50 protein-coding genes and 2 pseudogenes (2 of these 52 running past the window's edge) are annotated in these 57444 nt (G+C 70.1%); 21 read left to right on the top strand and 31 right to left on the bottom strand.

The genetic code is table 11. From position 1 onward, the window contains the following. Positions 1-582: the 3' portion of an RNA-guided endonuclease InsQ/TnpB family protein gene (locus OG884_RS25675; RefSeq protein ID WP_326636995.1), read on the top strand. 570 nt of this gene lie to the left of the window's left edge; only the last 582 of its 1152 coding nucleotides appear in the window; its start codon lies beyond the left edge, outside the window; it ends in the stop codon at positions 580-582. A gap of 67 nt (positions 583-649) precedes the next feature. Here the strand turns inward: OG884_RS25675 and OG884_RS25670 are convergent, their stop codons facing one another. Next, on the bottom strand, positions 650-1645 hold the full coding sequence (locus OG884_RS25670; RefSeq protein WP_326636994.1) for a LacI family DNA-binding transcriptional regulator: 996 nt from the start codon (positions 1643-1645) through the stop codon (positions 650-652). An 80-nt stretch (positions 1646-1725) separates the two neighbouring features. Here OG884_RS25670 and OG884_RS25665 point away from each other — a divergent pair, with 80 nt between their 5' ends. Beyond that, positions 1726-2427: an alpha/beta fold hydrolase gene (locus OG884_RS25665; RefSeq protein WP_326636991.1), complete on the top strand. Its 702-nt coding sequence runs from the start codon at positions 1726-1728 to the stop codon at positions 2425-2427. Here OG884_RS25665 and OG884_RS25660 read toward each other — a convergent pair whose 3' ends face one another. The 4 genes and pseudogenes from OG884_RS25660 to OG884_RS25645 all read right to left on the bottom strand — a co-directional run. Then, positions 2428-4137: a glycoside hydrolase family 3 protein gene (locus OG884_RS25660; RefSeq protein WP_326636989.1), complete on the bottom strand. Its 1710-nt coding sequence runs from the start codon at positions 4135-4137 to the stop codon at positions 2428-2430. A 176-nt stretch (positions 4138-4313) separates the two neighbouring features. After that, positions 4314-5015, bottom strand: a complete 702-nt coding sequence (locus tag OG884_RS25655; RefSeq protein WP_326636987.1) for a pentapeptide repeat-containing protein — start codon at positions 5013-5015, stop codon at positions 4314-4316. Positions 5016-5194: 179 nt separating this feature from the next. After that, positions 5195-6715: a glycoside hydrolase family 3 protein gene (locus OG884_RS25650; RefSeq protein WP_326636985.1), complete on the bottom strand. Its 1521-nt coding sequence runs from the start codon at positions 6713-6715 to the stop codon at positions 5195-5197. Between the two features lie 285 nt (positions 6716-7000). Continuing rightward, a pseudogene (locus OG884_RS25645) lies at positions 7001-7195 on the bottom strand (acetyl-CoA C-acetyltransferase); the annotation flags it as partial. Between the two features lie 123 nt (positions 7196-7318). Between OG884_RS25645 and OG884_RS25640 the strand changes: the two are divergent. Both OG884_RS25640 and OG884_RS25635 read left to right on the top strand, forming a co-directional pair. Then, a complete protein-coding gene (locus tag OG884_RS25640) occupies positions 7319-8008 on the top strand; it encodes a TetR/AcrR family transcriptional regulator (RefSeq protein ID WP_326636983.1) in 690 nt (229 codons plus the stop codon). Between the two features lie 86 nt (positions 8009-8094). Then, positions 8095-8778: a DNA alkylation repair protein gene (locus OG884_RS25635; RefSeq protein WP_326636981.1), complete on the top strand. Its 684-nt coding sequence runs from the start codon at positions 8095-8097 to the stop codon at positions 8776-8778. 315 nt (positions 8779-9093) lie between these two features. Here the strand turns inward: OG884_RS25635 and OG884_RS25630 are convergent, their stop codons facing one another. Both OG884_RS25630 and OG884_RS25625 read right to left on the bottom strand, forming a co-directional pair. Further along, a complete protein-coding gene (locus OG884_RS25630) occupies positions 9094-9327 on the bottom strand; it encodes a zinc ribbon domain-containing protein (protein WP_326636979.1) in 234 nt (77 codons plus the stop codon). Then, positions 9272-10177: a MurR/RpiR family transcriptional regulator gene (locus OG884_RS25625; RefSeq protein ID WP_326636977.1), complete on the bottom strand. Its 906-nt coding sequence runs from the start codon at positions 10175-10177 to the stop codon at positions 9272-9274. Before OG884_RS25625 ends, OG884_RS25630 begins: the two co-directional genes overlap by 56 nt. A gap of 188 nt (positions 10178-10365) precedes the next feature. On the opposite strand from OG884_RS25625, the gene OG884_RS25620 reads away from it, so the two are divergent. From OG884_RS25620 to OG884_RS25605, 4 genes are all read left to right on the top strand, one after another. Further along, positions 10366-10749, top strand: a complete 384-nt coding sequence (locus OG884_RS25620; protein WP_326636975.1) for a hypothetical protein — start codon at positions 10366-10368, stop codon at positions 10747-10749. Positions 10750-11106: 357 nt separating this feature from the next. After that, positions 11107-12120 (top strand): glutamine synthetase, encoded by a 1014-nt coding sequence (gene glnII, locus OG884_RS25615; RefSeq protein WP_326636972.1) that lies wholly within the window; start codon positions 11107-11109, stop codon positions 12118-12120. Between the two features lie 220 nt (positions 12121-12340). After that, positions 12341-13261: a TrmB family transcriptional regulator gene (locus tag OG884_RS25610; protein WP_326636970.1), complete on the top strand. Its 921-nt coding sequence runs from the start codon at positions 12341-12343 to the stop codon at positions 13259-13261. Between the two features lie 69 nt (positions 13262-13330). Next, on the top strand, positions 13331-13474 hold the full coding sequence (locus OG884_RS25605; protein WP_326636968.1) for a hypothetical protein: 144 nt from the start codon (positions 13331-13333) through the stop codon (positions 13472-13474). Positions 13475-13534: 60 nt separating this feature from the next. On the opposite strand, the gene OG884_RS25600 is transcribed toward OG884_RS25605, so the two are convergent. The 4 genes from OG884_RS25600 to OG884_RS25585 form a co-directional block, all read right to left on the bottom strand. After that, positions 13535-14794 (bottom strand): alpha/beta fold hydrolase, encoded by a 1260-nt coding sequence (locus OG884_RS25600; protein WP_326636966.1) that lies wholly within the window; start codon positions 14792-14794, stop codon positions 13535-13537. A gap of 10 nt (positions 14795-14804) precedes the next feature. Further along, complete coding sequence (locus OG884_RS25595) at positions 14805-15200, bottom strand: N-6 DNA methylase (protein ID WP_326646993.1); 396 nt, start codon at positions 15198-15200, stop codon at positions 14805-14807. Then, positions 15197-15649, bottom strand: a complete 453-nt coding sequence (locus OG884_RS25590) for an N-6 DNA methylase (protein WP_326636963.1) — start codon at positions 15647-15649, stop codon at positions 15197-15199. Before OG884_RS25590 ends, OG884_RS25595 begins: the two co-directional genes overlap by 4 nt. Positions 15650-16029: 380 nt before the next feature. Continuing rightward, positions 16030-16686, bottom strand: coding sequence for a hypothetical protein (locus OG884_RS25585; RefSeq protein WP_326636962.1), 657 nt, complete (start codon positions 16684-16686; stop codon positions 16030-16032). An 858-nt stretch (positions 16687-17544) separates the two neighbouring features. Here OG884_RS25585 and OG884_RS25580 point away from each other — a divergent pair. Continuing rightward, complete coding sequence (locus OG884_RS25580; protein WP_326636960.1) at positions 17545-17733, top strand: hypothetical protein; 189 nt, start codon at positions 17545-17547, stop codon at positions 17731-17733. Between the two features lie 30 nt (positions 17734-17763). After that, on the top strand, positions 17764-18936 hold the full coding sequence (locus tag OG884_RS25575; RefSeq protein ID WP_326636958.1) for an AMP-binding protein: 1173 nt from the start codon (positions 17764-17766) through the stop codon (positions 18934-18936). Between the two features lie 17 nt (positions 18937-18953). On the opposite strand, the gene OG884_RS25570 is transcribed toward OG884_RS25575, so the two are convergent. Then, positions 18954-20183, bottom strand: coding sequence for an ROK family transcriptional regulator (locus OG884_RS25570; RefSeq protein ID WP_326636956.1), 1230 nt, complete (start codon positions 20181-20183; stop codon positions 18954-18956). Positions 20184-20254: 71 nt separating this feature from the next. Then, positions 20255-20572: pseudogene (locus OG884_RS25565) on the bottom strand (cyclase family protein); the annotation flags it as partial. Positions 20573-20802: 230 nt separating this feature from the next. Between OG884_RS25565 and OG884_RS25560 the strand changes: the two are divergent. Beyond that, on the top strand, positions 20803-22968 hold the full coding sequence (locus OG884_RS25560; protein WP_326636954.1) for a serine/threonine-protein kinase: 2166 nt from the start codon (positions 20803-20805) through the stop codon (positions 22966-22968). A gap of 380 nt (positions 22969-23348) precedes the next feature. After that, positions 23349-25649, top strand: a complete 2301-nt coding sequence (locus OG884_RS25555; RefSeq protein WP_326636952.1) for an ATP-binding protein — start codon at positions 23349-23351, stop codon at positions 25647-25649. A 163-nt stretch (positions 25650-25812) separates the two neighbouring features. Here the strand turns inward: OG884_RS25555 and OG884_RS25550 are convergent, their stop codons facing one another. Next, a complete protein-coding gene (locus tag OG884_RS25550) occupies positions 25813-26355 on the bottom strand; it encodes an ATP-binding protein (RefSeq protein WP_326636950.1) in 543 nt (180 codons plus the stop codon). Continuing rightward, positions 26352-26561 carry a DUF5999 family protein gene (locus OG884_RS25545; RefSeq protein ID WP_326636948.1) on the bottom strand — a complete coding sequence of 70 codons (210 nt, stop codon included), beginning with the start codon at positions 26559-26561 and terminating at the stop codon, positions 26352-26354. Before OG884_RS25545 ends, OG884_RS25550 begins: the two co-directional genes overlap by 4 nt. Positions 26562-27085: 524 nt before the next feature. Between OG884_RS25545 and OG884_RS25540 the strand changes: the two genes are divergently transcribed. Continuing rightward, the gene (locus OG884_RS25540) at positions 27086-28042 is read left to right on the top strand and encodes a CHAP domain-containing protein (RefSeq protein ID WP_326636946.1); all 957 of its coding nucleotides are present in this window, start codon (positions 27086-27088) and stop codon (positions 28040-28042) included. A gap of 95 nt (positions 28043-28137) precedes the next feature. On the opposite strand, the gene OG884_RS25535 is transcribed toward OG884_RS25540, so the two are convergent. From OG884_RS25535 to OG884_RS25525, 3 genes are all read right to left on the bottom strand, one after another. After that, positions 28138-28311: a hypothetical protein gene (locus OG884_RS25535; protein WP_442811527.1), complete on the bottom strand. Its 174-nt coding sequence runs from the start codon at positions 28309-28311 to the stop codon at positions 28138-28140. A gap of 237 nt (positions 28312-28548) precedes the next feature. After that, on the bottom strand, positions 28549-30282 hold the full coding sequence (locus tag OG884_RS25530; protein ID WP_326636944.1) for a serine protease: 1734 nt from the start codon (positions 30280-30282) through the stop codon (positions 28549-28551). A gap of 419 nt (positions 30283-30701) precedes the next feature. After that, on the bottom strand, positions 30702-32945 hold the full coding sequence (locus OG884_RS25525; RefSeq protein WP_326636943.1) for an MMPL family transporter: 2244 nt from the start codon (positions 32943-32945) through the stop codon (positions 30702-30704). A 126-nt stretch (positions 32946-33071) separates the two neighbouring features. Between OG884_RS25525 and OG884_RS25520 the strand changes: the two genes are divergently transcribed. Then, positions 33072-33605: a TetR/AcrR family transcriptional regulator gene (locus OG884_RS25520; RefSeq protein ID WP_326636941.1), complete on the top strand. Its 534-nt coding sequence runs from the start codon at positions 33072-33074 to the stop codon at positions 33603-33605. Between the two features lie 178 nt (positions 33606-33783). On the opposite strand, the gene OG884_RS25515 is transcribed toward OG884_RS25520, so the two are convergent. Further along, positions 33784-35823 (bottom strand): protein kinase domain-containing protein, encoded by a 2040-nt coding sequence (locus tag OG884_RS25515; protein WP_326636939.1) that lies wholly within the window; start codon positions 35821-35823, stop codon positions 33784-33786. A 152-nt stretch (positions 35824-35975) separates the two neighbouring features. Continuing rightward, on the bottom strand, positions 35976-36131 hold the full coding sequence (locus tag OG884_RS25510; RefSeq protein ID WP_326636937.1) for a hypothetical protein: 156 nt from the start codon (positions 36129-36131) through the stop codon (positions 35976-35978). Between the two features lie 149 nt (positions 36132-36280). Here OG884_RS25510 and OG884_RS25505 point away from each other — a divergent pair, with 149 nt between their 5' ends. Both OG884_RS25505 and OG884_RS25500 read left to right on the top strand, forming a co-directional pair. After that, positions 36281-37105: a HipA family kinase gene (locus OG884_RS25505; protein WP_326636935.1), complete on the top strand. Its 825-nt coding sequence runs from the start codon at positions 36281-36283 to the stop codon at positions 37103-37105. Further along, the gene (locus OG884_RS25500) at positions 37105-37476 is read left to right on the top strand and encodes a DUF3037 domain-containing protein (protein WP_326636933.1); all 372 of its coding nucleotides are present in this window, start codon (positions 37105-37107) and stop codon (positions 37474-37476) included. The genes OG884_RS25505 and OG884_RS25500 overlap by 1 nt, the downstream gene beginning before the upstream one ends. A 21-nt stretch (positions 37477-37497) precedes the next feature. Here OG884_RS25500 and OG884_RS25495 read toward each other — a convergent pair whose 3' ends face one another. From OG884_RS25495 to dxr, 4 genes are all read right to left on the bottom strand, one after another. After that, a complete protein-coding gene (locus OG884_RS25495) occupies positions 37498-38340 on the bottom strand; it encodes a GNAT family N-acetyltransferase (RefSeq protein ID WP_326646992.1) in 843 nt (280 codons plus the stop codon). Between the two features lie 56 nt (positions 38341-38396). After that, on the bottom strand, positions 38397-40016 hold the full coding sequence (locus OG884_RS25490; protein ID WP_326636931.1) for an alpha/beta hydrolase: 1620 nt from the start codon (positions 40014-40016) through the stop codon (positions 38397-38399). A 403-nt stretch (positions 40017-40419) separates the two neighbouring features. After that, entirely contained in the window at positions 40420-41586 is a 1167-nt protein-coding gene (gene ispG, locus OG884_RS25485) for a flavodoxin-dependent (E)-4-hydroxy-3-methylbut-2-enyl-diphosphate synthase (protein WP_326636929.1), read from the bottom strand. A 35-nt stretch (positions 41587-41621) separates the two neighbouring features. After that, a complete protein-coding gene (dxr, locus tag OG884_RS25480; RefSeq protein WP_326636927.1) occupies positions 41622-42806 on the bottom strand; it encodes a 1-deoxy-D-xylulose-5-phosphate reductoisomerase in 1185 nt (394 codons plus the stop codon). A gap of 193 nt (positions 42807-42999) precedes the next feature. Between dxr and OG884_RS25475 the strand changes: the two genes are divergently transcribed. Further along, positions 43000-44106, top strand: a complete 1107-nt coding sequence (locus OG884_RS25475; protein WP_326636925.1) for a trypsin-like serine peptidase — start codon at positions 43000-43002, stop codon at positions 44104-44106. 79 nt (positions 44107-44185) lie between these two features. Next, positions 44186-45232: a trypsin-like serine peptidase gene (locus OG884_RS25470; protein WP_326636923.1), complete on the top strand. Its 1047-nt coding sequence runs from the start codon at positions 44186-44188 to the stop codon at positions 45230-45232. Positions 45233-45331: 99 nt separating this feature from the next. Here OG884_RS25470 and OG884_RS25465 read toward each other — a convergent pair whose 3' ends face one another. After that, complete coding sequence (locus OG884_RS25465; protein ID WP_326636921.1) at positions 45332-46759, bottom strand: aldehyde dehydrogenase family protein; 1428 nt, start codon at positions 46757-46759, stop codon at positions 45332-45334. A 223-nt stretch (positions 46760-46982) separates the two neighbouring features. On the opposite strand from OG884_RS25465, the gene OG884_RS25460 reads away from it, so the two are divergent. Beyond that, positions 46983-47618, top strand: coding sequence for a TetR/AcrR family transcriptional regulator (locus OG884_RS25460; RefSeq protein ID WP_326636918.1), 636 nt, complete (start codon positions 46983-46985; stop codon positions 47616-47618). 21 nt (positions 47619-47639) lie between these two features. Here OG884_RS25460 and OG884_RS25455 read toward each other — a convergent pair whose 3' ends face one another. Beyond that, positions 47640-49106 (bottom strand): PucR family transcriptional regulator, encoded by a 1467-nt coding sequence (locus OG884_RS25455; protein WP_326636916.1) that lies wholly within the window; start codon positions 49104-49106, stop codon positions 47640-47642. 90 nt (positions 49107-49196) lie between these two features. On the opposite strand from OG884_RS25455, the gene gabT reads away from it, so the two are divergent. Both gabT and OG884_RS25445 read left to right on the top strand, forming a co-directional pair. Then, positions 49197-50549, top strand: a complete 1353-nt coding sequence (gabT, locus tag OG884_RS25450; RefSeq protein WP_326636914.1) for a 4-aminobutyrate--2-oxoglutarate transaminase — start codon at positions 49197-49199, stop codon at positions 50547-50549. Positions 50550-50794: 245 nt separating this feature from the next. Beyond that, positions 50795-51037, top strand: coding sequence for a hypothetical protein (locus OG884_RS25445; RefSeq protein ID WP_326636912.1), 243 nt, complete (start codon positions 50795-50797; stop codon positions 51035-51037). A 134-nt stretch (positions 51038-51171) separates the two neighbouring features. Here the strand turns inward: OG884_RS25445 and OG884_RS25440 are convergent, their stop codons facing one another. The 5 genes from OG884_RS25440 to OG884_RS25420 form a co-directional block, all read right to left on the bottom strand. Then, positions 51172-52398, bottom strand: a complete 1227-nt coding sequence (locus OG884_RS25440) for a saccharopine dehydrogenase family protein (protein WP_326636910.1) — start codon at positions 52396-52398, stop codon at positions 51172-51174. A 180-nt stretch (positions 52399-52578) separates the two neighbouring features. Then, complete coding sequence (locus OG884_RS25435) at positions 52579-53913, bottom strand: ABC transporter substrate-binding protein (protein ID WP_326636908.1); 1335 nt, start codon at positions 53911-53913, stop codon at positions 52579-52581. 190 nt (positions 53914-54103) lie between these two features. Next, positions 54104-55609 (bottom strand): CoA-acylating methylmalonate-semialdehyde dehydrogenase, encoded by a 1506-nt coding sequence (locus tag OG884_RS25430; protein WP_326636906.1) that lies wholly within the window; start codon positions 55607-55609, stop codon positions 54104-54106. Then, on the bottom strand, positions 55606-56904 hold the full coding sequence (locus tag OG884_RS25425) for an aspartate aminotransferase family protein (RefSeq protein WP_326636904.1): 1299 nt from the start codon (positions 56902-56904) through the stop codon (positions 55606-55608). The genes OG884_RS25430 and OG884_RS25425 overlap by 4 nt, the downstream gene beginning before the upstream one ends. Positions 56905-57024: 120 nt before the next feature. Then, positions 57025-57444, bottom strand: the final stretch of a protein-coding gene (locus tag OG884_RS25420; protein ID WP_326636902.1) for an MFS transporter. The gene runs 1092 nt beyond the window's last position; only the last 420 of its 1512 coding nucleotides appear in the window; its start codon lies off the right edge, out of view — the gene reads right to left on this strand; its stop codon occupies positions 57025-57027.

Below are 57444 nucleotides of genomic sequence, written 5' to 3'. Positions count from 1 at the left end.
GGCGTGGATCTCGGCATCGCCAACATCGCCACCACATCCGATGGCATCGCCCACGCCGGCAAGCACCTGAACCAGGTACGGCACCGCAACCGGCGGCTGCGCCGACGCCTGCAATCCAAGGGCACCAAGGCCGCCAAGAGGCTCCTGCGCAAGATCTCCGGCCGGGAAGCGCGCTTCGCGGCCGACACCAACCACCGCATCTCCAAGACCATCGTGACCGAGGCGCAACGCACCTCGCGCGGCGTCGCCCTGGAAGACCTGGGCGGCATCCGCGCAAGGGTACGGCTCCGCAAGCCCCAGCGGGTCACGCTGCACTCTTGGAGTTTCCACCAGTTCGGCTCCTTCATCGCCTACAAGGCGGCCCGGGCAGGGGTGCCGGTGGTGTACGTGGACCCGGCCCACACCTCGCAGGGGTGCTCGGCATGCGGCCACGTCTCGAAGAGGAACCGGCCCGATCAGGCCACCTTCCGATGCATGTCGTGCGGCTTCGCTGAGCACGCCGACGTGAACGCGGCCCGTAACATCGCCGCGCGCGGTGTCACGGGCTGGGCAGTGAGTCACGCTGCCGACGACGCGGCCTGAACCGTGCACCCCATGCACGGTGAGGAGCTGCAAGCTCGACCCCTCCAGGGCCGAGAAGCTGACCTTGTTACGTCGTCTCTCTGACCACCAGGCGCGGCGTGTAGCGGCTGAGCACGGTCCGGGGCCCGGCCGCACGCTCCCCACGGATGATCTCGTCGACCATGGCGACCAGCTCGCCGGGCGTCGTGGTCGGGTCCACGTGCACACTGGTCAGCCTGGGCCGCATCAGCCCGGCGATGACCAGGTCGTCCGCCCCGACGACCGCGACGTCCTCGGGCACCCGCACCCCGGCGTCTCGCAGCGCGCTGACGACGAGCATCGCGTACTCGTCGTTGTAGGCGAAAACACCGTCCGGTAGGTCGCCCCGCGCGGCGAGGCGCGCCGCCTCGTCCTCGGAGAAGGCCAGGTCGATCCGCTCGGCACCGGGCACGACCTGGCACACGCCGCGCCAGCGGCCGGCGCCCATCTTGTCGATGCCCTGCTCACGCGGCACGACGGCGGCCAGCCTGGTGCGGCCCCGCGACACCAGATGCTCGGCCGCGCAGGCGCCGATGGCCTCCTGGTCGTACAGTGCGACCGGCACGAGCGGTGAAGGACGTTCGGCGCCGAACCCGATGACGGCCTTCACGCCCGAGGCCTTGAGCAGTTCGACCGCCGCCTTGGTGAGCCTCTCCACCTCGACGAGCACGGCGACCGGCCGCAGCTCGGCCCACGACCGCGCGGCGGCGGTGCCCTTCAGCCGGCGCTCGCCGTACTGGATGAGGGTGTAACCGCGCTCACGCAGCTTGTCCTCCATCTCGTCGAGCAGGTCTTGCGCCAGTCTGCCGGTTCTGGCCGGGGAGAGCGGGAGCAGGACCAGGCCGCTGTGCCCGGTGCGCAGCGCTCTGGCGCTGGCGTGCGGGACGTAGCCGAGGCGGGCGGCGGCCTCCCTGACCCGTTCGCGGGTCTCCTCGCCGACCCGTGCGCCGGGGCTGTCGTTGAGCACGTAGGAGACCGTGGCCTGGGAGACTCCCGCAGCGCGCGCCACATCGACGCTGGTCGGCGGCTTCACATGGGAGGTCACGGGTCTCGCTCTCTTGTCTTGGCCTGTCCTCGCATGTTATCAACTGCTTATACGTATAACTTGACCCTGGAGAGAGTTGAATGCAGCTGCACACCCGTGAGTGGGGCCCGTCGGACGGCAAGGTCGCCGTCCTGATCCACGGCATCATGGCCGATTCCCAGTGCTGGTGGCGGGTCGGCCCGCACCTCGCCTCCCTGGGCTACCACGTCATCGCCGTCGACCTGCCGGGACACGGCCGGTCGCCGCGCGCCGAGACGTACTCCCCCGAGCTGTACGCCTCCTCGGTGCTGGAATCCGTGCCCGCCCGTCCCGAACTGGCCATCGGCCACTCGCTCGGCGGGCTGACGCTGGCCGTGGCGGTCGAGCGGCTCAGGCCGGCTCGCGCGATCTACTCGGACCCGGCCTTCCGGCTGCCGCGCATGGAGGGCGGCGCGCCGATGACCGACATGATGGCGCAGCTCAAGTACGCCACCGTCGAGCAGGTCACGGCGATGCACCCCGGCTGGACCGCCGAGGAGAACGCGGTCGAGATCGAGATGCTCAAGCTCTGGGACCCGCGGACCGCGCTGTCCCTGGGCGAGATCGCCGGCTTCGACCACACCCCCGAACCGGTCGTGCCCTCGCTGGTGCAGCTCGCCGACCCGAGCTTCGTCGTCCCCCCCGACCAGGCCAAGGACCTCGAGGCCAGGGGCTTCGAGGTCCGCGTCGTCAAGGGCGCCGAGCACACCATCCACCGGCACCTCTTCGAGGACTTCCTGACCGGCCTCGACGGCTGGATCTGACTAATAGCTCAGCCCGTGCCCGAACGGGTAGAGCGGGTCCTCACTGTCGTACGGCATGTCGGAACGGCTCGCCTCGACCGCGGCCATCGAGCGAGGCAGCTCGTATGGCAGGCGCCCGAGCGGCGACCTGCGTCCGAAGACCACGTCGAGAAAGACCGCGTCGTTCGCGCCGAAATCACCGAGCACGGCGACGGCCCCCTCGGCGATCTCGGGGAAGACGGCGGGCCGTTCCAGGTACACGTCCACGACCGTGTCGGCCTTACTCTGCAACGCGCGCAGCCTGGCGATCTCCGCCTCGGGGAAGGCCAGGTCACCCGCGTGGAAGAACGACTCGAACATGCCGGGACGCGGTTCGTACGGCGCCGCCAGTCGTACGAGCGCGATGTCCGCCTCCTCCGGAGTCGCCACGATCGTCCCGTAACCTGCGGCGGTCTCGGCGTCGACGCCCTCGACGTACATCCTGAGCCCCTCCACCAGCGGCAGCGGGCCGTTCTTGAGCAGGGTGAGCGACGCGCTCTGCGCCTCGACCCCCGCCTGGACGAAGTCGGCGCGGCCGACGATCTCCTCGGCCCGGTCCGGGTCCGCGAACGGGTCGTCGAACAGGCCGAGCACGAATTTCTCGCGCAGCAGGCGGCGTACCGAGACGTCGATGCGCTCCTCGGCGATCTGCCCGCTCCTGACCAGCTCGATGACCAGTTCCGGGCAGGCCTCCCCACCGAACTGGTCGATCCCGGCGTCCAGTGCCTTCTTCGCCCGCTCCAGCGGGGTGAGGTGTTCCACGCCCCAGGCACGGGCGGCCACCGGCTGCCCCATGATCACGTCGTCGGTGAGCAGGCCCCAGTCGGTGCAGACGATGCCGTCGAAGCCGTACCGCTCGCGCAGCAGGCCGGTGATGACATCCTTGTTGAATCCGAACCCGACCTCTTCGTACGGCGTGCCGACCGGCATGCCGTAGTAGGGCATGATCTGCGAGGTCCCCGCCTCGAAGGCGGCCTCGAACGGCTTGAGGTGGTAGTCGAAGTTGCCGCCCGGGTAGACCTGCTCGCGGCCGTACGCGAAGTGCGGGTCCTCGCCGTCCTTCTGCGGGCCGCCGCCGGGGAAGTGCTTGGTCATGCAGGCGACGCTGTCCTTACCGAGGCGTACCCCCTGGAAGCCCCGGATGTATGCCTTGACCAGCCGGGAGGTCAGCTCCGCGTCCTCGCCGAAAGTGGCGTTGGCGCGCGCCCAGCGGGGCTCGGTGGCCAGGTCGATCTGCGGGTGCAGGGCGACCCGGATGCCGACGGCGAGGTACTCCTGCCGGGCGATGTCCGCGAACTTCTCGACCAGGGCCTCGTCGCCGATCGCGGCCAGCCCCGTCGTCTCCGGCCACTGTGAGAACGCTCCCGCCATCATGGCCGCGCCCGGGTTGCTGGAGAAGGAGTGACGCGGGTCGGTGGAGATCGTCACGGGGATGCCGAGCCTGGTCGCCTTCGCCCGCTCCTGTACGGCGTTGCTCCACTCGGCCATCTCGCGCCCCGAGGCGCTGCCGAACAGGTTGAAGTGGTTCATGAGCCGGCCGTCGATCATGTCGGTGGCCGAGGGGATGGGCATGATGTCGCCCATCGTCACCATGGCCTGGAAGAGCAGCCCCGCCTTCTCCTCCAGTGTCATCCTGCCCACGAGGTCGTCGACACGCCGCTCGACGGACAGCTGAGGATCCCGGTAGTCCACGATGCCACCTTTCGTTGATTATACGTATAATCACTCGACTCAAGCATTGTTTCAACACTTCAGACCGAAACGCAACAACACGGCTGGCCGGGGCGATCGCGTTCACCGTGACGCCGTAGCGGCCGAGTTCGGCGGCGGCGACTCGTTTCCCTCCGCCGGGGTGGGCCTCGGTCGGATCAGTTCACGGTCAGCCCCCGGGAGGCGAGGATCAGGGCGGCCTGGGACGGGCTGATGATCGCTCCGCGCAGCGATCGGAGCCGGGTGTCGTCGACCTCGCCGAGGTCCAGGCCGCGCAGGTCTGCCATGGTGAAGACCGTGTCGACGGTGCGGGCGCCGATCATGCGGCAGTCCTCGAACACGGCATTGGTGAAGTCGCAGTTCGACAGGTTGGCCTCGTCGAGGCGGGTGCCCCGCAGGTGGGCGCCTCGGAACGAGCAGCCGATCAGGTCGGCCAGCATCAGGTTGGAACCGTCGAACCGGTAGCCGATGCCCCGGCAACCTGTCAGCACCGCGCCGATCATGCGGCAGCCGGTGAAGACGACGTCGGTGAGCAGTGCCCGCCCGAAGTTCGCGCCCGACAGGTCGACGTCGGTGAAGGTCGCGTCGACGAGTTCGGCGTTCGCGAACCTGAGCCCCGCTCCCCCGCCGCCGGAGAAACGCGCCCCGTCCAGATCCGTACGGCGGAAGTCGGCCCGCTCCAGCACGCATCCCTCGAACGAGGCCCCCACGAGCGGCGCCCCGCTGAAGTCGGTGCCGGTGAGGTCGCACTCCTTGAAGACGTAGGGTCCCTCACCGGTCAGATGCTCGCCGAGGGAGAGCCTCGCCAGATCGACCCCGTTGATCTCCCGCTGGTCCGCCAGCAACCGTGCCACATCCATCCGGCGATTCAAGCAGCCCGCCCCGACAGAATCACCGAGACCGCACGCTCCCCAGAGGGGAGCCGTGTCGGTCGGGCGACGCTCGCGGGCTCCCGCTGATTCACCCGCGCCGTGCGCCGACACCGTACGCCATACGCCGGTGCCAACGCCGTACGCCGACGCCGGAGACGAGCCGTCGGTCAGGCGGTGCCCGGGTCCCCGGCGAGGAGTTCGGCGGCGGCCTGGCCGCAGACGCGGGCGGATCCGTGGGTGGCGATGTGCACGGCGCCGAGGTCGGAGCGGCCGGGCAGGCCCATCTCGACCACGACGGCGTCGGAGCGGGCGGCCAGCAGGTGCCGGAGCGCGTCGGTCTGCCAGGGGTGGCGGTGCGCGTCGCGGACGACGATGACCAGGGGGCGCCCGGCCGCGGTGGCGAGTACGGCCTCGATGGCGCTCCCGGTGGCGGTGGAGGCGTCCAGCCGGGTGACCGTGGTGCCGGGGAGGAGCTTGCCGAGCGGCTCGCCGACACCCCAGGGGGTGTCCTTCTCGATGGCGAGGTTCATCTCGGGGGCGAGTTCGGCGACGTGCGGCGGGGCGGACAGAGGGAAGGCCGCGGTCGCGGAGCGGCGGGTGACCCGCAGCGCGCGCCGGGCCGCGGCCAGGCCGATCGACGCGTCGCCGGAACCACCGGAGGCGGCGCGCGCGGGCGTGTCCCGGTGGGCGGTCGCGGTCCAGCGGGCGAGCTCGCGGACGCGGCGGGCGGCGTCGGCCAGCCGTTCCTCGGAGAGCCTGCCCTCGATCACGGCGTCCGCGATCGCGTCACGGACCGCGATCGCGGTCTCTTCTCCGGCGTGTTCGCCGCCCACACAGATCGCGTCGGCGCCCGCGGCGACGGCGAGGGCCGAGGCACCGCCGATGCCGTACGGGCCGGAGACCGCGGTCATCTCGATGCCGTCGGTGACGATGACGCCTTCGAAGCCCAGCTCGACCCTGAGCAGGTCGTGCAGGACCCGGCGGCTGAGCGTGGCGGCCATCACGGGGTCCAGCGCGGAGACGAGCAGGTGGCCGGTCATGACCGTGCGCACCCCCTTCTCGACGGCCGAGCGGAAGGGCCGCAGCGCCACGTCTCGCAGTTCCCCGGCGGCGGCGGCGACGAGCGGCACACCATGGTGGGAGTCGACCGAGGTGTCGCCGTGGCCGGGGAAGTGCTTGGCGCAGGCCGCCACGCCCGCCGACTGCATGCCCCGGATCCAGGCGACGGTGTGCCGGGCGACAAGGTCGGGGTCCGCGCCGAAGGAGCGCAGACCGATGACCGGGTTGTCAGGGTTGGAGTTCACATCCGCCGAGGGGGCGAAGTTGAGGTTGACGCCCGCCCGGGCCAGGTCGCGTCCGAGGTCGGCGGCGATCTCCTCGGTGAGGCCGGTGTCGTCGACCACGCCGAGGGCGAAGTTGCCCGGCCGGGTGCTCCCGCCGGCCGCCTCCAGGCGGGTGACCTCGCCCGACTCCTCGTCGATGCCGACGAGGACCTGGGGGTTCTCCTCGCGGAGCGCGGCCGTCAGGTCGGCGACCTGGGAGGGGGTGGCGATGTTCCTGGAGAAGAGCACCACCCCGGCCAGCCCCTCACCGAGTCTGCGCCGCACCCAGTCGGGCGGGGTCTTGCCCTCGAAACCGGGAAAGACGACGGTCTCCGCCAGACGGAGCAGCTCTGGGCCGCGCTTCATTCACCACTCCTCGCCTGACGACCGGTCGGCGTCCCATGCCGAAGGCGCGCAGACCCCACGTTGTCCCGAACCTCCGGGGAAAGCGCTCCCACGGCGGCTTGGCGCAAATCTAATAGGAAAGTTTCCTAATTGCTAGTGGGCTGACCATTGGCCTTCGAGTAAAGGTCTACAGGTCTCGACGAGGGTGGGTTGAAGATCGGCCGACGGGGACGGCGGGTGGGGCGGCCTCGCCCGAGGCGGTCAGAGCCGTTCGATGATCGTCACGTTGGCCTGGCCGCCGCCCTCGTCGCCGGCCTGCGGGCCGACGGTGTCGACGCACCCGAACACGACGTCGTCCACGGCCTCCGGGGCCACGCCGGTGCACCCGACAAGCTCGCGGATGACGTGGGCGCCCAGGTCGGCGGGGTGTGCGTCGGCGAGGCCGCCGTTCCTGCGGCCCACCGGGGTACGGACCGCGCCGACGATGTACGCCTCGGTCATGCCTGATCCCTTCGGTGTTCGCCTGACAGCAGGCGTAGCAAGCGCTTGGTTGCAGGCAGGGGATGGAACGAGCTGGCGCGTTCAGGTGAACAAGCGATTGCGCAAGGGCTCATAATGAGAGGCGTGAACACGCGAAAGAACTCCGGCGGCACGACCACGACCTCGGTCAAGCGCCAGGGCGGGACCAAGCGCGCGGCCGCCTCCGGCTCCGCGTCAGAGCGCCGCGACCATCTCGTCAAACTCGCCGCCGAACTCTTCGCCCGCAAGGGCTTCCAGGCGACCACCGTCCGGGAGATCGCCGAAGAGGCCGGCATCCTCTCCGGAAGCCTCTACCACCACTTCGACTCCAAGGAGACGATCGTCGACGAGGTGCTGGCCACCTTCCTCGACGACCTCGTCGGCCGTTACCGCGCCGCCCTCGAACAGGACGGCGACCCCCGCACGATCCTCTCAGAGATGGTGCGCATCGGGTTCAGCACTTTGGAGCCCCACCGCGCGGCGATCACCGTCATGCAGAACGACTGGAACTACCTGCGGTCGCTCCCCGGTGACCGCTTCGACTACCTGGTCAAAGCCGAGGACGAGGTCGAGCGGATGTGGGTCGGGCAGATCAAGCTCGGCCAGGCCGCCGGCCTGTTCCGCGCCGACGTCGACCCCAAGCTCACCTACCGCATGATCCGCGACACCATCTGGGTGGCGGTGCGCTGGTTCCGCCCAGGGGGGCGCCTCAACACCGCCGGCCTCGCCGAGCACTACATCACCGTCCTGTTCGACGGCCTGGCGACCGGCGAGCGGAGCAGCCAGAAGGCCTGACGCCCGTGAGCGAACCCCGCGCGGCGAGCGACGCGGCCTGTGAGAATCGAGCCGTCCGCGAAGCGAACGGGAAGTGGTGGGCAAGCATGGAGATACTGCAGAAGGCCGTGCGCATGGCGCTCACCGAGGTGGCCGACCCCGCCAAGGCTCCGGTCATGCGGGCCTACATGAAGTCGGAGATGCCCTTCCTCGGCGTGCAGGCCGCCCCCCGCCGCGCGGCGCTGAAGCGGGTCTTCATCGAGTACTACGTCGAGACGGCGCCCGCGTGGCGGGAGGCGGCGCTTGCCCTGTGGCACGGGGCCGAGTACCGCGAGGAGCGCTACGCGGCGATCGAACTGACCGGCTTCCGCCTCTACCGGGGCTTCCAGACGCTCGACGCGCTGCCGATGTACGAGGAGATGATCGTCACCGGAGCCTGGTGGGACTATGTCGACGACCTCGCCGTCCACCGCGTCGGCGGCCTGCTGGCGGCCTTCCCCGACACCATGCGCCCCCTCATGCTCCGCTGGGCCCACGGCACCGACCTGTGGAAACGCCGGACGGCCATCCTCTCCCAGAACCGCTTCAAGTCCGCCACCGACACCGGCCTGCTGTACGCCTGCATCGAGCCGAGCCTGTCGGACAACGACTTCTTCGCCCGCAAGGCGATCGGCTGGGCCCTGCGCGAGTACGCCAAGACCAACCCCGGCGAGGTCGTCCGCTACGTCGACCACACCGGCATCAGCGGCCTGAGCCGCCGCGAGGCCCTGAAGAACCTTCCGGTGCGTTGACCCGCGTTCCACCCGCACCGCCGATCTCCCTCCGGACCTCCACGGTGACCGTCGGCCCGTTCGCAATCTCCCGGATGGAATACGGGCATGAGCTCGGGAGCCCACGTTCTCATGTGGCCGACTCATGTGGCTGACCACGGCTCTCGTCGTCCGAGAGCGTCGACGACGCCGATCGGGGGCGGCATGGGCCGGTACCGGCCCCCGGCGGGCGCTACGTGAGGGCGCCCGCGGTGAGGCCCTTCTGGATCTGGCTCTGGAAGAGCGTTTGAACTCCTCCCCGGCCCGAAGGCCGGAGACTCTCCCGTCGCGTCGCGGTTAAGCGGCGCGCGGGGGTTGACGCTTCGCAGACCGGGTAACCCCGAGGTCTCCACGTCCTGATACCGGCGTTCCGACGGCGTTCTTGATATTGATCGCGGCGTTGGTGTCGGCATGCCCGCCCCAACCGCACGCGGGGTTGGCGCAGACGTACCGTATCCCCTCCCGGGCCGCCAGGTCACGATGGCCGCACCGGTGACAGGTCTGCGAGGTCCCCCGCGCGGGGACCTTCACCAATCGTCAGCTCGAACGCCTCGTTCGTCTGCTCGTAGGTGCGCTGCGCGACCGCGACATAGACGGTGTCGAGGACGAAGAGCTGGGAGTGGACGGCGGCCAGGCCGCCCAGCCGGAAGGTGGTCTCGCGGCTGGCGGTGGTCAGCACCAGCTCCGCCAGCTCCGCCAGCGGGGAACGGGCGAAGGAGGTGACCGCGACGGTCAGCGCGCCCCGGTCTCCGGCCTCGCCGAGGGACTCCAGCACCTCGCGGGTGCGGCCCTGGTGGGAGATGCCGATGGCGACGTCGCCCGCACCGAGCAGCGCGGCGTCGGCGAGCGCCTCGTGCGCGTCGGCGTGGCTCCAGCAGGGGATCCGGATGCGGCGCAACCGCCCGCCCATCATCCCGGCCACCGCCCCGCTGGTGGAGACCCCGAAGATGAGGATGCGGCGGGCCGCGACGATGGCCTCGGCGACCTTGGCGACGGTGGTCGCGTCGAGTTGGGCCGCGGTCTCCTGGATGAGCCGCGAGTCGGCGGCGGCCATCATGCCGATCGCCGCGTCGAGCGGGTCGGTGGGGCCGATCTCGTGGCCCACCCCCATGTCCCAGTTGGCCTGCGCCGCGCGGCCGGTCTCGGTGGCCAGCGCGACCCGTAGCCCGGCATATCCCATGAAACCGAACACCCTGCAGAAACGGGTGACCGTGGCGGGCGAGCTGCCGCTCCGCTCGGCCAGCGTGATGATCGTGGATCGCGCCGCCTCCGCGGGGTCGGCCAGGATCGCCTCACCCACCCGGCGCAGCGCCTCCGGCAGCGCGGGTGTCTCGGTCTGGATACGTCCGAGCGCACCTGCGGCCACAAGCATTCCTTTCATCAACCATCATCTGGATGAAAATTATTCTCAACCCGAGGCCGCGTCAAGACCATCGGGGCATGGTGGAGGGCGTGACGCCCGTGTCGCCGGAGCCCGCGGAAGAACTCCGACAACCTCTGCCGCCTTTCGAGCGTCGTTCATGGCAGAGGTTCCAGAAAAGGAGCCGCCCGACGGAGGCGAACCCCACGATGACTCGACGTCCGGCCGACACGCCCCACCAGGTTTCCAGCGCGCACGTCCACGACGAGCTGGCCGCCCGGCGCGCCCGGCGCGCCCGGGACCAGAGACTGCGCAACGATCCGCACATCCGGCTACTCGAACGCGAGCACGGAGTCCGCCTCACGGTCGAGGAGCTCCAGGCCGCGGACCGGCAGGCTCAGGAGACGCAGGCTCAGGAGACGCAGGCGCCGCGCCACGAGGAACCGCCGGTGGACGAGGAGACGCGCTCTCTGCAGCTGCTCGTCTGGCGCCGTCTGGGCCCGAGGGGGTTTCAGGGGTTCATGCGGGAGCTGGAGGAGATGGAGGCCGAGCTGGCCAGGTCGCGGGAGGATGACTGGGACGAGTCCAGCTGAGCCCGCCCGGCCCCGAACGCGTCGTGTCCCGTCGGGTGATCGACCCGGCGTGGTCGGCACTCGCCCACCCCCCGCGCGCGTCGTGGCCTCAGTCGGGACGGACGACGTCCACCCCGATGTCCGCCCGGCGCCCCGCGACCCGCCGTCCCCTCCCCGACGGATGTCTACATCGTTCCAATCGTCCCACAAAAGGGCAGCTCACAGGGGTCGAGAGTGGAATGTGCGGTTTCCGGCGCGGCCACTGCCTGCCCAGACGATGCCGGGTAACACCCTGTTCACATACGGGCAACAGTTGTGAAATCGCGACTTGCGAACCTTTGGGGGCAGCAGACCCCTCCACCCTCAAGGACTCCGCCGATGACCTTCAAGGCCGAATACATCTGGATCGACGGCACCGAGCCGACCGCCAAGCTCCGCTCAAAGACCAAGGTCATGGCGGACGGTGCCGAACTCCCGATCTGGGGCTTCGACGGGTCCAGCACCAACCAGGCCGACGGTTCCTCCTCCGACCGCGTGCTCAAGCCGGTGTTCACCTGCCTGGACCCGATCCGCGGCGGCAGCAACGTGCTGGTGCTGTGCGAGGTTCTCAACACCGACATGACCCCGCACACCAGCAACACCCGCGCGGCCCTCGTCGATGTCGCGGAGAAGTACGCCGACCAGGAGTCGTGGTTCGGCATCGAGCAGGAGTACACCTTCTTCAAGGAGGGCCGCCCGCTCGGCTTCCCGCTCGGCGGCTTCCCCGCCCCGCAGGGTGGCTACTACTGCGGCGTCGGCGCCGACGAGGTCTTCGGCCGCGAGATCGTCGAGAAGCACCTCGACTACTGCATCGAGGCGGGCCTGGCCATCTCCGGCATCAACGCCGAGGTCATGCCCGGGCAGTGGGAGTTCCAGATCGGCCCGGCCGGTCCGCTGGAGGTCTCCGACCACATGTGGATCGCCCGCTGGCTGCTCTACCGCATCGCCGAGGACTTCAACATCGCCGCCACCCTGGACGCCAAGCCGGTGAAGGGTGACTGGAACGGCGCGGGCGCGCACACCAACTTCTCCACCAAGGCGATGCGCGAGGGCTACGACCCGATCATCACCGCCTGCGAGGCCCTCGCGGCGAACGCCCTGGAGCACGTCAAGCACTACGGCTCCGGCATCGAGGACCGCCTCACCGGTCTGCACGAGACCGCCCCCTGGAACGAGTTCAGCTACGGCGTCTCCGACCGCGGCGCCTCGGTCCGCATCCCGTGGCAGGTCGAGGTGGAGAAGAAGGGCTACATCGAGGACCGGCGTCCGAACGCCAACGTCGACCCCTACCTGGTGACCCGCCTCATCGTGAACACCTGCTGCGCCGCTCTGGAGAAGGCCGAACAGGTCTGATCCCGACCGAAGAACGGAAGGCCGCGAACGTCCTGCCGGGGGCGTCCGCGGCCTTCCGCTTTCCCGGGGAACCACCTCTTTCCCGTTTCCCGGGGAGCCACTTCTTTCCCGTTTCCCGAGGAGCCACACGGCCTCCATCTCGAGCGCGTGACGAAAATCCCACCAAACAGCTGCTTTAGGACAGCGCTAAAGGGGTAGCTTGCGCCGTACCATAACTGCGATGCGGGACGTAGTGGAGCAATTACAGCGTTTGGGGATGTCGGGCTACGAGGCCAAGGCGTACGTCACCTTGGTCGGTGCCGGGCAGCCCCTCAACGGCTATGAGGTCGCCAAGCGCTCAGGCGTGCCACGCAGCATGGTCTACGCGACACTGGGCAAGCTGGTGGCCAAGGGCGCGGCCTATGAGCTGCGTGGCACCGGCGACACCGTCGACTACCTGCCTCTGCCACCGCGTTCCCTGCTGGAGCGCATGCGCCGGGAGTTCGACGACTCGATCGAGTCGCTGGAGGTCTCGCTGCCCGTGATCGTGGCGTCCCCCGGGGCCCACCTGATCCACAGCCTCAAGGACGCGGAGGCGCTGCTCGCGCGGGCCGAGGACGTGGTGGCCGAGGCGCATACCGACCTGTTCCTGTCGATCTGGCCCGAGGAGATGGGGCGGCTCTCCGCACTGGTCGAACGAGCCGTCGAGCGCGGGGTCGAGACCTCGGTGGTGCACTTCGGGGCGGTGCGGAAACCGGTCGGGAATCTCTACGAGCGCCGCTTCCCCCCTCCGTGCGCGACCACGGAGGCCCAGGAGGGGCAGGGCCCGGAGCATCGGCTGCTGGTCGTCGTGGGCGACCGGCGGGAGGCCCTGGTCGGCGGCTTCGCCGGCGGCACCGCGTGGGGCGTCTACACCGAGGACCCGGCCGTCGCCGCTATGGCCGTCGAGTACGTCAGGCAGGACATCGCCCTGCAGATCATCGCCGACCGGGTCGGCCACGAGGGCATGAGCGAACTCTGTGCCCGCGACCCCGAGCTCAAGCGCTTCCTCAGCGACCACGGTTACGCGGCCGCCCTGCTACGCACCACGGGGATGCCCGGCCCCCGCCCCCGCGGGACCGATCCGGCCCGCACAACCGCGCCCGACGAACGATTGCTTTAACGCAAAAGTGACATCCTGCAGAGAGATTGTCCCCATATCGAGTGCCGCCATCCCGGGGGAAGACAGCACATGGACAAAACGGTCATCATGACCGTCGACGACGATCCAGGTGTATCACGGTCCATCGCACGCGACCTGCGCGTGGAGTCGAAGCCCGGCGACACCCGCTTCCAGGTGCGCCTCCCCGTCACCGAGGCGTCCGCCCCCACCTGAGCCCATGCCGTCCGGAGCGGACGCTTTGGACGGCACGCTCCAGCCCTCTCCCCGAGACGTTCAGGAGCCGTGGACGCCGCCCGCGATGTCCATCAGGTGGGCGAGGACCTTGCCGCCGGAGACCCGGACGCCGTCGTGCTCCCACTCGTTGGTCACCCAGGTCCGCACGTTGCCCACCGCGCGCGCGGTGCGCATGGACAGGCCCTCGTCGACGTACATGTCGTCGTAGTAGACGGCGGCGACCACCGGGACCCGGTTGGCGGCCAGCCGGACCGGGTCGTAGAGGGCCGGCCAGCCGGAGGCGGTGGCGAGGATCTCGGCGGCGCCCCTGAAGGGGCGGAGCGCGGCGATCTCGTCGAACATCCAGGGATAGATCATCTCCCCGGTGGGGAGCGTCGGCCCCGCGTCCTCGTGGAACTCCTCGGGCAGCAGCCGGTGCGCGGCCCAGCCGGTGGCTGCGCCCTGGGCGTAGATCGACTCGTGCAGGACCGCGTAGAGCGGGTTGCCGACGAAGCCGGTGGCCATCATGACCTCGTACCGGAACAGGTCGGAGAGCCTGTCGCCGGTCCAGGCCTCCTCCAGCAACCAGTGCAGGTACTCGGCGCCGTCGCTCATGCCCAGGCACATGCCGAGGGTCTGCAGGCGGCGTACGGTCAGCAGGTCGCCGTCGGGGAGCGAGACCTCGCGCAGCCGCAGGTGGGCGGCTATCTCGTCCAGGCGGCCCGAGTCGTTCGGATAGCGGGCGAAGTAGCGGCGCGCCTTGCCCCGGACGCGCGGGTAGGTGCGGGAGTAGACGTCGTCGGCGGTGGCGTCGAGCCCGGCCAGACCACCGGTCACGTAGCAGGTCGCCAGGCCCTCGGGGGCCAGCGAGAGGTAGGTCAGCGTGATGAAGCCGCCGTAGCTCTGGCCGAGGGTCTCCCAGGGCCGGTCGCCGGCCAGCTCGCGCCGGATCAGCTCGGCGTCGGCCACGATCGAGTCGGCCCTGAAGTGCCCGAGGCGGGCGGCGAGCTCGGCGTCCGTGCCGCACGCCGTCTTCGCGGTGATGGGTGTGCTGCGGCCGGTCCCCCGCTGGTCGAGCAGCAGGACGCGGTGGGTTTTCAGCGCCTGCCCCAGCCACCCGTCCGCGGCGGCCGGGCGCGGCGACTTGCCGCCGGGACCGCCCTGCAGGAAGAGCAGCCACGGCAGGTCCTCCCGCTGCCTGGCCGGGTCCACCGCCTCCCGGGCGAAGACCTCGATCGTCTCGCCGCCGGGGTCGGCGTGGTCGAGCGGAACGGTGAACACGTGGTCGGTGAGCGCCACACCGGGCAGAAGGACAGTCACCCCCGGAAAACTACCGGACCTCGCGCCATGGTCCTCGTCCCTCGTGAGGAACGGCGGCCAGCCCGGGACATGGGCTCACGATCGCCTCCGCCGCCCGCGCGTGCAGGCGGCCGAGTTTCCCCCACAGGTCTTCAACCATCTGTTTGTCACCGGACACGTCTGCAGGGGGCGGCACGACGTACTTCCGGGGGTTCAGGTTGTAGTCCTGACCGCGAACGTTCCCGAGCGATACCGACATGGCCAAGGCCGAGTCCAGCTCTTCACCTCGCCGCCAACGGGCGACGACGGCGCCCATCTCATGGATCTCCTCGGCGCCGAGTTCCCGATGGGTACGGGTGACCATCCGTCCCATATCCGAGGCGTCGATGAAAAGAAGCTCCTTGCGAAACTCGTTCGGAGGCGTCAGCAGCCAGATGGTGACGGCGATGCCCGTCGACGGGCCGCCGCCGCGACGAGCAGTCCGCCCGTTCCGCAGGCCGGGTCGTAGATCGCTCGTGGCAGGTCCGGCGACAGGACCTCGACCAGTGCGCGCGCCACGGATTCCGGTGTGTGGAACTCTCCGCCCTTGCGGCCTTCCAGCACGGCGAACTGTTCCAGCAGCTGGTGGAAGACCACCGCGCCCTCCTGAGCGTCGATCGCCCGATCGATGACGTCCACGATGTCGGCAAGCCCGTGACCGGACTGGTGCGGCATCCCGAAGCCGGACCGGTCGAACCTCCAGGAGTCCGGCAGGATCGCCTGGAGCTGTGCGGCCAGGCGCGACAGGGCATACGGGCCGTGCTCCTCCCGGAGACCACGTGTCACGGCAGCCCAGCTGTCGCTCTCACGCGCGCGCAGGTAGACCAGGCTGAGCACGAGATCCCGATAAGAGGCCGCGTCAACGGCGCCGCGCAGCCTCAGGAGCTTTTCCCACAGGGCGTTCTTCTCGCTGGAAGGACGGGGAGAAGCACTGGGAAGAACGGGGGGCGGGCACCGATTTCTCCTCACCGGATCGCATCACCAGGTTCCGATGAAAACGGCCACCGTACGTGGAACCGATCCGTTCCCCTGTCATGAGCGCGTTGCTCGCGATCCTGCGGCGATCGAGCCATGCGCCGATGGCCGACACCTCGAAAAGCTCCTCACCTTCGATCGACCTGGGCGTCGGGAAATCGCGGTGCCGACGTTCCCAGTTGGTCACGGCCGGACGTCGCACCTCTGCGAGCCGTGCGATATCGGACCGAGACACGTAACCATCAGGCCTGCTCATCACCATGGTCCTCTTTTACTCTCCGGGCGAGCACCTCCGGCACCCGATCGAACCGCCGCAACCACGGTGCGACCTCAGGCTCCAGGTAACCCAGAAGGCGGTAGATCTTCGCGTGGTCGGCCACCAGGTGTCGATGATGGATGGGCTCGTGGTGCATGATCCTGTTGCGGAACAGCACCATCGCCTGGAGTTGGTCGCGCAGCTCGTCACGACGACCCGAATAGTGCGGGAAAGCCCTGTGCAACGCCGGAACCCAGAAGTGCCGGTCATAGGCTTGGCTCAGGAGCGATACCCAGAAGCCGAACGACAGCTCGGCGAGCACGTCATCTGCGGTGAAAGGGCCGCGGTTCTTGCGACGCAGATCGTCCTGGGCTTTGGCGATCTTCCCGGCGTCGTGCTTCCGCAGTGGTGCCGTCTCCCACCAGTCGGCCCGGCCGTACTTAGCACGGAGCTGATCGTGTTCCGCATTGCGCAGGCCCACCTCCAGACAGTGCAGAGGGCCGTAAAAGGCCTCCGACACCTCAACATTCCAGCGATACAGTTGCCAGGCTCGCGTGACATTCCGTCCGGAAGCGTCGAGGTAAGGCGCGAATCGCGGTGTGGAGAACACCCGCTGGAACCATTCAGGCAACTCGGAAGTCACGACCGCTCTCTCTGGGGGATCGACTGTTAGGGACCGGTACCAACGGGTAGAGTGAACGCGTACGCCCCGGGCCCGCCTCTGCTTCGCATGCCGCCCGGGGCGCGGCTTTTTGCACGCCGACCCCGGATCATCACATCCCCGGACCGGCTTCATGTCCCGAAGATCTCTTCGCGTGGACGACGATGTACGTGGGGAAAAGCGCGGCGAGGGCGGTGGAGTGGTTGGGGGCCGCTCACCGGCAACGCATCGTGCGGGGTGGAAGATCAAAAACGCGGCGAGGGCGGCGGAGTCGCTCGGGACCGCTCACCGGCAACGCATCGTGCGGGGTGGTGGCGGGCGTTGGCCGGGTGTGGGTGACCGGGGGCGGGCCGGTGGAGCTCCGGGAGGGGGCAAAGCGGGTCATGGCGGGCGTGGAGGCGGGGCCGTGGCGGTGACGATCGGGGATTTTCCATGATCTGGATGAGTTGGCACGCTGGGGGCGTGCGGATTCACCCAGATCAAGGAAAGCGCCACTCCCGCCCCCTCGGATGGGCCGCCTTTCGTGGTGGAAGGCCCGATTCGTCCCCGCACCCGGCCGAGGGAGACCCCTGACCGGACGCCCCGCGGACCTTCGTACCCCGCACGGCGAGAGCCTCGCACGAGGCGGCGGCGAGGAGCGGCCCGAATTCTTCCGCACCGCGGCGGACCCGTACCGATGGGCGGTCTGGGGCCACTCCACGGTCCTCGGCGCGCTTTTGACCTTCCACCCCGCACGACACGACACCAACGAGCGGTCCTGAAGCACTCCACCACCCTCGCCGCGCTTTTCCCCACGGACGACGCCGCGCTTTTCCACCGTGACCGGCTCACCGGATTCGGATGCTCGTACACCGTGTCCGTGGACGCGACCTCGGCGCGATCCTCTGCCCGGCCAACTGGCGGCAGTCGACCGGCGAGCTCTCCTTCGTCCTTTCGGACCTCGCTCCGAAGGTCGTCGTCTGGGAGGAGTCCGAGGTCGCCGCCCCGCTGAGCGGCGAGGGCTGGATCCTGGCGGGAGCGGACTATTAGGCGTTCCTGGCCGCAGGGTCCCCGGATACCTTGCCCGGCGGGTTCGTCGGCGACGTCGGCGACGACGCCGACGACGCCAACGACGCCGACGACGCCGACGACGCCGACGACACGGCACCGGTGCTCGCGCTCTACACCGCCGCCTTCGACGGCCGCCCCAACGCGGCGCTGCTTAGCAGCGCCGCCCTGATCGCGCACAGCACCTCGCTGCTGGTGGTGCGGCAGATGGAGCCGGGCTTCACCTTCCTGAACAGCGGCCCGCTCTTCCACGTGGGCACGATGATGTTCTGCCTGGCCACGCTGCAGATCGGCGGGACGAACGTCTTCACTCCGGCTTTCGACGCCGGCGAGGTCTGCCGCCTCGTCGACGCGGAGAAGGTCACCCAGGCGTTCCTGTTCGGACAGATGATCGACGCGGTGGCGAAGGCCAACGAGGACGGCGGGTACGACCTGACGTCGCTCCACTTCGTCTCCCACCCGGCCGAATGGGACGCCATGACGAGCGTGGACGACTCCCCCTGGTGCCGGTCGAAGATGGGCGGCTACGGGCAGACGGAGGTGGCCGGGATGCTGACCTTCCTCGGGCTCGCCCCGGGCGCCACGAGGTTCGCCGGACGGCCGTCGCCGCTGGTCCAGGTGCGCATCCTCTCCCCTGACGGCGAGGAGGTGCCCACGGGAGAGGTGGGCGAGATCTGCGCCCGCGGCAAGTCTCTTTTTTCTGGATATTTCAACAAACCTGAACTCAACGAGGCGAAGACGCGCGGGGGCTGGCACCACACCGGTGACCTCGGCCGCCGCGAGGCCGACGGCACGATCACCTTCATCGGCCCCAGGCTCCGCATGATCAAGTCCGGCAACGAGAACATCTATCCGGCCGAGGTCGAGCGGGTGCTGAAGACCCATCCCGCCGTCGCCGACGCCGCGGTCATCGGCGTCCCCGACGAGCGGTGGCGGCAGGCGGTGAAGGCCGTCGTGGTCCTCGGGGACGGAGCCACGGCCTCCGCCGAGGAGATCGTCGAGCACGTGCGGGGCGGACTCGCCTCGTACAAGAAGCCGCGGCATGTGGACTTCGTCTCGTCGACGGCCTGCACAACCGGATCTTCCTCGACCCGATTCTCAACGGCCGCTACCCCGCCGACATGCTTGAGCACATGGCCCGCTTCACCACTCTGGAGCACATCGCCGACGGCGACGAGAAGCTGATCGGCGCCGGAGGCCGGTCAGGCGTGCGCGGGCCCGGCCGCCGGCGCCGGGGTCGCGACCCGGCCCGCGGGACGCACCGCGTGGCTGCGCAGCAGGAAGTCCTCGACGACCAGGGTGGCCGCGCCCAGGGCGACCGCCTCGGGGCCGAGCCTGCCCAGCTCGATCGACGCCTGCGAGAAGGGCAGGGGCAGGGCGTACCTGGCGGCGGCGGCGCGGATCTCGCTGAGGAACTCCCGCCCGAGCAGGGACCCGGCCCAGCCGCCAAGGATGACACGCTCGGGGTTGACCAGGTTGATGAGGTTGGCCAGCCCCGCCCCGAGACAGCGGACGGCCTCCTCGAACGCGGGCCTGGCCAGCGGGTCGGCGAGAAGCGCGGCGAAGACGCCCTCCTCGTCGTCGTCCCCCAGGCCCCTTCCCGCGCCGGCGAGGATCGCCTCGGCGCCGACGTACGCCTCCAGGCAGCCCCGGCTGCCGCAGCGGCAGGGGCGCCCGTCGAGGACGATCTTCGTGTGGCCCCACTCCCCCGCGCCGTTCGCCGTTCCCCGGTAGGTGACGCCGCCGGTGATGACGCTCGCCCCGGCGCCGGTGCCGATGAAGGTCATGACCAGGTGCTGGGCGCCCTTGCCCGCCCCGAACCAGAGCTCGGCCTGGCCGGTGGTCTTGACCCCGTTGTCGGCGAAGACCGGGATCGAGGTGCCCTCGCGCAGCAGCGCGCCCAGCGGTACGCCGTCCCAGCCGAACGCGCGGGCGTGGATGAGCAGGTCGGGCCCCTGCTCGGCGACACCTGGGACGCCCAGCCCCATGCCGAGCACCTCGGACTCGTCCGCCCCCGCCTCCGACAGGACCGCCTCCAGCCCGTCGAGGATGTGACGGGCCACCACGGCGGGCTCGTGGCGGCTCGGGTCGAGGGCGAACTCCTTCCTCGCCCGCTCCTTCATCGCCAGGTCGTACAGCTCGACGCGGACGTGTGTCTCCCCGACCCCCATCCCGACCACGTATCCGTACGAGGGATCGACCCTGAGCATGATCCGCGGCCGCCCGCCGTCGGAGTCGACGGAACCGGTCTCGACCACGATGCCGTCCGCGACGAGGTCGCCGATCACGTTGCTGACCGTCGCGGCACTGAGACCGGTCGTCTGGGCCAGGTCGTGCCTGCTCAGCTCGTTGGCGAAATACAACGTCCACAGGACCACGGACCGGTTGCCCTTCCGCACGTCACGGAGGGTCCCCCGCTGTGGACGGCTCATGCTTCTCCCCCGGGGAAGTAATTTCAAATGTTAGTACAACTATTATTCTAGCCACTCACGGCCAATGCTCATCGAGCGCACTCCCGCCCGTTGCAGAGCTCCTCCCCCGCCCACATGTGGCAGAGCGCGTCCACATGAGTCGTGGTGCCGTGGTGGGTGACCATCAGGGCGTCGTCGGCCATCCGCAGCCCGGCCCCGATCGGGCGGGTGCCGGCCGCGTAGTCGTCGCCGTCCACGGACATGAAGTGCTGCGGCAGCGGGCGGCCCCGCAGGTGCGGGACCGTCGTGGGGGCGGGCGAGGATGTGGCCCCCCTGATCGGCATGGCCAGGCTGATCACCTGGCCGGTGACGGCACGGCAGGCGGCCCCGAGACGGTCCACAGCGGCGGGCTCGTCCACGTCCGCCACGACGATCCTGGCCCCGAGCGCGGCGAGCGCACCCAGATCGACGGGCATGCGACCTCTACTAACCCGAGCGCTTGCTTGATTACCTTTCGGAGGTTAACACACGGCCGCATCGACTACCGAGCGCGATTCATTCATAAAAGTTGACCAACCGTGACAACCAACCCCATGGGTGAGACCGTCGAACAAGTCGACGGCACTCGGAAGGGGACTGGATGGTTCCGGGATACCGCGAGATTCGGGAACTCGGCGTCGGCGGAGGCGGGCGCGTGGTGCTGGCCACGTACGCCGCCACCGGTGCCTACGTGGCCATCAAATACCTCAACGCGACACTCAAGGACGATTACCGCTTCCTGGCGCGCTTCCGTGCGGAGGCGCGCGTCATGGTGGAGTTGCAGGACCCGAACGTGGTCCAGCTGTACGAGTACTACGAGGACGTGCTCGAAGCCGCGATCGTGATGGAGCTGGTCGACGGGGTCGCGCTCAGGCGGATCCTGGCCGAGCACGGCAGCACGAGCCCGGAGGCCGCGCTGACCGTGCTCAAGGGCTCGCTGCTGGGCCTGGCCTTCGCGCACGCGGCCGGGGTCGTGCACCGCGACTACAAGCCGGAGAACGTGCTGATCCAGGCCGACGGCGGCAGCAAGCTGGCGGACTTCGGCATCGCCGCCCACGTCGGGGAGACCGGCATCACCGCCGGCACCCCCGCCTACATGGCTCCCGAGCAGTGGGAGGGGGCGTCGGCGAGCACCGCGACCGACGTCTACGCGGCCACGTGCGTGTTCTTCGAGTGCCTCACCGGACACAGGCCGTACCAGGCGGATCACCGCGCGGCGCTGATGCACGGGCACCTGACCGCGCCGATCCCGGTGGCGGAGGTGCCCAGCTCGGTCCGCGCTCTGGTCGTCCGGGGCATGGCCAAGGACCCGCATGACCGGCCGGAGAACGCGCGGGCGTTCCTGGAGGAGCTGGAGGCCGCGGCGCTGTCGGCGTACGGGCCGGAGTGGGAGCAGCGCGGGCGGCGGCACCTGGCCGAGCTCGCCACGCTGCTGGCGCTGGCGTTCCCGCTGGCCAAACCCGCGCCGAGGGCGAGTTCCTCGGTGGCCCAGACCGTGCTCGGCCGGATGGGGAGGGTGCGCCGGGTGCGCCGTCCCCGGCTGGGCCCCAGGACGCTGGCCGGACTCGGGGTGGTCACCGTCGCGATGACCGCCGGTGTGATCGCGGCCAACCGGCCGCACGACCGGCTCTCCGCCGACACGATCTTCACCCCGCCACCCAGCTCAGCAATCATCGAGGGGACACCGGCGCGACGGAGCCAGGTGCCGGAGCCGCCGGAGCCGTCCGTCGGGCCGAGCCTCTCGCGAGGCGCCGCCGTCGGGCGGCCCGTGCCGCCCTCGGAGGACACGGACTCCGTTCCTGTCACGTTCCCCTCACCGGTCCCGAGCCGGACCGCGACCCCCGCGCCGACCGGCTCGCGGCCTCAGCGCCCGAGCCCCACACCCCCCACCCCGACGCCCACACCGAAGCCCACCTCGACGCCCACCTCGACGCCCACGCCAAAGCCCACACCAACCCCCACACCGAAGCCGCCGACGCCCACCCCCACACGCCCTCCGACACCCACGCCGATCTTGACGGGGACGCCACCGGAGCCCGCGCACACGGTCAGCGGCCTGAGGGTCGTGGGAATCGACTCGAACGGGACCACTGTCGCCTTCCGCGCCTCCACCCCGGCGGACGTCGTGGTGACCGTCATGTTCGCCGAGGGTCCGACGCGCGACCGGCTCGTCCAGGCGCCCCCGCAGACCTCGGTGCTCGACGGGTCCTCGGCCTACTCACACACCGTCCCGCACACCTTCGCGGCCCCCGCCTGCGGGCAGACCCTCTATCGCCGGGTCACGGTCGCGACCTCGCCCCGCTCCTCCGTCGGGACCTCCAGCCGCACCCAGGAGGTCCACGGCGAGCCGTGCTCACCGCCCTCGGTCTCCATCACCGCCTTCGACGGCACCACCGTCGGCTTCCTGGTGAGGACCTCGGGCACCTCGCCGGTGACCGTGCGACTCGGGTTCGCCCAGAAGCTCGACGGCGCGGTGACCAGCGGCACGCGGGAGCTGGAACTGTCCGGCGCCACCGAGTACGCGCGGGAGGTGAGGGGAGAGTTCGCCGAGCCGCCCCGGTGCGGGGAGCACGTCACGCGGCTGGTGACGATCAGTACGGTCCCCTCGGGCGACATGCCCTCCCGGACGGTCCGGATCGACCTGCCCTCCTGTGCTCCCGAGCAGGACCCGGACCAGGGCCCGGCCCCGGAGAGGCCGCGGAACTCCGAACGGCCCACCGTGGACGAACCCGGCCCCGAGCGAACCGGTGTGGACGGCATCTTGTGAGGTAACCAAGCGTGCGCCAGCTTGGCGATCGATGACCGGTGACACGCTCGCCTACTGGGACGCCGGCTACTGATCCATAGCCCTCTCGCCGCCGACGGCCGGCGCCCACCCGCCCACCCGGCCACGGTCCCGATTACGACCCCGGTCCCGGTCCCGGTCATGGTCATGGTCATGGTCACGGCCCCGGTCACGGCGCGTACGGGGGCGAAACCGTCTGCGCATAGTGTGGGTGGTGTCGGCCGGACTCGAACCTTAGGCGGTCCGCCTGCCGAAGCCGGCGTGAGGCGTTGATGGATGAGGTGGCACCGGCCACCCCGAAACGGTGGCAGACACCGGGGCTGCCACTCGAGGTGACCAGTTTCGTAGGACGTCGGCATGAGATGGCCGAGGTCAGGCGCCTGCTGTCCAAGGCCCGTGTGGTGACCCTCACCGGCCCCGGCGGTGTCGGCAAGACCCGGCTGGCCCTGCGCGTCGCGGCCGATGTCCAGCGCGCCTTCCCCGACGGGGTGTGGCTGGTCGAGCTCGCCGGACTGAAGGATCCCGAGCTGCTCGGCGCGTCGGTGAACGAGGCCCTGGCGATCAGGGATACCTCTCGCCGACCCCTGATGGAGGTGCTCGTCGACCACCTCCGGGACAAGCGGGCGCTGCTGATCCTCGACAACTGCGAGCACCTCCTGCGGGGCTGCGCCGTGCTGGCGGAGATCCTGGTGCGCTCGGCCCCCTCCCTGCGGATCCTCACCACCAGCCGGCAGGCGCTGGGCATCGCCGCCGAGCAGACGCTGGCCGTGCCGACGCTGCCGCTGCCGCCACCGGTACCGGACTCCGACCGTCCGAGACTGCCTGCGGAGCCCGCCACGCAGTCCGAGGCGGTGCGGCTGTTCGCCGAGCGGGCCGCCGCCGTCATACCGGATTTCACGGTCACCGACGCCAACCGGTCCGCCGTGGAGCAGATCTGCCGCCGGCTGGACGGCATTCCGCTCGCGATCGAGCTGGCGACCGCGCGGTTGCGCGCGCTCTCCCCCGAAGAGCTGCTGGCCAGGCTGGACGACCGGTTCCGGCTGCTCACCGGCGGTTCACCCGCGACGCTGCCCCGCCAGCAGACGCTGCGCGCGCTGATCGACTGGAGCTATGCCCTCTGCACGGAGAAGGAGCAACTGCTGTGGGCGCGCGTCTCGGTGTTCGCCGACGGTCTGGACCTTGAGGCGGCCGAGGCGGTCTGCTCGGGGGCGGGCATCGATCGCGAGGAGGCGATCGACCTGGTGATCGGGCTGGTGGACAAGTCCATCCTGATCAAGGAGAATCCCCCCGCCACCCCCTCGGTCACCCGCTACCGGCTGCTGGAGACGATCCGGCAGTACGGCCGGGAGCGGCTGGCGGCCCTGGGACAGGAGACCAGACTCCGGCGGCTGCACCGCGACCACTACCGGCGGTTGTCGGCGAAGGCGTACGCGCAGCGGTTCGGCCCGTCCCAGGTGGCCTGGTTCGGCAGGTTGGATCTCGAACACGCCAACCTGCGCACCGCGCTGGAGTACTGCTTCACCGACCCTGAAGAGACCTCCGCCGCCCTCGGCATGGCCACCGACCTGCTCTACCACTGGATCACCAGCCACTATCTCAGCGAGGGACGACACTGGCTGGACCGAAGCCTGCTCGCCGTCACCGGGCCCGACGAGATCCGGGGCCGTGCGCTCTGGTCCAACAGCTGGCTGGCCATCATCCAGGCCGATGTCGTCTCCGCCACGGCGATGCTGGAGGAGGCCAGGGCGCTGGGGAACCTGCCGGGGCACGAGCCGGTCCTGGCCTACGTCACGCTCTACTCGGGGATGATCGCCATGTTCCGGGGAGACGTCGAAGCCGCGATCGAGCTCTACCGGGAGGCGGCTGCGCGCCACCTCGCCGACGACGATCCGACGGGCCTGGCCCTGACGCTCATCCGGCTCTGCCTCGCCCACTCCTTCCTGGGTGACTGGGCGAGTTCCATCTCCGCGGGCGAGGAGTGCCTCACGCTCTGTGACGCCCACGGGGAGAGCTGGCACAGGGCGTACGCGATGATGGCGCTCGGTGTCGGGGTCTGGGCCCAGGGCGACGCCCGGCGCGCGACCGAACTGGAGAAGGAGAGCCTGAGGTTCAACCGCTCGCTCGACGATCTGCTGGGCGTCGGCGTCAATCTGGAGGTGCTGGCCTGGATCACCGCCGCGGAGGGGAACCATCGGCGGGCGGCCGTACTGCTGGGAATCCTGGAGACGATCTGGCAGGCGGTCGGGGCACCGATGTCCGGGTTCGGGCACCTGATGTATTACCACGACGAGTGCGAGGCCCGTACGCGCGAGGCTCTCGGAAAAACCGCCTTCGACGCGGCCGCCAGGCGGGGCGCGAAGCTGCCTGGCGAGGAGGCACTGGCCTTCGCCCTCGACGAGGGCACTCGCTCCGGCGGGCCCCCGGACAGGGCCGCGCCGTCGCCGTCCCCGCTGACCCGCAGAGAGACCGAGATCGCCCAGCTCGTCGCCCAGGGGCTGAGCAACAAGGAGATCGCGACTTCGCTGACGATCGCCCAGCGCACCGCAGAGGGTCACATCGAGCACATCATGACCAAGCTGGGCTTCCACTCGCGGGCCCAGATCGCCGTCTGGATCGGCGAGCGCAACCGGGACGTGAACGGGAACCGCGCATCCGGCACCTGACGGGAAAGAGGAACGCCGGAGCCGACGAGTGCGGCGATCTCGTCGGCTCCGGCGTATGGCGGAAGGCGAGTCGGGGGGACTCGGCATCCGGCCTTCGGAGGTGGTGTGTGGGTTCAGCCCCCGGCGGGGGCGGGTGTGACCGGCGCGTGTGGCGGGCCCATGGTCAGCACCCGGCGGCGACGTGCGCGGGGAGCTCGAACCAGACGGCCTTGCCTTCGGAGGTACGGTCGCTACCCCAGCAGCAGGACAGCAGGTCGAGCAGGTGCAGCCCGCGTCCCCGCTCGTCGTCCTCATGCGCCCGGTGCACGCGGATCTGTGAGGGGTCCGCGTCCGCGTCCTCGACCTCGCAGCGCAGCAGGCCCTCCTCGAAGGAGAGGGCGAGCCTGATCGTCCCTCGCGAGTGGCGCAGCGCGTTGGTGACCAGCTCGCTGACGAGCAGCTCGGCGACCGTGCTGTGCTCCTCGTGCAGCCCCCAGTCCGCCAGGCAGGCGCGGGTCACCCGGCGCGCCCGGGGCACGGATGACGACTCGGGCGTGAAGGAGAACGACGTCTCCTGGAAGTCCGGCTCCCCGAGGAGGGCGGTCATGGGCGGGTTCGGCTCACGCACGGGACCGTTGCCCGCGGCGATCGGCCACGACTGGGCAACCTGCCCGCCCGGCGTGCTCGATCCCTTGCCCTTGCCGGCGGGAACCCGAACCGAACTCATGCCGCCTGCCTCCACGAAACACGGTGGGCGGGCATGCTGTGGACGGGAGTGCTACGCCCGTCCGGCAGGAGCGCTCCGGTGTCCTCGAAGACCACGACGCCGTTGCAGAGCAGACCCCACCCCTGCTCGGGGTGGAAGGCCACGAGGGACGCGGCTTCATGATCGGGGGCGCTTGCGAGAGGGCATCGCGGCTGGTGCTGACACATGGCTCGTACCTTTAATCCTTCATCGGTTGCAGTTGAGCCTTCGATGTGACCAGCCTCTCCCAGAGCCGATACCGGCATATCGGGATAAATACCCATATCCATACCTATTTCGCCGATGGTAAAGAGGTCGGCCCCCAGGGATGAAGATGGTCAACAAGATCGACCCGCGCGGTGACAGCGGCCCTGGCTCCGGTTGCGGCCGTCCAGTAGATCTTTTCGCTAAATGCTCTACTCGCGAAGGATCACACAGAAGCCCATGACGTCGTCTTTTATCTAGGTATATGACGCCAAGTGACTTTGCGTGCACTTTAGACTGTTGTGACCTATCCTTGGGGCCGGGTAACCTCCCTCGTCACGGAAGACAACCGGCCAGTGGTGCCGCCGCACGCGTCCTACCCGTCCCCGGGAGGCTCGCGTGAACGCGCCATCGCCCTACCCCGTCTCCCGGTGGCCAGGTCGCAAGGCGGAGCGACCATCCCCGCATGGCCGCCGGGGGTCCCCTGAAACCTCATATGACCCCTGAGATGCAGAAGTTCGTCGAGCTGCTGGAGAGCCAGCTCGGATACTCCGAGAAGAGCGGCGGCTACACCAAGTTCGGCGACTGGTACGGCAGGACCGTCGAGTTCGACGCCGACTACACCGCCGCCCCCTGGTGCGACATGTACCTTTCGTGGGCTGCCGGCAAGCTGGGCTACGAGGAGTGGATCGGCCAGTTCGCCTACACCGTCTACCACGCCCGGTGGTTCCAGCAGCAGGATGCCTGGGGCGCCACTCCCAAGCCCGGGGCCATCGTCTTCTTCGACTGGAGCGGTTCGAAGAAGATCGACGGTATCGACCACGTGGGGATCGTCACCCGGGTCGAGGGGAACAGGATCCACACGATCGAGGGCAACATCGACGGCGGCGTCGCCAAGCGCAAGGAGCGCGACACCGGCAAGGTCGTCGGCTACGGGTATCCGGAGAAGATCAAGGCCCGGCTGGATCGGGAGGCCACCGAGAAGCAGCTGATTCTCGATCCCGCCACCGCGTGCGGGGGCAACCTGGTGGCGGTCGACCCCGGACCCAACCTGCTCGCCCTGGTCCCCGCCCCCATCCCGGCGAGAAAGACCCCGGCGTCCGCGGGACCCGGCAAGGCCAGGCAGGCACCCAAGCACGCCGCCGGGACAGCGGCGGGGAACGGCCGAGAGGCCCCGTCGGGAGACGACGGCGGAGCCACCCCGGCCCGTTCCGCCCGCCCCGCCCGTTCCACCATGCCCGCCCACTCGGCCGTCAGCCCGAGAACGGCAACCGTCCCTGCGCCCATCTCTGTCTCCGCCGCCCGCCCCGTGGCCCGGAACGGTCGGAACGGTCGGAACGGTCGGAACGGTCGGAACGGTCCCGCCGTACCGGCCGGTTCCCGCAGCTCACCCGTCGAACCAGGCGACGTCCTGGTCCACAGCGGCTACCGGGGACGCCGCCGCCGGGAAAAGGTGCCGGCCTAGGGATCTACCGAGGGATTCCTCCCCATAAATCATGACAAGTCGGCTAGAAATGGCCGCTCGACGAGGCTCGCCCCCCGCCCGCCGTACTCGATGGGTCAGGAGACCACCGACAGACTGTCGGCCGCGAGCAGGCGCTCCCACTCGCGGTGCGCCTCGAAGCCCTCCCGCGTGTCCATCGAGGACAGCGGGACCTCCGGGACGTGCCGGGCCAGCCAGTCCCGCACCTCGGCCCGGAATTCCCGCTCCGCGGGGGTGAAGTCCAGGTCCACTACACCAACCTAGCGCACGCTTGGGTAAGCGTACAGTGGGCCGTACGGCGAAAGGCCCGGAGCGGTAAGTTCACTCCGGGCTTCCACACCCGAGCGGTGCCCCTCGGGCGAGAGGCACCACTCGGGTGTTCACTGATTCCGCTCGGGCGAGGAGCGCCACTCGGGTGTTCACTGATTCCGCTCGGGCGAGCGCCGCCGGCGCTCCCCAGGGGTGCGGCTCCACCCGAGCGAGTGTGATCAGCGCTGCTCGGGCGGGCGCTTCCCCATGTTCCGGCGCAGTTGCTCCAGCTCCGCCTCCAGACCGGCGATCCGGGTGTTCGCCCCGGGCCCCGGAGCCCCCTGCTGGGGCTGAGGCGGGCCGTACGGCGACTGCGTGCGGACCGCCCGGGTCTCCGGCCCAGCCGGGAGCGGGTAGGGCTGCCGCTGCTGGTACTGCTGCTGTGGCGCCCCGTACGGCTGCCCCTGCTGGCCGTACTGTGGCTGGCCGTACTGTGGCTGGCTCCCCTGCAACTGCGCCGGGTAGCCGGGCTGCGCCCCGTAGGGAGCGGGCGGGAAGGAGGCAGGCCCCTTGGCGCGGCGCTTTCCCCTGGCGACCGCGACGATCGTGCCGATCACGAACGCGGCGACCAGGCCGCCGCCGCCCCAGAGCAGCCACGGCAGGATCGGGGTGCCGCTCTCGTCCTTGCCCGCGGTGATGGCCTGCTGGGAGTCGCTGATGTATTTGGCGACGTACGGGTGGTTCGGCTGCAGCGCCTGCACCTCGCGGAACCTGGGCAGCGCGTCGGAGTATCTGTTCTGGAAGAACAGGTCGAGCGCCTCGTTGTAGGCCTTCGTCGTCGACGACTCGGCCGGCTTGATGTTCTTCTCGTTCAGCTTCTCCTTGACGATGCTGACCGGCAGCACGAAGCTCTCACCCTCGGTGGAGCCGCCGTCCTGCTGGATCAGACCGCCGACCAGGATGCCGATGACCTTGCCGTCCTTGCTGAACACCGGACCGCCGGAGTTGCCCGGGTAGGAGGGTGCCTGGGTCTGGATGTACGGCACCCCCTCGGGGGTCTGGCGGCTGGCGTTGTAGGGGCCCTCGGTGAACGCCGGGTCGAGCTTGGACTCAAGGTTGAAGATCGAGGTCTGCGTCACGGTGCCGGGGAACCCGCTGATGTAAAGGGTGTCGCCGACACGCACGTCCGAGTCCTCGCCCAGCGGCACGGTCGGCAGGTTGCTCTGCCCGTTGGCCTTGAGGATCGCGACGTCCTTGCCCGGGTAGACCGTGCCCTTGGCGACCAGCTCGATCGGCACCGTCTTGGTGGTCTTGTCGACGCCGCCGCCCGGCAGGCTCTGCAGCAGCGAGAGCGAGCTCTGGACATTACGGATCTTGATGTTCTCCGCGTTCCAGATCTGGAAGATCTTCGCCGCGTTCCGGAGGATCTCCTCGTCGGAGGCGATGTCGCCGAGGCTGGCGACCAGGTCGGCGGCGTCCTTCTCATTGATCTTCGTGAGCGCCTGTGCCGCGAAGGTCTGGGCCAGCTCGGCGTCCTCCTGGCCGACGCAGTGCGCCGCGGTCACCATGTAACCGTCCGGCGTGACCCACCAGCCGGTGCACAGCCCGCCCGCCGTCGCCTCGACGACCCGTTCCTGCCCGCCGGGCGAGAAGTAGCGGCCCGGATTCTTGGCCATCTGCTGCACGACCCAGCGGTAGATGCTGTTCTCGTCAGAGGAGATCTTGCCGCTCTGTACGGCGTTGATCCCCTGCTGCGTCAGGGTCCTGATCGCCTCCAGGTTCGCCTCGGGCGTCGGCACGGCCACGTCCGCCGTGTAGGACACCGAGGTCAACTGGACGGACGGGTGCGTCCTGGCCGCCAGCCACGTCCCGACGGGGACATCGACCTCTTTGGGTTTGGCCATCGCTGTACCCGGCAGTGCCAGCGTGCTCGCCAGTACCAGGCCCGCGACGGCGCTGATTCTTCCCCACATCTGCGTACTCTCCCCAAAACTTGCTTCCCGAGGCGAGAGCATGACGGGGGACACTTGGGGAGGACTTGGAAGCGACTGGTAGGCCGCCGGGAACACCCGACGACCTGCCCGATCTTCCCGGCGATCAAGTGGCAGGACGGCCCGGCACCGGTACGCGATCAAGGTACGGGCGAGTATATGCCCACAACGCCGAGCGCCGAATCCGCGTGCGGCGCGCGCCCGGAGATCGCCCCGGGATCTCACCCGACGCCCGGCCCGCGCCCTTGATCCGCACCCCTGGCCCGCGCCCCTGGCCCGCGCCCCTGATCCGTGCCCCTGATCCGTGACGAGGTCGCGTAGGCGGCGGTGAGCCTGGCGCCGTCCACCTCGGTGCGGGGGCCGGTCCAGGTGACGCACGACCCCCCGGTCGCCGCTGCGGCTCAGCCGCGACCCGCGCCGACGAGTTCCCTGCTCGGCTCCTCGGGCTCCTCGGTCTCCTCGTCCTCCTCCTGGCCCTCGATGGAGAGGTTGGGCAGGAGACGGTCCAGCCAGGCGGGGCACCACCAGTTGAACCTGCCGAGCAGGACCATGGTCGCCGGGACCAGCAGGCCCCTGATGATCGTGGCGTCCACCGCGATGGCCACCGCCAGGCCGACACCGAAGATCTTTACCATCGGGTCGGGGTAGGCGATGAACGCGACGAAGACCGAGACCATGATCAGGGCGGCGGAGGTGATGACCCGGCCGGTCGATCCCAGCCCCTCGGCCACCGCCCTGCGGTTGTCACCGTGCCTCAGGTACGCCTGCCGCACCGCGGTGAGCAGGAAGACCTCGTAGTCCATCGACAGGCCGAACAGGATCGCGAACAGCATCAGCGGGATGTAGCTGTCGATCGGCACCGTGAAGAAGATCGTGCTCAGATAGGAGGCGTCCACGTTGACCGGCGGGTCCATGCCGACCAGACCACTGCCAAGGCCCAGGGAGAAGACCAGCGAGAGCGCGCCGAACGCGGCCCCGAGCGAGATCAGGTTCATCACCGCGGCCTTGATCGCGACGACCGGCGAACGGAACGCCAGAAGCAGCAGCAGTGCGCTCAGCAGGACCACGACGCCGACGACCAGCGGGGTACGTGCGGCGATCTTGGAGTTGGCGTCGGCCATGCCCGCGACCTCACCGCCCACGTGGACCTTGGCCCCCTCGATCTCGAGCGCGCGTACCGCCTTGACCACCTCCAGCGCCCGGGGGTCGCTGGGGGCGTAGTCGGGGATCGCCTGGACCAGGGCCGCCGTGCCGCGCTCGTTGAGAACCGGGTCGCCGACGTGGGCCACCCCTTCGACGTCCGCGACGCGCTCCTTCAGGTTCCGCAATATGGCCGGGGCGGGCTTCCGGTCGACGACCGGGGTCTCCAGATCCGCCACCACGACGAGCGGGCCGTTCATGCCGGGTCCGAACCCGGCCTGCAGCAGTTCGTAGGAGCGCCGCGCGTCGGTGCCGCGGTCGCCGTAGCCGTTGTCGAGCGTGCCCAGCTTGAGTCCCAGGGCGGGGGCGGTGAGCGCGCCCAGGAGCACAAGGCTGAGCGCGAGCACGCTCCATGGACGCCTGGCCACCCAGTTGCCCAGCGAGGCCCAGCCGGAGGAGCCGCGGCTGCCTCGGCGCCCCACGAACGGCAGGCGGAACGCGTTGACCCGATGTCCGAGCATGCCGAGCAGCGCGGGAACCAGCGTGACGGCGGTGAGCACCGCGCAGACCACCGAGATGCCGGTGATCCAGCCGAGCGTCTGCAGCATGGGGAAGTCGGCGAGCAGGAGCGCGCTGAGCGCGATGATCACCGTGCCGCCGGCGAACACCACCGCGCCGCCGGAGCCGGCGACCATCCGGCGGACCGCCTCGTGGACGGGCACGCCGTCGGCCAGCAGCTTGCGGTACCTGCTGAGCAGGAAGAGCGCGTAGTCGATGCCGACGCCGAGACCGATCATCGTCGCCAGGATCGGCGCCTGCTTGGGCACGTCCACCAGGTGGCCGAGCAGGCCGATCGTGCCGAGCCCGGTCGCGATACTGACCAGTGCGACGAAGATCGGAATCATCGCGGCGACCAGGGTGCCGAACGCGAACAGCAGGACCAGCAGCGCGCAGATCACTCCGATGATCTCGCTCGTCCCGGTCTTGATCTCTTTGTTCGCCGGGCTCGACGAGCCGGCGGGCACGACCTCCAGGCCCGCCGCCCGCGCGGGCTCGGCCGCCTCGACGAGGAGCTTGGCGGTCTCGACCGTCTTGGTGGTGTCGTGCCCCTCAAGCTTGACCGCGATGAAACCGACCTCCAGACTGGGCGCGAGCCCGCCCGTCCGGGAGGGAGGGGTCACCTCCACCACGTGCGGGACCTTGCGGATCTGCTCCGCGGCACGTTTCACCGCGCTCTTCCTCGGCTCGGTGATGAGGGAGCCGGCGGGAGAGTAAAGGACGAGCTGGACCGCACCACCCATTTTGTAACCGGGGCCGAAACCGTCCTGCAGCAGGTCCATCGCCCGCTGGGCGTCGGTGCCGGGGAGGCTGGTGTCGTTGGTGGCCGGTCCGGGGAACAGCACCGAGCCCGCCGTCAGCAGTGCCGCGACGACCACCCACAGTGCCAGCACCGCCCTGCCGTGCCGAGCGCACCAGCTCCCCAGCCGCCCCAGCAAACCAGACATTCGGTGACCGCCCTATTAAAATCTGAGGTGTGTTCGAAACACCGTACTGTACGGTCGTACAGACCCTACGGTATGAGAGTAGGCCCGCAAATTGGGAAATACTCTCACTAGCGTGGGAATGAGACGATGACCACACTTGAGCACGGACACGATACGCGCGATCGGATCCTCGACGCCGCCCGCCGGCTGTTCGCCGAACGCGGTTACGCGGCGACCTCACTGGCCGACATCGCCTCGGAGGTCGGCCTGACGAAGACCGCCGTCGCCTACCACTTCCACCCCAAGGACCGGCTGGCCACCGAACTGATCGCGCCCGCCGCCGAGGACGTCATAGCCCTGTTCGAGGGCGACTTCGACAGCGAGCGGGCCTTCGTCGAGGCCCTGGTGACCTTCGTGGTCAGGCACCGGGCGATCATCCGGTTGATCATGGAGGACATCAGCGGCGCCGACAACGCGCCCCCCGGCTCCCCCGGCGAGATCATCCGCGCCTTCCGCGACGAGATCTACCACCGTCTGGCCGGCCCCGACCCCGACCCCGCCCGCCGGGTCCGGGCCTGGGCCCTGCTGGGGTCGCTCCAGTACGCGGTGGTCAAGACGATCGACCTACCCCAGGAGGACGTCAGGAGGACCCTCCTGACCACCGCCCTGGCCTCCATCTGACCGCTTTCCCGCCCGCCCCCCATCAGCGCCACGCCCGAGTTCCCGGCACACCCTTCCCCGCTTCCCTCGCGGGCGGCTCCCCTGGCCTCCGCCGGATCTCCTCGTCCCTTCCTGCCCTCCACGAGCACCACGCCCGAGTTCCCGGTCCGCCGCCGCACCGGATGCCCGAACGGGCCTGTCATCCCGAGGGAGCCGCCTCCCCGGGAACGGGATCCGGCGGGTCGGAAGGATCGGTAGGCGCGATGGTCTCGCCCGGCCCCTGGCTCGGCCCCGGCCCCGGCCCGCTCTGGCCCCCCACACCGACCGTGATCACGACCGTCGCCCCTGGCCGGGCGCAGGTGCCGGGCGCCACGCTCTGCGCCAGCACAACGCCGTCCTGAGCCTCGTTGGTGACCAGCCGCGCCCGTGTCCGTACGGCGAAACCCGCCCCGCCGAGCGTGTTCGAGGCATCGGCCGCGCTCTGGCCGGTGATCGACGGCACCGGAACGCCGTGCCTGGAGATGACGAGCGCCACCGCGCTGCCCGGCGAGACGCGGCTGCCCGCGCCCGGGGTGCTCGCCAGCACCCGCCCGGCCGGCTGGTCCGAGCAGCGCGTGCTCACCCCTCCGGCGACCAGCCCCGCCTGGGCAAGCGCCGCCCGGGCAGCACTCCTGGCGAGGCCGACCAGCTTGGGCACCTGGAACCCCGCGGAGACCTCCAGAGCGACCCTGCCCTTCTTCGGCAGCGTGGTCCCCGCCACCGGGCTGCTCGCGAGCACCTCCCCGACCGGCCGGTCGGAGTCGACCGCTCGGACGGTCCCGGTGGCCAGCCCGGCCTGTTTGATCAGACGCGCCGCTCCGGAACGATCCAGCCCGACGAGCGCCGGCACGACGGTCGTGGCCGCGGGTGGCGGCAGCGGGGAGGATCTGACGCCCTCCGCGCGCGGAGGTTTGGCCGGGGTCGTCGGCAGGGGGCTGACCGGCGGGCTCGTCCTGCTCGCCTGCGGCTCCGTCTCGACCTGGGGACTGGTCTCCACCACCGGAACAGCCGACGGCGGTGCCCCCGCACTTCCGGGGGCGACACCGCTCAGTGCCGGGACCAGCACCCCCACCAGCACGGCGGCGCTCACCAGCAGCGCCCCGGAGACCGCCACCGATGCCCTGGTGGCCGCCCGCCCCGGGTGAGTGCGGGGCTCGTCGAAGTCCTCGCCTTCGGTGAGGGACCCGCGCCCACCGGACCTCGCCCACCGGGCGGACCCGGACGTGCCCGACCTCCCCGCCAGGCCCGACACGCCAGAGGAACCTGCCGTACCCGAGGAATCGGAAGGACCGGACACGCCGGATGGCCCCGAGACGTCAGGCTCGCCGGAGTCGGCCCGCAGGGCGAGACCGCCGGGTACCGGAGGGGTCCGGGAGTCGAGCACCGACCTGTGCCCGTCGTTGCCGAGCAGCGCGAGCATCAACTCCCGGCTGCTGGGGCGGTTACGGGGATTCTTGTCCAGGCAGTCGACCACCAGCGCGCCGAGCAGCCCGTCGAGACGACCCAGCTGCGGAGCGGCGGTGAGAATCCGGTTCAGGACCGCCGCGATCGAGTCCTGGCCGAAGGGCGCCTGGGCGTTGGCGGCGAAACATATCGTGGCGCCCCAGGCGAAGACGTCGGCCGCCGGGTTGATCTCGGCGCCCTCCACCTGCTCGGGCGCCATGTAGGCCGGGGTGCCCGCGCCGCGCCCACTCTGGGTGGCCGCCGCGTCCAGGGCCCTGGCCAGCCCGAAGTCGATGACCCTCGGCCCGTCGGGGCCGATCAGCACGTTCTGCGGCTTGAAGTCGCGGTGCACGATCCCGGCACGGTGGATGGCCGCGAGCGCGGTGGCCGTGCCGATGGCCAGGCGCTCCAACCTGCCTCCCTCGTAGGGCCCGCTGACCGCGACCTCGCGGTGGAGCGACGGGCCGTCGACGTACTCGCTGACGATGTAGGGCCGGTCGCCGTCCAGCCCGGCGTCGATCACCTGGGCCGTGCAGAACCGGGCCACCTGCTTGGCCAGCTCGACCTCGCGCAGGAAGACCTCCGGGTCCTCCCCCACCGAACCGTGCAGAAGCTTGACCGCGTAGGGCTCTGATCCGGTGTCGGGGCGCACCCCGACATAGACCACCCCCTGGCCTCCCTCTCCGAGACGCCCGATGATCTCGTACTCACCGAGCCCCGCCGGATCCCCCGTCTTGAGCGGCTGCGCATACGGCACGCGAGCCTCCCCTCGCCGCCACCCTTCTCACTCAAGAAGAAGCATCGCCGACAGTCAACGGGGAGGAAGGTCTTGTCACCCTCACCGTGACACTCATGTGATGCTCAGGTCAGGGCAAGACCCAACACACCGTACGAATCGCCGACGCCCGGTCAGCGCAGATAGGTCGCGTACTCGTCGAGAAGGGGGAGTACCCGGTCGGCGCCGGCGCTGGGGAGGCTGAGTACGACCTCCTCGATGCCCAGTTCGAGGTAGTAGTCGAGTTTCTCCGCGTTGGGGAGCGTCCCGAAGGGGATGACCTTGGCCATCTCACGTCCGACCGGGCGGATCCGTTTGGCAAACCAAGCGATTGCTTGATTATCATTCCTGGGTAGCTTGCTCACGTCACCGAAGACGAGGCGTTCACCGGGCGCGGCCGAGCACCACGTCCGGCGGGTCGAGCCGGTAGCCTGGCCGGGTGCTCGAAAAGATCAAAGCCACCCGTTACGTGACGCCCCTGCGGGAGGGCGGCTCGCTCCCCGGGGTCATGGAGGCGGACGACCTCGGCACATACGTCGTGAAGTTCCGCGGCGCGGGACAGGGCCGCCGGGTCCTGGTGGCGGAGATCGTGTCCGCCGGGCTGGCCCGGCGTCTCGGCTTCCGCACGCCCGAGCTGAAGGTGATCGACGTCGATCCGCAGCTCGGCGCCCGCGAGCCCGACGAGGAGATCCAGGACCTGCTCAAGGCCAGCGAGGGCAACAACCTGGCCGTCGACTTCCTGCCGGGCGCGCTGGGCTTCGAACCGCTGGCCTGGCCTCCCACCGCTGATTTCGCCTCCCGGCTGCTCTGGTTCGACGCGCTGATCCACAACGTCGACCGGAGCTGGCGCAACCCGAACCTGCTCCTGTGGCACGGCGACACCTGGCTGATCGACCACGGCGCCGCGCTCTGGTTCCACCACAACTGGCCCTCGGCCGACCCGCTGCGCGGCTTCGACGCACGCGACCACGTGCTGGCCCCCTTCGCCACCCGGATGGCCGAGGCCGACGCCGAGTTCAGCGAGAAGATCACCAGGGACCTGCTCGACGGGGTGGTGGACGAGGTCCCCGACGAGTGGCTGGAAGACGAGCCGGGGTTCGACGGGGCGCAGGCCGTGCGGCAGGCATACGTCGAGCACCTGCTGACCCGGGCCCAGGGCCCGCGCACCTGGCTGCCGGCTCCCTCGGCCGCCTCCGGCCAGGACTCGGCGGCTCAGCAGGGAAAGCCCGGCTCGGTGGGCGCGTTCTGGAAGGACACCCGGTGATGGACGTCTACGAGTACGCGATCATCCGAGTCATCCCCCGGGTGGAGCGCGGCGAGCTGATCAACGCCGGCGTGCTGCTCTACTGCCAGCCGCGCGGTTACCTGTGTGCCCACGTGGAGCTGGACGAGGCACGCCTGAGCGCCCTCGACTCCCAGGTGGACCTCGACGGCGTACGGCACGCGCTCGACGTCTACCGGCGCTCCTGCGTCGGCGAGGGACCGCTGACCGAGGAGCCGCTGGGCAACCGGTTCCGCTGGCTGACCGCGCCGCGCAGCACGATCGTGCAGACGGGCCCGGTCCACGCCGGTCTCACCGCCGACCCGGAGGCGGAGCTGGAACACCTCGTGACCCGCCTGGTCCGCGTCCTCTAGGGCTCCGGGTCGGGGCGGAGCTCAGAAGAGCACGGACATGAAGGTGCCGACCTCGACGAAGCCGGCCCTGCGGTAGGCGGCCCTGGCCGGGGCGTTGTAGTCGTTGACGTACAGCGAGACCAGCGGCGCGAAGTAGTCGAGCGCGTGCTTGACCACCGCGGCCATCCCCGACACCGCGTGGCCGCGGCCGCGCAGGTCGGGGTGGACCCAGACGCCCTGGATCTGGCAGGCGTGCGGCGTCACCGCGCCGATCTCGGCTTTGAAGACGACCCTGCCGCCCTCGATGCGGGCATACGACCTGCCGATCCTGATCAGCTCGGCGACCCGGGAGCGGTAGAGGGCTCCCCCGTCCCCCAGTTCGGGGGAGACACCCACCTCCTCGGTGAACATCGCCACGCAGGCCGGCAGCAGGACGTCGAACTCGTCGGGCCGGACGCGGCGCACCAGCGGGTCGGCCGGGAGGGGCGACGGCTCAGCGGTCACCATGAGCGGCTGCGCCCAGCGGATCGCGCGGGCGCCCCCCCAGTACGGTTCCAGCCGTTCCCAGAGCACCTCGACCGCGTCGGCAGGGCCGACGATCGAGGAGCAGCGGCGGCCCTGCTTGCGCGCGCGCTCGGCGAAGGCGTGGACGGCGTCCGTGCCGGCGTTGACCGGAACCAGATTCGCCCCGGCGTAACAGAGGGAGGTCAGACCACCGCGCGGCCCGAACCCCCACATCTGGCCACCGAGTCTGGCCGGATTGAGCCCAACCGAACGGACCCTGGAGGCGACGAAAACGTTACCGACGGGGTCGATGTCGAGAAGCGCCAGGACCTCGTCTCGATCGTTGTCGTCGAGCACGCGCGACGCCGTTGTGCGCAGCATCACGTGCTCAGCCTACGCGACCCCCTCGATTTTGGCAGGAACCAACACAGAGCATCTCATCTACCTGCTGGATCGACTCTCCTCACCGTGTGCCCGGCGGGCACGTGGACGGACGCGGGTGCGATCACCGGCACCGGCACCGGCCTGCCGGGGCAGCGGGCGTCCGGGGTGCCGGAGTCCTGCCGTGCTCTACCGGGCAGAGTGCCGTCCCTCAGGTAGGCGACCAGGCGGCGGTCGACGCAGGCGTTCCCGTTGAACGAGATCCCGTGGTTACCGCTGGACACGGCCAGCAGCCGGGAGCCCTGGAACAGGGTGCGCATCCGCAGCGCCCCGGCGTACGGGGTGGCGGCGTCGCGCTCGCCCTGGATCAGCATGACCGGCGGCAGCCTGGTGCTGTCGTGCACCCGCACGGGGGTGCCTCCCTGCACGGGCCAGAACGCGCACGGCGCGTTGTACCAGGCGTTGGGCCAGGTGAGGAAGGGCGCCCTGACGTTGGCGCTGGTCATGTCCGTCCGCCAGCGTGCCCAGTCGCGCGGCCAGGCGGCGTCGCGGCACTGCACCGCGAGGTAGACGGCGTAGCTGTTCTCATCCTTGGCGTCGTTCTCCGCGTGCTTGCGATACGCGCTGAGCAGGGGTGCCGTCTCCCCCTTCTTGACGTAGGCGGAGAAGGCCTTGGCCAGCTGCGGCCAGACGGCGTCGGAGTAGCCACCGACGGTGTAGACGTCGTCGAGTTCGCTGGGGCCGACCACTCCCGCCGCGGGGCGGCTGCCCAACCGGGCACGCATGGCGTCCCAGGCGAAGGAGACGGCCTTCTCGGTGGCGCCCAGCCGGTAGACCGGATTGTGGCGGGCGGTCCATTTCAGGAATTCCCGGTGCCTGCTCTGGAAGGCGATGCTCTGGCTGAGGTTCGAGCGGTACCAGACGCCGCGCGGATCCACCACGCTGTCCAGGACGAGCCGGCTGAGCCGGCCGGGGAAGAGCGTCGCGTAGACCGCGCCGAGGTAGGTCCCATACGAGTAGCCCAGGAAGCTGATCTTCGATTCGCCGAGCGCCGCTCTGATCGAGTCCATGTCCCTGGCGGAGTTCTCCGTGGTCATGTGGGGCAGCATCCAGCCCCACCGTTCGCCACACGCCTGGGCGTACTCGCGGGCCCGGTCGATGAGCACGCTCTCGTCGCGCCTGGTGCCCGGCACCTGGTCGGGGCGGGGCGCCTTGTAATACTCCGCGGGATCGACGCAGCTCAGCGCGGGCTCGCTGGCCCCCACCCCGCGCGGGTCGAAGCCGATCACGTCGAACCGGTCGGCCAGGCCGCCGGGAAGCCCCGCCACGACGCCCTTGACCAGTTCACGGCCGGACGCCCCGGGACCGCCCGGATTGACCAGCAGCGAGCCGAGACGGTCATGGGTGGCCCGCCCCCTGATCCGATTCAGGGCGATGTTGATGGTCTGGTATGGGTTGTTGTAGTCAAGCGGCACCCTCAGCGTGGCGCACTCCACCCGGCTGTCCGCCCGCTGCGCGGGGACCGGCGGCACCACCCCGGGCACCGAGATCCCGCCGCCCTCGCAGGGCCCCCAGAGCAGCCCCTCCCTCTCCTGGGCCACCGCCCCCTGCGGCATTCCCACCGCGGCTGCCAGCATCGCGATGCTCGCGGCAATCCCGCCGACCCTCTTCTTCACTGTGCGATCCCCCTACTCGTACGGCAGAGGCGATGGTCTCCCGGGGGCGGCGTGATCCACCCGGGACACAACCGGATATCTAGCAAAGTGTAGTCAAGTGATTGCCAAGTGTAACGATCCTGGGTCGGGAGCGCTGCCGGACAGGGCGACAGAAGAGCACAAACGACCACAGATGCCGATAAAGGCCGAAAAAGACGGAAAGGAGCGATACCGCGCCACCCGCCGAAGGAACACCCCGCGACAGGTACGCCCGATCCCCGCCACCGCGGGATCCGCCGGGAAGGACCTAGCGACGTTCCTCACCGGAAGTACAGATCCACCTCGGTCCTGGCATCAGGAAGGCAGGCCCGACAATCTCGGTTTCCCCGCAGCGCGTTCGCAACCTCTGCTGAGGAACGGAACACTAGCCGACGACGACCTGGGGACCCGTGGTGTCGTCGTCGAGATCGATCTCCACGCCCATCTCCTCGGCGAGGCGCAGGGCCTCCTCGATCAGGGTCTCCACGATCTGCGACTCGGGGACGGTCTTGATGACCTCGCCCTTGACGAAGATCTGGCCCTTGCCGTTGCCGGAGGCGACACCGAGGTCGGCCTCGCGTGCCTCACCCGGGCCGTTGACGACGCACCCCATCACCGCGACGCGCAGCGGGACCTTCAGCCCCTCCAGCCCCGCCTGGACCTGCTCGGCCAGGGTGTAGACGTCGACCTGGGCGCGCCCGCAGGAGGGGCAGGAGACGATCTCCAGACCGCGCTCGCGCAGGTTGAGCGACTCCAGGATCTGGTTGCCGACCTTGACCTCCTCGACCGGCGGGGCGGACAACGACACCCGGATGGTGTCGCCGATCCCCTCGGCGAGCAGCGCCCCGAAGGCGACAGCGGACTTGATCGTGCCCTGGAAGGCCGGGCCCGCCTCGGTGACGCCGAGGTGAAGCGGGTAGTCACACCTGGCGGCGAGCAGGCGGTATGCCTGGACCATCACGACCGGGTCGTTGTGCTTGACGGAGATCTTGATGTCGCGGAAGCCGTGCTCCTCGAAGAGCGAGCACTCCCAGAGCGCCGACTCCACCAGCGCCTCGGGGGTGGCCTTTCCGTACTTCTGGAGCAGACGGGGGTCGAGCGAGCCGGCGTTGACGCCGATCCTGATCGGCACGCCCCGGTCGGCGGCGGCCCGCGCGATCTCACCGACCTTGTCGTCGAACTTCTTGATGTTGCCGGGGTTGACCCGGACCGCCGCGCAGCCCGCCTCGATCGCGGCGAAGACGTACTTCGGCTGGAAATGGATGTCGGCGATCACCGGGATCTGCGACTTCCTGGCGATGATCGGCAGCGCGTCGGCGTCGTCCTGCGAGGGGACGGCGACCCGGACGATCTGGCAGCCCGAGGCGGTCAGCTCGGCGATCTGCTGGAGCGTCGCGTTGACGTCGGCGGTGACCGTGGTGGTCATCGACTGGACGGAGACCGGCGCGTCCCCGCCCACCGGGACGGAACCGACCATGATCTGACGAGATATGCGCCGCTCGGCGATCGGCCTGGTCCTTACGGACGGGATTCCGAGAGCAACAGAAGTCATTTTCAGCCCTTGAAGAGTCGACGACGCTCACCAGTCTAGGCAGTCCCAGTGAGCTCCCGTGCCCGTATGCGTGCCCAGGAGTCGGCATTCAGCACCTCGGCCACCGAGTCGGCCTCGGTGACACTGTGCTCGGAGACTACCGAGGCCACGGTATCGACGATGCCGAGGAACGGCAGGCGACCGGCCAGAAAGGCCTCGACGCAGACCTCGTTGGCGGCGTTGTAGACGGCCGGTGCCGTGCCGCCGGCCGCGCCGACGTGGCGGGCCAGCGCGACGGCGGGGAAGGCCCCGTCGTCGAGCGGCTCGAACGTCCAGGTGTGTGCGGTGGTCCAGTCGACCCCGGGTGCGGCGTCGGCGACCCGCTCGGGCCAGCCGAGGGCCAGCGCGATGGGCAGGCGCATGTCGGGCGGGCTGGCCTGGGCGATGGTCGAGCCGTCGACGAACTCGACCATCGAGTGGATGACCGACTGCGGGTGGACGACGACGTCGATGCGCTCGAAGCCGATGTCGAAGAGCAGGTGCGCCTCGATGACCTCCAGGCCCTTGTTGACGAGCGTGGCGGAGTTCACCGTGATCATCGGCCCCATCGACCAGGTGGGGTGGGCGAGGGCCTGCTCGGGAGTCACCTCCGCGAGATCCGCGCGCGACCTGCCGCGGAAGGGCCCGCCGCTCGCGGTGACGACCAGGCGGCGCACGGCGGAGGCGTCGGGGCCCGTGGGACCCGCCGCCCACAGGCACTGGGCCAGCGCGGCGTGCTCGGAGTCGACCGGGATCAACTGGCCGGGCTTGGCCAGGCGCTTGACCAGCGGCCCTCCGACGATCAGTGACTCCTTGTTGGCGAGCGCGAGCACCCGGCCGGCCTCCAGCGCGGCCAGCGTGGAGGTCAGTCCCAGCGCGCCGGTGATGCCGTTGAGCACGACGTCGGCGGGCCAGGAGGCGGCCTCGGCCACCCCTTCCCGACCGGCCAGCACCTGCGCGTCCACCCTGCGCGCGGCCAGGGCCTCGCGCAGTTCCGGCACCGCGTCGGGGTCCGCGACGGCGACCACATCGGGCCTGAACTCGGCCGCCTGCCCGGCCAGCAGGTCGATCCGGCCACCGTAGGCGGCCAGCGCCGCCACCCGGAACCGGCCGGGGTTGCGGGCGATGACGTCGAGGGACTGGGTCCCGATGGACCCGGTCGAGCCGAGCAGGACGACGGAGCGGACGGTGTCTGGCTGCACCGTCCCATTCTCCCGGCTCGGGCCGCGCTGTCGAATCGGCCACATCCACACGGAAATCTGTTAGGCGTGAAACACACGATAAAAAGCGATATTTAAGTCCAAATTTAGTCATATCAATAGTCGCAAACCTTGAGAAATGCGTATGTACGGCGCACTAGCTTCCCGGAACAGCAACGGGCCTCGGGAGGTACATATGCGACGCACAACACGGCTCATCCCTATTCTCACCGCCGTCGCGGGAAGCACCCTGCTCACCGCGACGATCGCGCACGGCGCCACGGGCACGGGCGCCACGGGCACAGGCACGGCGGGCACGGGCACGGATGGGGGCGGGGGTGTCACCGCGGCGCGGGCCGTTCCCCATCCGGTCGAGAAGGAGGCGGCCGACACCAAGGCGGAGCAGCGAACCGTCCAGCGCTACTGGACGGAGGCGAAGATGGAGGCGGCACAACCACTCGCCACCCTCATCCCGAAGAAGGACGGCGCCCGCCTCACCGCGGCGGCGATCATGGCACAGGCCGCGGCCGATCCCGTCTCCGTCCCCGCGACCGTGCCGAACGGCGACACCGTCACGGCCACCGAAATGGCCGACAGGGGCTCGGCGGCCGTCCGCGCCTCCACCGGCGCGCCGTGGACCCGCGGCGGGGCGATCGCCAAGACCGCCGGCCGGGTGTTCTTCACCTACCAGGGCCGCAACGCCTCGTGCTCGGCGAACGCGGTGACGAGCGAGAACAGGAGCACCGTGATCACCGCGGGGCACTGCGTGCGGATGGGCGGGGCCTTCCACAGCAACTGGGTGTTCGTACCGGGATACGAGAACGGCAACCGGCCCTACGGCACGTGGGTGGCGACCACGCTCTACACCACCCCGCAGTGGAACAACACCGAGGACATCAACTACGACGTGGCCTCGGCCGTGCTGGCCCCGCTGAACGGCAGATCGCTGACCGACGTGGTCGGCGGCCAGGGCGTCTCCTTCAACCAGTCGCGCCGGGCGCAGATGCACTCCTTCGGCTACCCGGCGGCCGGTCCTTACGACGGTTCCAAGCTGGTCTACTGCGCCGGACGAGCCTTCGACGACTTCCTGATGTCCCGCGACATCGGACTGAACTGCAACATGACCGGCGGGTCGAGTGGCGGCCCCTGGTTCCTCGGCTTCAACGAGAGCACCGGCCTGGGCACCCTGAACTCGGTGAACAGCTTCAAGTACGACTTCGCGTCCGGCTGGATGTTCGGCCCGTATTTCGGCACCGACGCGCAGGCCGTCTACGAGGCCGCCCAGACAACCGGCGCCCCCTGAGATTCACCGAGCACCCGACGGACCCGAATGCCCTAAAAGTAATCACAGAGATACTCTCCGTAGTGCAAACTCGGGTCTCATGACCTCAAGCCTCCCCCTGCTTGCGGCCGCCCCGCTCGTCGCCGGGCTGCTGAGCGCCCCGACGACCGGCGTGACGGCCACCTGGCAGACGGCCGCCGAGCCCGGGCGGCGGGCCGTGAACATCCCCGTCCACCCTCTCACCGCGAAAGTCGCGGCGTCCGGCATGCCGGACGTCGTCGAGCACAGGACCGCTCCCACCGCGTCGGAGCGGAAGCGCGTGCTCGGCTACTGGACCCCCCGCCGGATGGCCTCGGCGCTCCCGGTCGACCGGCTCTCGAAGGCCACCGGGTTCCTCGGACGCCTCTTCGCCCGGGCCGGCCGGGGGGGCACCCCCCACCGGAGCCCGAACGGCGCCGCCGCACGCACCTCCGGCGCCCGCTGGACCTCCGGCGGGATGGTCGAACGCACCACGGGGCGGGTGTTCCTGACCATCAAGGGCAGCGACTTCGTGTGCTCGGCGAGTTCGGTCAGGAGTGCCAACAGGGATCTGGTCGTGACCGCCGGTCACTGTGTCAAGGACGGTGCCGGCGCCTGGGCCGACAACTGGACCTTCGTCCCCGGCTACTCCCAGGGCCGTCGCCCGTACGGGCAGTACACCGCGCGCCGCATGTTCGTCGCGGGTCCCTGGTCGCGCGGCGGGGACGACAGCCACGACATCGGCATGGTGGCGGTCAACACCGATGACGGCAAGCACCTCGGCGACGCCGTCGGTGGTCAACAGATCGCTTTCGGCACCCCCAGAGGGCACCTCACCAGCGGTTTCGGCTTCCCCGCCGACTCGCCCTACGACGGTGAACACCTGGTCTACTGCGCGGACACGCTCCGCGACGACCCGAACGGGCAGACCGGCGACCAGGGGATGCGCTGCGACATGACCGCCGGATCCAGCGGGGGCCCGTGGCTGAGCGGCTTCGACGCCTCCACCGGCCGCGGCACGATCGTCTCGGTCAGCAGTTTCAAGTACAGCGACGACCACCGCACCATGTACGGCCCCTACTTCGGCGACTCGGCCAAGGATCTCTATACCGTGGCCGGAACGTCGTGACACCGGCAGGAGCAGGGCCCGCGTCCCCGGTGGGAGGAGCGCGGGCACGCGGGGCGAGATGATCGCCGGGCTCACAGAACCGGGCTCATTGAGCCGGGCTCACAGGGTCAGGCCGGTGAGGACCATGACCTTCTCGTAGGTGAGGTCGGCGATGGCCGAGCGGATGCCCTCGCGGCCGACGCCCGAGTCCTTGACCCCGCCGTAGGGCATCTGGTCGGCACGGTACGACGGCACGTCACCGATGATCACTCCACCGACCTCAAGCTCCCGGTTGGCCCGGAAGGCGGCATCGAGACTGCGGGTGAACACCCCGGCCTGCAGGCCGTACTTGGAGTCGTTGACCGCGGCGAACGCCTCGTCCACTCCGGACACCGTCTGGACGATCATCACGGGGCCGAAGACCTCCTCACAGGAGACCTTGGCGTCGGCGGGCACGTCGGCGAGAACCGTCGGCGCGACGGTCGCGCCGTCGCGGGTGCCGCCGGTCAGCAGACGGGCGCCGGCCGCGACGGCCTCGTCGACCCACTGTTCCACGCGTTCCGCGGCCTCGACGGACACCAGCGGGCCCACCTGCGTCTTCTCGTCGGCGGGGTCACCGACGACCAGGGCCTCGACGGCCGGGAGGAGCCTGGCCACGAAGTCGTCGTGCACCGACGCCTCGACGATCACCCTCTGGACGGCGATGCAGCTCTGACCGGCCTGGTAGTTGGAGAACAGGGCGATCCGCGAGGCGGCCCAGTCGAGGTCGGCGCCGGCGAGCACGACCGCGGCGGCGTTGCCGCCGAGTTCCAGGGTCACGTGCTTGCGCGGGACCTGCTCCAGGATCGCGTACCCCACGGGGGCCGATCCCGTGAAGGAGACGACAGGCAGGCGCGGGTCCTCCACCAGCCCTCCGGCGCGGTCGTTGGGCACCGGGAGCACCGAGAACATCCCCTGCGGCAGGTCGGTCTCGGCCAGGATCTCGCCCAGGACCAGCGCGGAGACCGGCGTCGCCGGGGCGGGCTTGACGACGATCGGGGCACCGGCCGCGATCGCCGGGGCCACCTTGTGCGCCACCAGGTTGAGCGGGAAGTTGAACGGGGTGATGCCCAGGACCGGGCCGTGCGGGACACGCGAGATGTAGGCGAGGCGGCCCGCGGAGGCGGCCTCGGTGTCCAGGCGCATGGTCTCGCCGCTGAGGCGGCGGGTCTCCTCGGCCGCGAACCTGAAGGTGGAGATCGCCCGACCGACCTCGCCGCGGGCCCAGAAGATCGGCTTGCCGTTCTCCTCGCTGATGAGACGGGCGATCTCGTCGGCGCGCTCGGCCAGGCGGCGCGAGACGTGCGCGAGGGCATCGGCGCGCACGTGGATCGGGAGCGCGGCCGCCTCCTTCCGCACGGCCGCCGCGGCGGCTACGGCCTCCTCGACCTGGTCGGCGGTCGGCACGGAGCAGACGGCGACGACTCGGCCGTCATGCGGGTTGGTCACGGTGAGCTCGGCGTCACCCGTGGCGGGGCGTCCGGCGAGCCAGAAGGGGCGCACGTCCATACCTCGACGCTATGTCACCGGCGCGGGCACGGCCTTACTCCACTCCGCACAAGAGCCCCGCACCGGTACACCTTTCCGGCCAATAGTTCATCTAGTTCATCCACCCCGGCCCTGCACCAAAAAGAGGGGCATTTGAGGATATTCCTTACATGCCGCCGGTTTAGATGATCTTCGCCGTGGCTAAGTCACCGGATGGACACTCAGAGCGGAAGGGCGTGGGCGCATGACCTCCTCGGCGCCGCGCGGCCTTCAGGGCGCCTATCTCCTCGGTGAACGGGCCTCCCACGACGAACTGCGTGCGAAACTGCTCGACGTCGCCAGCCAGTTGCTGGTCACCATCGGCCCGGAGAGCCTGTCGATGCGCCGCATCGCCACCGAGGCGGAATGCTCGACGACGGTCATCTACACCATGTTCGGCAGCAAGGAGGGCCTGGCCGAGGCTCTTTACCTGGAAGGCTTCGAGCGCTTCCGGCGGCGCCTGGAGGCCGTGTCACCGCGCAAGGACGCCCTGGAGCACCTCATCGCACTCGGCCCCGTCTACCGGGAGGCCGCGCTGGACGAGCCCGGCTACTACGCCCTGATGTTCGAGCGCGCGATCCCCGGCTTCGTACCGAGCGAACGGGCCAGGACCCTGGCCCGCGCGGCACTGAACATCGTCGACCGAGTGATCTCCGACTGCATCTCGGCCGGATACATCGTCCCCACCCAGCCCAGGAAGATCGCTGACGCCGTGTGGGCCGCCGCCCAGGGCGCGATCAGCCTGGAACGTGCCGGACACCTGCGCGACAGCAGCACCTACGACACGGTCACCTACGCCGTCCTCTCCCGCTACCTGGTCACCGACCCCTGCCGGAAGTGACCGGCTCACCGGGTGGGCCCGTCACCCGGCGACGGCCAGGGCGATCCAGAGTTCGGCGCGGGCCGCCGGGTCGTCGAGATCACGGCCGACGAGTTCGGCGACCCGGCGCATGCGGTAGCGCAGGGTGTGCCGGTGCACCCCGAGCCGCTGCGCCGCCGCGTCCCAGTGGCCGTTGCAGTCCAGGTAGACCCGCAGGGACTCCAGCAGGTCGGCGCGCGAGCCGTACTTTCTGAGCGGGGCGAGCAGAGCCGAGGAGAACGCCGCCGCCGCGCCGGAGTCGAGCAGGGCGAGCAGTCCCTGGCCCGCCAGGTCGGCGAAGCGCATCACCGGCACCGCGCCGCGCCTGGCCGCGGCGAGCGCCCGGTCGGCCTGGTCGAGTCCGGTACGTAGATCGTCGAGGCCCACGGAGTCGCCGACCCCGACGGGGCCGTGCTCGCCGAGCGCCGCGGCCACGGCACCGGCCCCCGAGGCCGGGACGAGCAGGACCACCCGGTCACCGTCGGCGGCCGCAAACGCCTCGCCCGCGGTCTCCAGCACGGCCTCCGGCTCACCGGCGCAGGCGAGGACCACCAGGGGGCCTGCGGGAAGCCGCTCCCCCAGCCGCTCCAGCGTCTCGCACCCGGCGTCCGGCTGCCCGGCCACCAGCAGCCGCAGCACCGCCGAGCGGACCCGGCGCTCGGCGGCCAGGTGCTCCCTGCCGTGCTCGACGGCGAGCGTCAGCAGGGATCCGGCGGCGTTGACCACGGTGTGCGCGACCGGGGTGAAAGGCCGGCCGAGGCCGACGGCGAGGAATCCCCTGACGCGGCGGGCCCCGAACGGTTGCACGATGACGTTCTCCTTGGGCGAGGAGAGTGCCACGCTCGCGGGCGCGCCACGGTTGCTGACCTTTCTCAGCCGCTCCAGCTCGGGGCCGAGGCCGTCGGCGGCTCCAGCCGACCCCCTGCCCGCCGCATGCCGCACGCCCCCCGCCTCGTCGAGCAGGATCGCCCAGCCGTCCAGCTCGCGGGCCAGCCGGTCGATCACCGCGCGAGGCCCCTCGGGGCGCAGGGCGGCGCGGGTGAGGCGGCCCTGGGCGGCGAAGGCGCGGCTGAGCTCGTCGTACTGCTCCGCGGCGAGCAACTCGCTGACCGCCTTGCCGATGGCGACGAACGGGGTGTCGCGCGGCACCTCAAGCAGCGGCAGCCCCGCCCGCGTGGCAGCCTCCACCAGTTCCCCGGGGATCGTCTCGTGCCCGAGCCCGACACCGAATCCGAGGCCGGCGACCTCCCTGCCGACCAGGCGCTCGACGTAAGGCCCGGCGTTGCCCGCGTCCAGGCGCATGCCCGTGGTGAGGACCAGCTCCCCACCTTCAAGAAAGGGGGTGGGATCCTCCAGCTCGCTGACCGCCACCCATCGCACCGGCCGGTCGAGCGCGTCCCCTCCGGCGAGCACGCCGAGCCCGAGCGGCGGTCGTCGTACGACGGTGCGCAGCGTCGGCGCCACACCCACCCCCATTTTGTACGTTACGTCCAGTGTCCCCCATCAATTTTGCCATAGTGCATCATCGGCACACCGACATCCGCGACATACCTTCACATCATGAGCACCGTCACCGAGGGCGGCCCCTCGCTTCCGCAGGAACGCCGCATCGTCACCGAGATCCCCGGCCCGAAGTCCCGTGAGCTGTTCGCACGTAAGCAGGCCTCGGTACCACCGGGTATCGGCACCACGCTGCCCGTCTTCGTGACGCATGCCGGAGGCGGTGTCGTCGTCGACGCCGACGGCAACTCCCTGATCGACTTCGGTTCCGGCATCGCGGTGACCAGCGTCGGCAACGCCGCCCCGCGCGTCGTCGAGCGGGTGCGCAAGCAGGTCGCCGACTTCACGCACACCTGCTTCATGGTCACACCGTACGAGTCGTACGTGCAGGTCGCCGAGAAGCTCAACGAGATCACCCCGGGCGACCACGAGAAGCGCACCTTCCTGCTCAACAGCGGCGCCGAGGCCGTGGAGAACGCGGTCAAGGTCGCCCGCCAGGCCACCGGCCGCCAGGCGGTCGTCGTCTTCGACCACGGCTACCACGGCCGGACCCTGCTGACGATGACGCTGACCGCCAAGAACATGCCGTACAAGCACGGCTTCGGCCCGTTCGCCCCCGAGGTCTACCGGATGCCGCTGGCCTACCCGTTCCGCTGGCCCACCGGCCCGGAGAACTGCGCCGAGGAGGCCGCCGCCCAGGCGATCGACCAGATCGCCAAGCAGATCGGCGCGGAGAACGTCGCCGCCGTGGTGATCGAGCCGATCGCGGGCGAGGGCGGCTTCATCGAGCCCGCCAAGGGCTTCCTGCCGAAGATCGCGGAGTTCTGCCGGGAGAACGGCATCGTCTTCATCGCCGACGAGGTCCAGACCGGCTTCTCCCGCACCGGCGACCTGTTCGCCTGCGAGGACGAGGGCATCGTGCCCGACATCATCGTCACCGCCAAGGGCATCGCGGGCGGCCTCCCGCTGTCCGCGGTCACCGGCCGGGCCGACCTCCTGGACAGGGTTCACGTGGGCGGGCTGGGCGGCACCTACGGTGGCAACCCGCTCGCCTGCGAGGCGGCGCTGGGCGTGCTGGAGACCATCGAGGCCGACGACCTGACCGGAAAGGCCCGCCGCATCGGCGAGACCATGCTCCCCCGGCTGCGCGCCATGGCGGAGCGGAACCCGATGATCGGTGACGTACGCGGCCGGGGGGCCATGATCGCCATCGAACTGGTGGTCCCCGGCACCAAGGACCCGCACCCCACGGCGGCGGGCGAGATCGCCAGGAGGTGCCACGCCGAGGGCCTGCTCGTGCTGACCGCGGGCACCTACGGCAACGTGCTGCGCTTCCTGCCACCGCTGGTCATCCCCGACCACCTGCTGGAGGAAGGCCTCACGATCCTGGAGAAGGCCATAAGCGAGGTCTGACGGTTTAGACCCCACCAAATAGGGCACCCGGCTTGATGCTGAGTGCCCTATTTGCCGTTATACGGCCTGCATGTAGGCCGTGATTTAACCACCGCTTGACACCTACCACAGCGATCACGGGCCGTGACCGCGTTATAACGGTTCCGATATGAAAGTGCGCGATCACGACAGGGAACGTGTCGACATCCTCCCCACGGCCGAGCCGCGGGAGAGAACCAGGGGTCTCCACGCTGGAGGGATTTAAGATGAGTTGGCGGCCGGCTGGCACGGCACACGTCACGATGACCTTCGATCCCGAGGGACTGACCCGCCCCCAGTGCGAGGGCGACGCCTGCGTGGCCTGTCACAAGAAGTGGCCCCGCCCGCGCATCAGGATCGGCCGCCTTCCCGATGGCAACGCCCTCTTCGCCTGCCCCGAGTGCGCCGAGGCACTGCTGCCGCAGCAGGACGACACCCACTCCCTCCCCCGGCGCGTGGCCTTCTCCTAGGGCTCCGCCCGGCCGGAACAGCCGGCACAGCCGGAACGGCGACGGCCAGGAAGGGGACGCCTCACTCTCCCGGCTCGTCCCTCGCGGCCTGTCGGGGCGCAGCCGGAACGGTGGTCAGAAGGGGACCCGGTGCGTCAGGCCGACAGGAGAGCGGGGGTGGCCTGGTCGCGCATGCCCCACGGAGAGCCGTAGGCATTGAGCAGTTCCAGGAAGGGCACCGCGTCGAACGCCTCGGGGCCGAGCACCCCGGTGCCCGACCAGGCGCCGGTGGCCAGCAACTCCAGGGCGACCACCGGGTGCACCGCCGTCTGCCAGACCACGGCCTGGCAGCCGTACTCCCGCATCGACCACTCGTTGTCGACCACGTGGTAGAGGTAGACCTCGCGCGGCTCCCCGTCCTTGCCCACGCCCTTCACCCAGGTCCCGGCGCAGGTCTTGCCCCGCATCCGGTCACCGAGCGTGGCCGGGTCGGGGAGGCTGGCCGCGACCACGTCGCGCGGTGAGGTCTCGACCCCGCCTACCTTGATCTTGCCCACCCGATCCAGGCCCAGCTTGTGCAGGGTCTTCAGGACTCCGATGAACTCCTCGCCGAGACCGTACTTGAACGTCACCCGCCTGGCGTCGATGTAGCGCGGCACGAGGAGCACCTCCTCGTGCTCGACGTTGACGCACTCGACGGGCCCGATCCCCTCGGGGAAGTCGAACACCTCGGGCTCGCTGAACGGCTCGGTGGTGTGCCAGTCGCCGTCCTCCCAGATCACCGGCGGATTGAGGCACTCCTCGATGGTCGTCCAGATGGAGAAGGTCGGCGCGAAATCATAGCCCTCGACCACCAGGTTGGAGCCGTCGCGGACACCGATCTCCTCGATGCTCTCGAAGAGGTGCTCGGCGGCGTAGCGCGCGAACACGTCGGCCAGCCCCGGTTCCACCCCCATGCCGACCAGCGCCAGCCCGCCCCGCTCCCGCCATGCCTCGCCGAGGGCGAACTGCTCGTCGCCGAGCTTCACACCGGTCAGCTCGTACGGTCTGCGGGGATGGGGGCGCGACAGCGACATCGCCATGTCGAGGTAGCGGGCTCCGGCGTTGAGCGCCGCCTCGAACAGGGACATGGTGAAGCGGGGGTCCACCGCGTTGAAAAGCACATCGCAGCGGTGCTCGGCGAGGGCGGCCTCGACCGCCGCCCGGTCGGAGGCGTCCAGCTCGATGGCGCTGAAACGCGGATCCGCGATCCTGGCCACGACGGCGGCGGCCCGGTTCTGTTGAGAGTCGGCGACCACGATGTGTTCGAAGAAATCTCGGCGTGCGGCGATCGGGACGACGGCGGAGCCGACGCCGCCCGCTCCAACAAGAAGGATTCTCATGGCGGCTAGCCTACCCACTGACTGGTCGACCAGTCGACATTAAGAGCATGATTTTCCCACCGAATCCATCGCCAAAGACGATCAAAACAACGAAAATCGAAGCCCGTTACCGGAAATGCAGACATAGCAGATCGGGCCGGCCCGCACATCGCGTTCCGCCCCCGACGGCCGTGCGTGGCCTCAGCCGGAGATCTCGGTCTTTCCGGGCTCTGCGGACGTCAGGAGCTTCTTCCAGCGTTCCGCCCAGTCGGCGTAGTCGGTGCACTCCCCGCCCAGGCCGCCGCAGTCCCTCGCCGGGCGAGCGGCGAAGAGGACGTCGCGCAGCCGGCGGTTGTCACGCACCTGGTAGACCTCGCACATCCGGCGACCGCGCCCGTCGCACGCCTCCGGGTTGGCCGGGGCGAGACCGGTCCAGGCCGCGGCGGGGCGCTGTGCCCGCGCCGAGCTCATCCAGCTCAGCCACCGGTAGGCGCAGTTCGGGCTGGCGGGCCTGGCCGCGAGCATCCACGAATCGACCCACCCCGTCGCCGGGACCCCCTTCAACGCCTTCATCGGCCGGCCCGCGCGCCGGAAGAGGTCCAGGTGGTAGGGCAGGACCTGGGCGATCCGCACCTGCTCCGCCGACAGTGCCCTGACCAGGTCGAGCGAGCCGTCCCAGTAAACCCGGTCGGGCCCTTCGCCCTCGGCGAGAAGCCTCACCGCGGCGTCGAGCTGGGCGGGGGTGAGCTGGAACGGATCCTTGATCTTCAGCTGGGGGCGCGTCTCCCTGAGGGCGAGCGCGGCGTCGGCGATGCTCAGCGGGCTGTTCCTGATCGCCGCCGAGGCCTTCCCGTACAGGGCCAGGGGCCCCTGCGGGCCGTTCCCCTCGCGGATCACCTGGTTCACCCCCCACAGGTAGGGGATGCCGTAGACCTTGCCGTCCTCGCGCAGGCCGGGCAGCTCGCGCAGGCGCTTGGGGATCCGCCTGTAGTCCGCGACCAGCGCGGTGTCGAGCGGCGCCACCTTCCCCTGCGCCACCAGCAGACCGGCCAGGTCGGGGGCGGCCGAGAGCACGTCATAGCCGCCCCGGGCGAACCTGGCCGCCATCTCCTCGCTGGTGCGGACCCGGTCCAGCTTGACGACGCAGCCGCTCTCCCGCTCGAAGGGCGCCAGCCAGTTGACCCGCGAACTGGCCCCGCCGTACTCGACGTACCCCTGGAACGTGAGCACCTGGAGCACGCCCTCGCCCTTGCCGATGGACGCCGACGGCGCTGGGCTGGAGGTTGCGGCGAAGGTCGCCCTGGACTCGGAGCCCGGCGTCGCGACGGGAGCGGCGGAGGGCGTGCCGGAGGGCGTGGGGCTCCGCACCGGCCGGGTCGCGCTCGCGGCCCCCACCTGGGTCAAGGTTGCGAGCACCAGGCCGCCCGCCCCCAGCAGTGTCCCGAGGCGTGCGCGACGAAACCTGTCCCTGCCCACGAGGCCCACGAGGTTTCCTCCCGACGTCGCCACCGATCTGCCCGGGAGCCTACCGGCCATCCCCGGCCTCCGCGGTCCGTTGGACGTGCGTGACCCGGCCCCCCTGCGGTTCCCGCAGGCCGGGCACGCGCCGGGGCACGTGTGAGGCCCGCGCCCCGGCAGGAGGGGCGCGGGCCTCACGGTTCAGGGGCCATCGGCCGTCGACGACACACCTGGCCAGGCGGAGCCGGCCCGTCGGTGGTCGGTACAACTAGCCGTTGGTGGGGAAGCCGAGGTTGACGCCGCCGTGGCTCGGGTCGAGCCAGCGGGAGGTGACGACCTTGCCCCGGGTGTAGAAGTGCACGCCCTCGGTCCCGTGGACATGGGTGTCGCCGAAGAGCGAGGACTTCCAGCCGCCGAAGCTGTAGAAGGCCATCGGCACCGGGATCGGCACGTTGATGCCGATCATGCCGACCTCGACCTCGTTCTGGAAACGCCGGGCCGCGCCGCCGTCGTTGGTGAAGAGCGCGGTGCCGTTGCCGAACTCGCCGCCGTTGATCAACTCCAGGCCCTCCTCGTACGAGGAGACCCGGACGATCGCCAGAACCGGACCGAAGATCTCCTCGGTGTGAACCCGCGAGCCGGCCGGCACGTGGTCCAGGACCGTGGGCCCCAGCCAGAAGCCGGGGGCCTCCTCGGCGGCGGCGCCGCCCAGGACCGGGGTCCTGCGGCCGTCCACGACGAGCTTCGCACCCTCGGCGACGCCCAGGTCCAGATAGGAGACGACCTTGTCGCGGTGGACCTCGGTGACGAGGGGCCCCATCTGGGAGGACGGGTCGTCGCCGGGACCGACGGTCAGCTCCGAGACCCGGGAGACGATTCTGTCGACCAGCTCGTCGCCGACCGGGTCCACGGCCAGCACGACGGAGATCGCCATGCAGCGCTCACCGGCCGAGCCGAAGCCCGCCGACACTGCGGCGTCGGCGACCAGGTCGAGGTCGGCGTCGGGCAGCACCAGCATGTGGTTCTTGGCGCCGCCGAGCGCCTGGACCCGCTTGCCGTGACGGGTGCCGGTCTCGTAGACGTACCTGGCGATGGGCGTGGATCCGACGAACGAGATCGCGCGCACGTCCGGGTGCTCCAGCAACCGGTCCACCGCCGTCTTGTCGCCCTGGACGACGCCGAAGACGCCGTCCGGCAGCCCGGCCTGCTTCCAGAGCGAGGCCATCAGCAGCGATGCCGAGGGGTCCTTCTCCGACGGCTTGAGGATGAAGGCGTTGCCCGCGGCGATCGCGATCGGGAACATCCACATCGGCACCATGGCCGGGAAGTTGAACGGGGTGATCCCGGCGACCACGCCCAGCGGCTGGCGGATCGAGTAGGAGTCGACCCGGGTGGAGACGCCCTCGGAGAAGCCGCCCTTGAGCAGGTGCGGGATGCCGCAGGCGAACTCCACGACCTCCAGGCCGCGAGCGACCTCGCCCAGCGCGTCGGAGTGGACCTTGCCGTGCTCGGCGCTGATCAGCGCCGCGATCTCGTCGCGGTGGGCGTACATCAGCTCGCGGAAGCGGAACAGCACCTGCGAGCGCTTGACCAGCGAGGCGTCCCGCCAGGCGGGCCAGGCCGCGACGGCGGCGGCCACGGCCGCGTCGACCTCGTCCACCGAGGCGAGGTGGACCCGCCCCGTGACCTCTCCGGTCGCGGGGTTGAAGATCTCGGAGGTGCGACCGGAGCCCTCGACGGGGCTCCCGCTGATCCAGTGGGTGACGTTCTTCACGAGACGACCTCGGCATTGATGGTTTCGAGTACACCGACGATGATTCCGAGGCCTTCGGCGGCCTCCTCCATGGTCAGGGTGAGCGGCGGGGCCATACGGAGCACGTTGCCCCGCAGCCCGCCCTTGCCCGCCAGCAGGCCGGCCTTCCTGCTCTCCTCCATGAAGCGGTTGGCGAGCGCCGGGGAGGGCTCGCCCGTCGCCGGGTCGACCAGCTCGACGGCGAACATCAGCCCCCTGCCGCGGATGTCGCCGACGACCGGCAGGCGCGGCGCGGCCTCGCGGAGCCCGTCGATGATCAGGGCGCCGGTCCTGGCGGCGGAGGCCTGCAGGTCGTGGTCGAGAACGTAGTCCAGGGTGGCGTTGGCCGCGGCCATGGAGAGCGGGTTGCCGCCGAAGGTGGCCAGCCCGACGGCGTGGAGGTTGTCCATCAGGTCACCGCGGGCGACGACGCCGCCCACCGCGAAGCCGTTGCCCAGCCCCTTGGCGAAGGTCATCATGTCGGGCGTGACGCCGTGGTTCTGAATACCGAAGAAGGCCGAGCCGGTACGGCCCCAGCCGGTCTGCACCTCGTCGGAGATGAACAGGATCCCCTCGGAGTCGAGGACCTCCTTGTAGGCGGCGAACAGCCCGTCGGGGGCCATGGTGAAGCCGCCCACACCCTGGATCGGCTCGGCGATCAGCGCCGCCACGTCACTGGAGACGGCGGTGGAGAGCACGTGGCGCAGGTCGTTGACGCAGGCCTCGATGTAACCGGCGTCGGACAGACCGCGGAACTGGGTGAGGTGCCGGTCGGCTCCGTGCAGGAAGTGCACGTTCAGCGGCGACAGCGAGCTGTTCTTCCAGGAGCGGTTGCCCGTGACGCCGATCGTGCCGAAGGAGCGGCCGTGGTAGCTCTGCCGCATGGCGAGCACCTGGTCGGACCTGCGCGCGTAGGTCGCCAGCAGCAGCGCGGTCTCGTTGGCCTCGGTACCGGAGTTGGTGAAGAAGACCTTCGCGTCCTGGATGCCGGAGAGCCTGGCGATCTTCTCGGCCAGCTCGACCTGGCCGCGCAGCAGGTAGACGGTGGAGGTGTGCACGACGCCGGTGGCGAGCTGCCGCTCCACGGCCTCCCGCACCTCGGGCACGTCGTACCCGATCATGTTGGTCAGGATGCCCGCGAAGAAGTCAAGGTAGCTCTTGCCCGACGCGTCGACTACCCGGTTGCCCTTGCCCGAGACGATCTCGATGGGCTCGTCGTAGTAAAGGGCCAGCCAGTTGGGCATTACCGCGCGATGGCGCGCAAGGAGGTCCGACATACATCGAGTATCGCCGCTCGGAGCCACCTACTCATACCATCAACATGTCGTCAGATAGTCACCAAACCCATCACACTGTCAGATCAGCGCGCCCACGTCGCCGAGCCGGCCAAACCCCCCTCAGCCCTCGGCCTTCACCAGGTCGGTGTCCGAAACGGCCGTGGCCACAGGTGCGGGCCGCAGCACCAGGAACGCCAGCGTGGCGGCGGCCAGGGTGAAGGCGAGACCCACCCAGGAGCCGAACGACATGGCGGAGACGAACGCCTCGCGCGCGGTCCCGATCACCCCCGGATCCCCCAGCCTCAGCGCCTCCCCGATCGACCTCCTGGCGGCGGCCGGGGCGTCCGCGGGCATCGACGAGGTGTAGACCCCGGCCAGCACGCTGCCCAGCACGGCGATGCTCAGCGCCATGCCGACCTGCTGGACCGTGTCGTTGAGCGCCGACCCGACACCGGCGTGCGCGGGCGGCACCGCGCCCATCAGCGTCGCGTAGGCCGCGGGACCCGCCAGCCCCCCGCCGACTCCCATGAGCATGAGACC

Source organism: Streptosporangium sp. NBC_01755 (assembly GCF_035917995.1).
GTDB lineage: Bacteria > Actinomycetota > Actinomycetes > Streptosporangiales > Streptosporangiaceae > Streptosporangium.
This window is presented reverse-complemented; position numbering and strand designations above follow the sequence as displayed.

Bases quoted from the DNA above. Each gene is read 5' to 3' on its own strand.
- OG884_RS25665 (WP_326636991.1), top strand. From the start codon at position 1,726: ATGCAGCTGCACACCCGTGAGTGGGGCCCGTCGGACGGCAAGGTCGCC.
- OG884_RS25655 (WP_326636987.1), bottom strand. From the start codon at position 5,015: ATGGATGTGGCACGGTTGCTGGCGGACCAGCGGGAGATCAACGGGGTC.
- OG884_RS25650 (WP_326636985.1), bottom strand. From the start codon at position 6,715: ATGAAGCGCGGCCCAGAGCTGCTCCGTCTGGCGGAGACCGTCGTCTTT.
- OG884_RS25635 (WP_326636981.1), top strand. From the start codon at position 8,095: ATGGAGATACTGCAGAAGGCCGTGCGCATGGCGCTCACCGAGGTGGCC.
- OG884_RS25625 (WP_326636977.1), bottom strand. From the start codon at position 10,177: ATGAAAGGAATGCTTGTGGCCGCAGGTGCGCTCGGACGTATCCAGACC.
- OG884_RS25620 (WP_326636975.1), top strand. From the start codon at position 10,366: ATGACTCGACGTCCGGCCGACACGCCCCACCAGGTTTCCAGCGCGCAC.
- glnII (WP_326636972.1), top strand. From the start codon at position 11,107: ATGACCTTCAAGGCCGAATACATCTGGATCGACGGCACCGAGCCGACC.
- OG884_RS25610 (WP_326636970.1), top strand. From the start codon at position 12,341: ATGCGGGACGTAGTGGAGCAATTACAGCGTTTGGGGATGTCGGGCTAC.
- OG884_RS25605 (WP_326636968.1), top strand. From the start codon at position 13,331: ATGGACAAAACGGTCATCATGACCGTCGACGACGATCCAGGTGTATCA.
- OG884_RS25580 (WP_326636960.1), top strand. From the start codon at position 17,545: ATGCTCGTACACCGTGTCCGTGGACGCGACCTCGGCGCGATCCTCTGC.
- OG884_RS25570 (WP_326636956.1), bottom strand. From the start codon at position 20,183: ATGAGCCGTCCACAGCGGGGGACCCTCCGTGACGTGCGGAAGGGCAAC.
- OG884_RS25560 (WP_326636954.1), top strand. From the start codon at position 20,803: ATGGTTCCGGGATACCGCGAGATTCGGGAACTCGGCGTCGGCGGAGGC.
- OG884_RS25555 (WP_326636952.1), top strand. From the start codon at position 23,349: ATGGCCGAGGTCAGGCGCCTGCTGTCCAAGGCCCGTGTGGTGACCCTC.
- OG884_RS25550 (WP_326636950.1), bottom strand. From the start codon at position 26,355: ATGAGTTCGGTTCGGGTTCCCGCCGGCAAGGGCAAGGGATCGAGCACG.
- OG884_RS25545 (WP_326636948.1), bottom strand. From the start codon at position 26,561: ATGTGTCAGCACCAGCCGCGATGCCCTCTCGCAAGCGCCCCCGATCAT.
- OG884_RS25540 (WP_326636946.1), top strand. From the start codon at position 27,086: ATGCAGAAGTTCGTCGAGCTGCTGGAGAGCCAGCTCGGATACTCCGAG.
- OG884_RS25530 (WP_326636944.1), bottom strand. From the start codon at position 30,282: ATGTGGGGAAGAATCAGCGCCGTCGCGGGCCTGGTACTGGCGAGCACG.
- OG884_RS25525 (WP_326636943.1), bottom strand. From the start codon at position 32,945: ATGTCTGGTTTGCTGGGGCGGCTGGGGAGCTGGTGCGCTCGGCACGGC.
- OG884_RS25520 (WP_326636941.1), top strand. From the start codon at position 33,072: ATGACCACACTTGAGCACGGACACGATACGCGCGATCGGATCCTCGAC.
- OG884_RS25510 (WP_326636937.1), bottom strand. From the start codon at position 36,131: ATGGCCAAGGTCATCCCCTTCGGGACGCTCCCCAACGCGGAGAAACTC.
- OG884_RS25500 (WP_326636933.1), top strand. From the start codon at position 37,105: ATGGACGTCTACGAGTACGCGATCATCCGAGTCATCCCCCGGGTGGAG.
- OG884_RS25495 (WP_326646992.1), bottom strand. From the start codon at position 38,340: ATGCTGCGCACAACGGCGTCGCGCGTGCTCGACGACAACGATCGAGAC.
- ispG (WP_326636929.1), bottom strand. From the start codon at position 41,586: ATGACTTCTGTTGCTCTCGGAATCCCGTCCGTAAGGACCAGGCCGATC.
- OG884_RS25475 (WP_326636925.1), top strand. From the start codon at position 43,000: ATGCGACGCACAACACGGCTCATCCCTATTCTCACCGCCGTCGCGGGA.
- OG884_RS25470 (WP_326636923.1), top strand. From the start codon at position 44,186: ATGACCTCAAGCCTCCCCCTGCTTGCGGCCGCCCCGCTCGTCGCCGGG.
- OG884_RS25465 (WP_326636921.1), bottom strand. From the start codon at position 46,759: ATGGACGTGCGCCCCTTCTGGCTCGCCGGACGCCCCGCCACGGGTGAC.
- OG884_RS25460 (WP_326636918.1), top strand. From the start codon at position 46,983: ATGACCTCCTCGGCGCCGCGCGGCCTTCAGGGCGCCTATCTCCTCGGT.
- gabT (WP_326636914.1), top strand. From the start codon at position 49,197: ATGAGCACCGTCACCGAGGGCGGCCCCTCGCTTCCGCAGGAACGCCGC.
- OG884_RS25445 (WP_326636912.1), top strand. From the start codon at position 50,795: ATGAGTTGGCGGCCGGCTGGCACGGCACACGTCACGATGACCTTCGAT.
- OG884_RS25440 (WP_326636910.1), bottom strand. From the start codon at position 52,398: ATGAGAATCCTTCTTGTTGGAGCGGGCGGCGTCGGCTCCGCCGTCGTC.
- OG884_RS25435 (WP_326636908.1), bottom strand. From the start codon at position 53,913: ATGGCCGGTAGGCTCCCGGGCAGATCGGTGGCGACGTCGGGAGGAAAC.
- OG884_RS25425 (WP_326636904.1), bottom strand. From the start codon at position 56,904: ATGTCGGACCTCCTTGCGCGCCATCGCGCGGTAATGCCCAACTGGCTG.